The sequence below is a fragment of the Pseudomonas sp. AC083 genome (genome assembly GCF_979253165.1).
The window spans coordinates 203,425-257,998 of sequence record NZ_CEEDDH010000005.1 but is presented as its reverse complement, the minus strand read 5'-3'; the positions used below and the strand labels follow the sequence as shown (position 1 = coordinate 257,998).

Annotated in this window: 45 protein-coding genes (1 of these 45 cut by a window edge); 14 read left to right on the top strand and 31 right to left on the bottom strand. The window is 60.3% G+C overall.

The genetic code is table 11. From position 1 onward, the window contains the following. Positions 1 to 86: 86 nt before the first annotated feature. The 9 genes from hutH (AC0IXA_RS11500) to hutC all read right to left on the bottom strand — a co-directional run bounded on the left by hutH (AC0IXA_RS11500) (position 87) and on the right by hutC (position 11,309). On the bottom strand, positions 87 to 1,619 hold the full coding sequence (gene hutH / locus AC0IXA_RS11500) for a histidine ammonia-lyase (protein WP_341638406.1): 1,533 nt from the start codon (positions 1,617 to 1,619) through the stop codon (positions 87 to 89). Positions 1,620 to 1,735: 116 nt separating this feature from the next. After that, complete coding sequence (gene hutH / locus AC0IXA_RS11495) at positions 1,736 to 3,259, bottom strand: histidine ammonia-lyase (protein ID WP_471813088.1); 1,524 nt, start codon at positions 3,257 to 3,259, stop codon at positions 1,736 to 1,738. A gap of 184 nt (positions 3,260 to 3,443) precedes the next feature. Further along, the gene (locus AC0IXA_RS11490; protein WP_016772086.1) at positions 3,444 to 4,274 is read right to left on the bottom strand and encodes a quaternary amine ABC transporter ATP-binding protein; all 831 of its coding nucleotides are present in this window, start codon (positions 4,272 to 4,274) and stop codon (positions 3,444 to 3,446) included. Beyond that, on the bottom strand, positions 4,271 to 5,122 hold the full coding sequence (locus AC0IXA_RS11485; RefSeq protein WP_016772087.1) for an ABC transporter permease: 852 nt from the start codon (positions 5,120 to 5,122) through the stop codon (positions 4,271 to 4,273). Before AC0IXA_RS11485 ends, AC0IXA_RS11490 begins: the two co-directional genes overlap by 4 nt. A gap of 68 nt (positions 5,123 to 5,190) precedes the next feature. Then, positions 5,191 to 6,159: an ABC transporter substrate-binding protein gene (locus tag AC0IXA_RS11480; protein ID WP_123444029.1), complete on the bottom strand. Its 969-nt coding sequence runs from the start codon at positions 6,157 to 6,159 to the stop codon at positions 5,191 to 5,193. Positions 6,160 to 6,230: 71 nt separating this feature from the next. Then, positions 6,231 to 7,703 carry a purine-cytosine permease family protein gene (locus AC0IXA_RS11475; RefSeq protein ID WP_350569379.1) on the bottom strand — a complete coding sequence of 491 codons (1,473 nt, stop codon included), beginning with the start codon at positions 7,701 to 7,703 and terminating at the stop codon, positions 6,231 to 6,233. Between the two features lie 163 nt (positions 7,704 to 7,866). Further along, positions 7,867 to 9,558: a urocanate hydratase gene (gene hutU / locus AC0IXA_RS11470; RefSeq protein WP_243241445.1), complete on the bottom strand. Its 1,692-nt coding sequence runs from the start codon at positions 9,556 to 9,558 to the stop codon at positions 7,867 to 7,869. Between the two features lie 471 nt (positions 9,559 to 10,029). Beyond that, a complete protein-coding gene (locus AC0IXA_RS11465; RefSeq protein WP_341638404.1) occupies positions 10,030 to 10,602 on the bottom strand; it encodes a HutD/Ves family protein in 573 nt (190 codons plus the stop codon). Further along, positions 10,599 to 11,309 carry a histidine utilization repressor gene (hutC, locus tag AC0IXA_RS11460; RefSeq protein WP_162803449.1) on the bottom strand — a complete coding sequence of 237 codons (711 nt, stop codon included), beginning with the start codon at positions 11,307 to 11,309 and terminating at the stop codon, positions 10,599 to 10,601. Before hutC ends, AC0IXA_RS11465 begins: the two co-directional genes overlap by 4 nt. 146 nt (positions 11,310 to 11,455) lie before the next feature. On the opposite strand from hutC, the gene AC0IXA_RS11455 reads away from it, so the two are divergent. Next, a complete protein-coding gene (locus AC0IXA_RS11455; protein ID WP_471813085.1) occupies positions 11,456 to 12,820 on the top strand; it encodes a formimidoylglutamate deiminase in 1,365 nt (454 codons plus the stop codon). Positions 12,821 to 12,941: 121 nt separating this feature from the next. Here the strand turns inward: AC0IXA_RS11455 and AC0IXA_RS11450 are convergent, their stop codons facing one another. Beyond that, entirely contained in the window at positions 12,942 to 13,511 is a 570-nt protein-coding gene (locus AC0IXA_RS11450; protein ID WP_016772094.1) for a lipocalin family protein, read from the bottom strand. 29 nt (positions 13,512 to 13,540) lie between these two features. Then, positions 13,541 to 13,795, bottom strand: coding sequence for a hypothetical protein (locus AC0IXA_RS11445; protein WP_016772095.1), 255 nt, complete (start codon positions 13,793 to 13,795; stop codon positions 13,541 to 13,543). Between the two features lie 282 nt (positions 13,796 to 14,077). On the opposite strand from AC0IXA_RS11445, the gene AC0IXA_RS11440 reads away from it, so the two are divergent. After that, positions 14,078 to 15,970: a methyl-accepting chemotaxis protein gene (locus AC0IXA_RS11440; protein WP_341638402.1), complete on the top strand. Its 1,893-nt coding sequence runs from the start codon at positions 14,078 to 14,080 to the stop codon at positions 15,968 to 15,970. Positions 15,971 to 16,280: 310 nt separating this feature from the next. Here the strand turns inward: AC0IXA_RS11440 and AC0IXA_RS11435 are convergent, their stop codons facing one another. The 5 genes from AC0IXA_RS11435 to AC0IXA_RS11415 all read right to left on the bottom strand — a co-directional run bounded on the left by AC0IXA_RS11435 (position 16,281) and on the right by AC0IXA_RS11415 (position 25,833). Beyond that, positions 16,281 to 16,883, bottom strand: coding sequence for a DUF924 family protein (locus AC0IXA_RS11435; RefSeq protein ID WP_341638401.1), 603 nt, complete (start codon positions 16,881 to 16,883; stop codon positions 16,281 to 16,283). A gap of 3 nt (positions 16,884 to 16,886) precedes the next feature. Then, entirely contained in the window at positions 16,887 to 17,897 is a 1,011-nt protein-coding gene (locus tag AC0IXA_RS11430; RefSeq protein WP_016772098.1) for a class 1 fructose-bisphosphatase, read from the bottom strand. A gap of 291 nt (positions 17,898 to 18,188) precedes the next feature. Next, positions 18,189 to 19,553, bottom strand: coding sequence for a DUF3999 domain-containing protein (locus AC0IXA_RS11425; protein WP_471813081.1), 1,365 nt, complete (start codon positions 19,551 to 19,553; stop codon positions 18,189 to 18,191). Then, positions 19,550 to 23,131: a DUF2339 domain-containing protein gene (locus AC0IXA_RS11420; protein WP_471813079.1), complete on the bottom strand. Its 3,582-nt coding sequence runs from the start codon at positions 23,129 to 23,131 to the stop codon at positions 19,550 to 19,552. Before AC0IXA_RS11420 ends, AC0IXA_RS11425 begins: the two co-directional genes overlap by 4 nt. 251 nt (positions 23,132 to 23,382) lie before the next feature. Further along, positions 23,383 to 25,833 carry a glycogen/starch/alpha-glucan phosphorylase gene (locus AC0IXA_RS11415; RefSeq protein ID WP_016772100.1) on the bottom strand — a complete coding sequence of 817 codons (2,451 nt, stop codon included), beginning with the start codon at positions 25,831 to 25,833 and terminating at the stop codon, positions 23,383 to 23,385. Positions 25,834 to 26,092: 259 nt separating this feature from the next. Here AC0IXA_RS11415 and AC0IXA_RS11410 point away from each other — a divergent pair, with 259 nt between their 5' ends. Further along, the gene (locus AC0IXA_RS11410; RefSeq protein ID WP_341638397.1) at positions 26,093 to 26,530 is read left to right on the top strand and encodes a YkgJ family cysteine cluster protein; all 438 of its coding nucleotides are present in this window, start codon (positions 26,093 to 26,095) and stop codon (positions 26,528 to 26,530) included. 214 nt (positions 26,531 to 26,744) lie between these two features. Here the strand turns inward: AC0IXA_RS11410 and typA are convergent, their stop codons facing one another. Next, the gene (gene typA, locus AC0IXA_RS11405; RefSeq protein WP_016772102.1) at positions 26,745 to 28,565 is read right to left on the bottom strand and encodes a translational GTPase TypA; all 1,821 of its coding nucleotides are present in this window, start codon (positions 28,563 to 28,565) and stop codon (positions 26,745 to 26,747) included. Positions 28,566 to 28,704: 139 nt separating this feature from the next. Then, a complete protein-coding gene (thiI, locus tag AC0IXA_RS11400) occupies positions 28,705 to 30,159 on the bottom strand; it encodes a tRNA uracil 4-sulfurtransferase ThiI (protein ID WP_024011233.1) in 1,455 nt (484 codons plus the stop codon). Between the two features lie 327 nt (positions 30,160 to 30,486). On the opposite strand from thiI, the gene glnA reads away from it, so the two are divergent. The 5 genes from glnA (at position 30,487) to ntrC (ending at position 36,104) form a co-directional block, all read left to right on the top strand. Next, complete coding sequence (gene glnA / locus AC0IXA_RS11395; RefSeq protein ID WP_016772104.1) at positions 30,487 to 31,893, top strand: type I glutamate--ammonia ligase; 1,407 nt, start codon at positions 30,487 to 30,489, stop codon at positions 31,891 to 31,893. Between the two features lie 329 nt (positions 31,894 to 32,222). Then, complete coding sequence (locus tag AC0IXA_RS11390; protein WP_471813075.1) at positions 32,223 to 32,735, top strand: DUF4124 domain-containing protein; 513 nt, start codon at positions 32,223 to 32,225, stop codon at positions 32,733 to 32,735. After that, entirely contained in the window at positions 32,732 to 33,355 is a 624-nt protein-coding gene (locus AC0IXA_RS11385; protein WP_471813073.1) for a DUF4124 domain-containing protein, read from the top strand. The genes AC0IXA_RS11390 and AC0IXA_RS11385 overlap by 4 nt, the downstream gene beginning before the upstream one ends. 230 nt (positions 33,356 to 33,585) lie before the next feature. Continuing rightward, a complete protein-coding gene (glnL, locus tag AC0IXA_RS11380) occupies positions 33,586 to 34,671 on the top strand; it encodes a nitrogen regulation protein NR(II) (RefSeq protein WP_024011230.1) in 1,086 nt (361 codons plus the stop codon). Beyond that, entirely contained in the window at positions 34,668 to 36,104 is a 1,437-nt protein-coding gene (ntrC, locus tag AC0IXA_RS11375; protein WP_186533771.1) for a nitrogen regulation protein NR(I), read from the top strand. The genes glnL and ntrC overlap by 4 nt, the downstream gene beginning before the upstream one ends. Positions 36,105 to 36,632: 528 nt before the next feature. On the opposite strand, the gene AC0IXA_RS11370 is transcribed toward ntrC, so the two are convergent. The 3 genes from AC0IXA_RS11370 to AC0IXA_RS11360 all read right to left on the bottom strand — a co-directional run bounded on the left by AC0IXA_RS11370 (position 36,633) and on the right by AC0IXA_RS11360 (position 41,479). Beyond that, positions 36,633 to 38,630, bottom strand: coding sequence for a leucine-rich repeat domain-containing protein (locus AC0IXA_RS11370; RefSeq protein ID WP_471813070.1), 1,998 nt, complete (start codon positions 38,628 to 38,630; stop codon positions 36,633 to 36,635). 171 nt (positions 38,631 to 38,801) lie between these two features. Continuing rightward, positions 38,802 to 40,850: a leucine-rich repeat domain-containing protein gene (locus AC0IXA_RS11365; RefSeq protein WP_341638393.1), complete on the bottom strand. Its 2,049-nt coding sequence runs from the start codon at positions 40,848 to 40,850 to the stop codon at positions 38,802 to 38,804. A 188-nt stretch (positions 40,851 to 41,038) separates the two neighbouring features. Beyond that, on the bottom strand, positions 41,039 to 41,479 hold the full coding sequence (locus AC0IXA_RS11360; RefSeq protein ID WP_280039146.1) for a hypothetical protein: 441 nt from the start codon (positions 41,477 to 41,479) through the stop codon (positions 41,039 to 41,041). On the opposite strand from AC0IXA_RS11360, the gene AC0IXA_RS11355 reads away from it, so the two are divergent. Beyond that, entirely contained in the window at positions 41,478 to 41,933 is a 456-nt protein-coding gene (locus AC0IXA_RS11355; protein ID WP_016772113.1) for a tRNA (cytidine(34)-2'-O)-methyltransferase, read from the top strand. The two genes, AC0IXA_RS11360 and AC0IXA_RS11355, sit on opposite strands and share 2 nt — an antisense overlap. Positions 41,934 to 42,056: 123 nt before the next feature. Here AC0IXA_RS11355 and secB read toward each other — a convergent pair whose 3' ends face one another. From secB to AC0IXA_RS11340, 3 genes are read right to left on the bottom strand one after another with little or no spacing between them, the layout of a single operon-like run. Further along, on the bottom strand, positions 42,057 to 42,542 hold the full coding sequence (gene secB / locus AC0IXA_RS11350) for a protein-export chaperone SecB (RefSeq protein ID WP_016772114.1): 486 nt from the start codon (positions 42,540 to 42,542) through the stop codon (positions 42,057 to 42,059). Positions 42,543 to 42,599: 57 nt separating this feature from the next. After that, complete coding sequence (grxC, locus tag AC0IXA_RS11345) at positions 42,600 to 42,854, bottom strand: glutaredoxin 3 (RefSeq protein ID WP_016772115.1); 255 nt, start codon at positions 42,852 to 42,854, stop codon at positions 42,600 to 42,602. A gap of 1 nt (position 42,855) precedes the next feature. Continuing rightward, positions 42,856 to 43,269 (bottom strand): rhodanese-like domain-containing protein, encoded by a 414-nt coding sequence (locus AC0IXA_RS11340; RefSeq protein WP_016772116.1) that lies wholly within the window; start codon positions 43,267 to 43,269, stop codon positions 42,856 to 42,858. 153 nt (positions 43,270 to 43,422) lie between these two features. Between AC0IXA_RS11340 and gpmI the strand changes: the two genes are divergently transcribed. The 5 genes from gpmI (at position 43,423) to AC0IXA_RS11315 (ending at position 50,075) form a co-directional block, all read left to right on the top strand. Further along, positions 43,423 to 44,952, top strand: a complete 1,530-nt coding sequence (gene gpmI / locus AC0IXA_RS11335; protein ID WP_150741750.1) for a 2,3-bisphosphoglycerate-independent phosphoglycerate mutase — start codon at positions 43,423 to 43,425, stop codon at positions 44,950 to 44,952. Between the two features lie 217 nt (positions 44,953 to 45,169). Beyond that, the gene (locus tag AC0IXA_RS11330; RefSeq protein WP_400502773.1) at positions 45,170 to 46,456 is read left to right on the top strand and encodes a murein hydrolase activator EnvC family protein; all 1,287 of its coding nucleotides are present in this window, start codon (positions 45,170 to 45,172) and stop codon (positions 46,454 to 46,456) included. 31 nt (positions 46,457 to 46,487) lie between these two features. Continuing rightward, a complete protein-coding gene (locus AC0IXA_RS11325; protein ID WP_039756590.1) occupies positions 46,488 to 47,807 on the top strand; it encodes a S41 family peptidase in 1,320 nt (439 codons plus the stop codon). 2 nt (positions 47,808 to 47,809) lie between these two features. Further along, the gene (locus tag AC0IXA_RS11320) at positions 47,810 to 48,586 is read left to right on the top strand and encodes a divergent polysaccharide deacetylase family protein (protein ID WP_315434812.1); all 777 of its coding nucleotides are present in this window, start codon (positions 47,810 to 47,812) and stop codon (positions 48,584 to 48,586) included. Positions 48,587 to 48,671: 85 nt separating this feature from the next. Continuing rightward, on the top strand, positions 48,672 to 50,075 hold the full coding sequence (locus AC0IXA_RS11315) for a Vps62-related protein (protein WP_471813064.1): 1,404 nt from the start codon (positions 48,672 to 48,674) through the stop codon (positions 50,073 to 50,075). Here AC0IXA_RS11315 and AC0IXA_RS11310 read toward each other — a convergent pair. The 7 genes from AC0IXA_RS11310 to AC0IXA_RS11280 all read right to left on the bottom strand — a co-directional run. Then, positions 50,056 to 50,811 (bottom strand): substrate-binding periplasmic protein, encoded by a 756-nt coding sequence (locus AC0IXA_RS11310; protein WP_217864618.1) that lies wholly within the window; start codon positions 50,809 to 50,811, stop codon positions 50,056 to 50,058. The two genes, AC0IXA_RS11315 and AC0IXA_RS11310, sit on opposite strands and share 20 nt — an antisense overlap. Positions 50,812 to 50,884: 73 nt before the next feature. Next, positions 50,885 to 51,655 carry an imidazole glycerol phosphate synthase subunit HisF gene (gene hisF / locus AC0IXA_RS11305; protein WP_016772122.1) on the bottom strand — a complete coding sequence of 257 codons (771 nt, stop codon included), beginning with the start codon at positions 51,653 to 51,655 and terminating at the stop codon, positions 50,885 to 50,887. Positions 51,656 to 51,748: 93 nt separating this feature from the next. Beyond that, positions 51,749 to 52,498 carry a 1-(5-phosphoribosyl)-5-[(5-phosphoribosylamino)methylideneamino]imidazole-4-carboxamide isomerase gene (gene hisA / locus AC0IXA_RS11300; protein WP_471813061.1) on the bottom strand — a complete coding sequence of 250 codons (750 nt, stop codon included), beginning with the start codon at positions 52,496 to 52,498 and terminating at the stop codon, positions 51,749 to 51,751. 103 nt (positions 52,499 to 52,601) lie between these two features. Next, positions 52,602 to 52,862 carry a DUF2164 domain-containing protein gene (locus AC0IXA_RS11295; RefSeq protein ID WP_016772123.1) on the bottom strand — a complete coding sequence of 87 codons (261 nt, stop codon included), beginning with the start codon at positions 52,860 to 52,862 and terminating at the stop codon, positions 52,602 to 52,604. Then, on the bottom strand, positions 52,863 to 53,501 hold the full coding sequence (gene hisH / locus AC0IXA_RS11290) for an imidazole glycerol phosphate synthase subunit HisH (RefSeq protein WP_016772124.1): 639 nt from the start codon (positions 53,499 to 53,501) through the stop codon (positions 52,863 to 52,865). It lies immediately after the preceding gene. Then, complete coding sequence (gene hisB, locus AC0IXA_RS11285) at positions 53,501 to 54,094, bottom strand: imidazoleglycerol-phosphate dehydratase HisB (protein ID WP_016772125.1); 594 nt, start codon at positions 54,092 to 54,094, stop codon at positions 53,501 to 53,503. Before hisB ends, hisH begins: the two co-directional genes overlap by 1 nt. A 264-nt stretch (positions 54,095 to 54,358) precedes the next feature. Next, positions 54,359 to 54,574: the 3' portion of an OFA family MFS transporter gene (locus AC0IXA_RS11280; RefSeq protein WP_016772126.1), read on the bottom strand. The gene runs 1,449 nt beyond the window's last position; the window shows 216 of its 1,665 coding nt (coding positions 1,450–1,665); its start codon lies off the right edge, out of view — the gene reads right to left on this strand; its stop codon occupies positions 54,359 to 54,361.

The window sequence follows — 54,574 nt, the reverse complement described above, 5'->3', positions numbered from 1 at the left end:
GCAGCCCGTGACGCTCCGCGTCACTGGACGCGGAGCGTCCCTTGAGGCATTCCCACGCAGAGCGTGGGAACGATCAGTGGGTAGGGTTAAAGGCTCGGCAAAAGCTTCGCCGGCACCAGCTCGGTCAAGCACCGCGACGCCAGCAATTGCGTCGCAGCATTGATGTCCGGTGCAAAGAAGCGGTCCTTTTCATAGAACGGCACTTCCTTGCGCAAAATCGCCCGCGCCTGTTCGAGCTTCGGCGAGGTCTTCAGGCCGTTGCGCAGATCCAGGCCCTGCACCGCCGCCAGCCATTCCACGGCGAGAATGCCGCGAGTGTTCTCGGCCATTTCCCACAGACGCTTGCCCGCCGCCGGGGCCATCGATACGTGGTCCTCCTGGTTGGCCGAGGTCGGCAGGCTGTCCACCGAATGTGGATGGGACAACGCCTTGTTTTCACTGGCCAACGCCGCAGCGGTGACCTGAGCGATCATGAAACCGGAGTTCACCCCGCCATTGGCCACCAGGAACGGCGGCAGTTGCGACATGTGCTTGTCCATCATCAGCGAGATGCGCCGCTCGCTCAGCGAGCCGATTTCAGCGATGGCCAGGGCCATGTTGTCAGCAGCCATGGCCACCGGTTCAGCGTGGAAGTTGCCGCCGGAAATCACGTCGCCTTCGGCGGCGAATACCAAAGGGTTATCGGAAACCGCGTTGGCTTCCACTGCCAGCACTTCAGCGGCCTGACGAAACTGGGTCAGGCAGGCGCCCATGACTTGCGGCTGGCAGCGCAGCGAGTACGGGTCCTGGACCTTGTCGCAATTCTGGTGCGAGGCGGAGACTTCGCTGCGCTCACCGAGCAGATCGCGGTACGCGGCAGCGGCATCGATCTGACCTTTCTGCCCACGTGCGGCATGAATGCGCGCGTCGAACGGCGAGCGCGAACCGAGCACGGCTTCAACAGTAAGACTGCCCAGCGCCACTGCACCGGCAAACAGATCCTCGCCTTCGAACAAACCGCGCAGCGCAAACGCCGTGGAAACCTGGGTACCGTTGAGCAGCGCCAGACCTTCTTTAGCCGCTAACGTCAGCGGCGCCAGGCCGGCGACTTTCAGCGCTTCGGTGGCCTCAAGCCATTCGCCCTTGTAGCGGGCCTTGCCCTCGCCCAGCAGCACCAGCGACATGTGCGCCAACGGCGCCAGATCGCCCGACGCACCGACCGAACCTTTCAACGGAATATGCGGATAGACCTCAGCATTGATCAGCGCGATCAGCGCATCGATCACCTGCCGACGGATCCCGGAAAAACCACGGCTGAGACTGTTGACCTTGAGCACCATGATCAGTCGCACAAGGTCATCACTGATCGGCTGGCCGACGCCGGCCGCGTGCGAGAGCACCAGCGAACGCTGCAGGTTCTCCAGGTCTTCGCTGGCGATGCGCGTCGAGGCCAGCAGACCGAAACCGGTGTTGATGCCGTAGGCGGTGCGGTTCTCGGCAAGGATCTGCTCGACGCAGGCGACGCTGGCCTCGATCTGCGCGCTGGCGCTGTTGTCGAGAGTCAGTGTGACCGGATGCTGGTAGACGTCACGCAGTTGGGCCAGGCTCAGTTGGCCGGGGATCAGGTTCAGCGCAGTCATTAAAATGCTCCTGTTAGGCATTGTTATTAACTACCAGTCGCTCCGGAGCATTCCGTTATCCGTCGCTTCTCGTCTTGTGAACGATCCACGCCTTGGCACGCTGGTATGGGTAGTTGTCAGTGCAAATTCGGGAGAACGTTGTGCGGCAGATTCGGGTTTTTCAACACGGTCGCAGCGGCAGCGATATCCGGCGCCAGCCAGCGATCCTGATCGTAGGCCGGGACCGTTTCGCGCAGCAGTTTCCACGCGCGGTCAGTGCCCACGCCAAAGCGCTGTTCCTTGAGGAATTCAAACGCCTGCGCCGCCAGCAGGTATTCAATTGCGAGGATCTGCGTGCAGTTTTCCAGCGCACGATGCAGCTTCAGCGCGGCGTTGGTGCCCATGCTCAGGTGATCTTCCTGCAGGCCCGAGGTGATGTAGTTGTCGAGCACCGCCGGTTGCGCCAATTGACGGTTTTCCGCACACAGCGAGGCGGCGACATATTGCACGATCATCATCCCCGAGTTGACCCCGGGATTGGCCACCAGAAACGCCGGCAGACCGCTGACGTGCGGATTGACCAAACGGTCCAGACGGCGCTCGGCAATCGAGCCGATTTCGGCCATGGCAATCGCCAGCAGATCCGCCGCCATCGCCACGGATTGACCGTGGGGGTTGGCCTGCGACATCACCCGGAAATTGTCCGGCGTGCCCAGCAGTAACGGGTTGTCGGTGCAGCCGTTGAGTTCGGCTTCGACCTGTTTGATCGCATGCTCCAGTTGATCACGGGCGGCGCCGTGAACCTGCGGGATCGAACGAATGCTCAGCGCATCCTGAGTGCGAATGCCTTTGCTCGCGGCGATCACTTCGCTGCCATCGAGCAAGGCGCGCAGGTTGTTGCCGACCTGCTGCATGCCCGGATGCGGCTTGAGCGCGATGATCTCGGCATCGAAGGCATCGATCTGGCCGCGCTGGGCTTCGAAACTCATCGCACCGATGACGTCGGCCCATTGCAGCAGTCGCGTGGCATCGGCAATCGCCAGACAGCTGAGGCCGGTCATGCACGGCGTGCCGTTGACCAGACACAAGCCATCCTTCGCGCCGAGCTGCACAGGTTGCAGACCCTCCTCGGCCAGCGCCTGTTGCGCCGAAATGATCCGCCCGCGATAGCTGACATTGCCAACGCCGAGCAGCGCGATGCCGATGTGCGCCATGTGCGTCAGATAACCCACCGAACCCTGCGACGGCACCTGCGGAGTGATGCCGCGATTGAGCAGCGCCAGCAGCCCTTCGACCACGCGCCGATGCAGGCCGGATTTGCCGTGGCTGTAGTTGTGGATCGCGGCGCAGATGATCGCGCGGGTCTGCTCGTCGCTGAGCACCGGGCCGACACCGCAGGCATGGCTGAGCAGGGTGTTGCGCGAGAGTTGGCTGAGCTGTTCGTCTTGCAGCGAAACGTTGGACAGACCGCCCAGACCGGTGTTGACGCCATAGGCACGCTCGCCGCTGGCGACGATGCGCTGAACGATGGCTTGGGCGTTGTCGATGCGCGCCCAGGTGTCGCTGGACAGTTCCAGCGGCGCACCGTGACGGGCGACAGCGACCACGTCCTGCCAACGTAGAGGGCTGCCTGTGATAACGATTTTTTCAGCCTGGGACATCTCTAACCTCATACCAATTCTGTTGATGCCGGTAACCCTGTGGTGAGGGGATTTATCCCCGTTGGGTGGCGAAGCCGCCCCAAACCATGCCCGCAAATCCGTCAGACAGACCGCAGTGGCCGGTTTTACGACTGCTTCGCAGCCGAACGGGGATAAATCCCCTCACCACAACGGCCACTCAGCGTCACACCACCGCCGCGCGCCGCTGCACAAACCGGTCGACATACTCATCGGCCGGTGAATGCAGGATCTCTCTTGGCGTGCCGACCTGAATCAACCGGCCATCCTTGAGAATCGCGATGCGATTGCCGATGCGCACGGCTTCGTCGAGGTCGTGGGTGATGAAGACGATGGTTTTGTGCAGGGTCTTTTGCAGTTCCAGCAACTGGTCCTGCATCTCGGCGCGGATCAGCGGGTCCAGCGCACTGAACGCTTCGTCCATCAGGATGATGTCGGTGTCCGCCGCCAATGCACGGGCGAGGCCGACGCGCTGACGCATGCCGCCGGAGAGCTGGTGCGGGTATTTGTTTTCGTAGCCTTTGAGGCCGACGGTATTGATCCAGTGCAGCGCGCGTTCGGCGCAGACCTGCTTGCTCTCGCCGCGCACTTTCAGGCCGTAGGCGACGTTATCGAGCACGGTCTTGTGCGGCAGCAGGCCGAAGCTCTGGAACACCATGCTGATCTTGTGTCGACGAAATTCGCGCAGGGCGTCCATGTCGTACTGCAGGATGTCCTCGCCATCGACCAGAATCGCCCCGCTGGTGGGGTCGATCAGGCGATTGAAGTGGCGCACCAGGGTGGATTTGCCCGAGCCGGACAGGCCCATGATCACAAAGATTTCGCCGGTGCCGATGCTCAGCGACAAGTCGTTCACGCCGACCACGCAACCGGTTTCGTTGAGCACCTGATCCTTGCTCTTGCCCTGGCCGACCATGGCCAGCGCGTCCTTGGCGCGGTTGCCGAAAATCTTGAAGACGTTGCGTACTTCGATCTTGCTCACGCTTGCATTGCTCATTTGCTCACCTCGTGGCGTGGCCGACCGTACGCTTGAGTGATGCGGTCGATGACCACCGCGAGAATCACGATCGCCAGCCCGGCTTCGAGGCCACGGCCGACGTTGAGGGTCTGAATCCCCACCAGTACGTCTTCACCGAGGCCACGGGCGCCGATCATCGAAGCGATCACCACCATCGACAGGGCCATCATCGTGGTTTGGTTGATCCCGGCCATGATGCTCGGCAGCGCCAGCGGCAGTTGCACGCCAAACAGTTGCTGCCAGCGATTGGCGCCGAAGGCGTTGATCGCCTCCATCACTTCACCGTCGACCTGGCGAATACCCAGATCGGTCAAGCGAATCAGCGGCGGCGCGGCGTAGATCACTGTGGCGAAAATCGCCGGCACCTTGCCCAGGCCGAACAGCATCAGCACCGGAATCAGGTAAACGAAACTCGGCATGGTCTGCATGATGTCGAGCAGCGGCATCAGCACCGAACGCAGGCGATTGCTGCGCGCCGAGAGAATCCCCAGCGGGATGCCGATCAGCACCGAAATGATCGTCGCGACCATCATCAGCGCCAGGGTCTGCATGAGTTTGTCCCACAGACCAACGGCGCCGACGAGGAACAGCAGACCGACAATGACTGCCGTGGTCACGACTTTGCGCGTGGCGTGCCAGGCGATGACACCGACGATTGCCAGCATCAACCACCACGGCGCCGCACGCAGCAAACCTTCGAGACTGACGATGGCCCACAGCAGCGTGTCGGAGATATGCCGGAACACATCGCCGTAATTGGTCACCAGCGAATCGACCCAACCGTTGACCCAGTCGGCGATGGAAAAGGTAAAGCTTTCGGGAAACATAAGGGACTCTCAATCAAGGGGTTGCGATCAAGCGTCCGGCTGCCGTACTGGCAGCCGGGAAACCTGACCTACAAGGCCGCGTCGATTTTCTTGGCTGCGTCGTCGCTCACCCATGCGTGCCAGACTTCAGGATGTTCCTTGAGGAAGATTTTCGCCAGTTTTGCCGACTCGATACGTTCCTTGGCCATGCGCCCGAGGTTCTGATTAAGCAGATCGATCGGCAGGTTGACCTTTTCCAGCACGGCGACCAGTTCCGGGGCTTCGTCGTGGAAGGTTTTCGACAGGCCGACCTTGATGCTAATGGTCTTGTTGCCCTGCGCCTGGTCTTCAAGCCTGACCGCGTCGATCTGGCCCATCAGCGGCGTCGGCGACCAGTAGTAGAAAAGGATCGGCTCGCCACGCTTGTAGCTCGACAGCACTGCCGCATCCAGCGCAGGTCCTGTGCCTGGGCGGAAGTTGGTGTAACTGTTTTCCAGGCCATAACTCTTGAGCATTTCGCTGTTGTCGAGCTCGCAGGTCCAGCCGGCCGGGCAGTTATAGAAGCGGCCCTTGGACGGCTCTTCGGCGTCCTTGAACACGGCGGAATACTTGCCCAGGTCAGCGATATTTTTCAGGTCCGGGGCTTTCGCCTCGAGCTTGCGCTTGGCGTCGCCTTCGATCACGTAACGCGGCACGTACCAGCCTTCGACAGCACCCACCACTGGCGCGCCGACACCGATGACCTTGCCGGCCTTCTCGGCCTTGTTCCAGACCTCGCTACGGCCGACCCACTCTTCGGCGAACACTTGAATATCGTTGCTGCTCAGGGCGTTTTCCATGGTGATGGAATTGCCCGGCAGGCTGTCGGTCTTGCAGCCGTAACCTTTCTCCAGCACCACTTGCAGCACGTCGGTCAGGAGCATGCCGCTCTCCCAGTTCAGCCCGGCGAATTTCACCGGTTTGCCCGATTCGCACCAGCCGGCGGCTTGCGTCGCACCGGCACTGGCCAACAGGCCCATGGACAGCAATGTGGTCAGCAGGGTCTTGTTCGATTTCATTGTCGTGACGCTCCTAATCATGAATGGGCTTACGGCAGTTCAAGAGGCATCCAGCCTGGTCCACGTCCAGATCAGGCCTGCGCCGCAGCGCGACCGGCCCCGCTCGTTTTTGCTTGTTGGGTGCTGTTCTGCTCGACCGGCAAAATCAGGCGATCGGGCACTGCGCTGTGCCATTTTTTTGCGCAGAAGTAATAGACGGCGGCCGGCAGCACCAGGCCGATGATCCAAGAGATATCCACATCCCCCAGCGCTGCCACCAGCGGCCCGGTGTAGAACTTGGTCGAGATGAACGGCAGCTGCACCAGCACGCCGAATACATAGACGCTGATGCCGAGCAGGTTCCAGCGGCCGTAGCGGCCGTTCGGATCGGCCAGCGCCGGCACGTCGTAACGCTCGCGGGTGATGCAGTAGTAGTCGACCAGATTGATCGCGCTCCACGGGGTGAAGAAGGCGAGCAGAAACAGGATGAACGACTTGAACGCACCGAGGAACGAGTGCTGCCCGAGCAGGGCAATCAGTGTCGCGGCGCCGACGATGAACAGCACGAACACCAGCCGCTGCATGCGGGTAACCGTCAGGTGCCCTTTGAAACCACTGATGATGGTGGCGATGCACATGAAGCTGCCGTAGGAGTTCAGCGTCGAAATGGTCACCTTGCCGAACGCGATGCTGAAATACAGCAGCGCGGCGGTGGCGCCGGTGCCGCCTAAACCAACGATGTAAGCGACTTCGTGACCGGCGAATTGACCATTGGCCGAAGCGGCGGCAAACACGCCGAGGATCATCGCCACCTGGGCGCCGATCACCGAACCTGCGCCAGCGGCGAAAAAAGTTTTCACCGATGAAGTGGCGCTCGGCAGGTAACGCGAGTAGTCCGCTACATACGGGCCGAAAGCGATCTGCCAGGACGCCGCCAACGACACCGCCAGCAGAAAGCTGCTCCAGCTGAAATGACGAATCTGCAGGAGCGCACCAACGTCGGTCTGGCTCATCAGCCGCCAGAACAGGAACACAAAAGCGATCACGCCAATCACGCTGGCGACGCGGCCGATCCAGTGGATTACCCGATAACCGAGCACCGTGACCAGCACGATGACACTGGCGAAAATCAGGATGCCTACACTGTCGCTGACACCGAACAACTGCCCCAGCGCTTGCCCGGACAGCACCGTACCGGTGGCGGTGAAACCCAGGTACATCAGACACACCAGCACGATCGGAATCGCTGCGCCATAAACGCCGAATTGCACACGGCTGGAGATCATCTGCGGCAAGCCCAGTTTCGGTCCCTGCGCGGCATGCAGCGCCATCACGCCACCGCCGAGCAGTTGGCCGATCAGCAGACCGATCAACGACCAGAACACATCACCGCCAAGCACCACCGCCAGGGCCCCGGTGACGATCGCGGTGATCTGCAGATTGGCGCCCATCCACAGGGTGAACTGGCTGAACAGACGACCGTGTCTTTCCGCTTCCGGGATGTAGTCGATCGAACGCCTTTCGATCAACGGGGTACTGCCTGCACGTTCGTTGTTAACCGCCATGATTCAACCTCTGTGGATTGCTATTCGGGTTCACTGAGCATCGGTGGAGCTGCTTTTCTGTGGGAGCGAGCTTGCTCGCGAAAGCAATCTGTCTGCCGACACAAATGTTGACTGTGCCGGCCTCTTCGCGAGCAAGCTCGCTCCCACATGAAGCAAAAGCGTATTACTTGCCACCAGTGATCATCGGCAGATTCAGCCCCTGCTCTTTCGCGCAGTCGATGGCGATCTGGTAACCGGCATCGGCATGGCGCATGACGCCAGTCGCCGGGTCGTTGTGCAGCACGCGCGCGATGCGCTCGGCCGCTTCGTCAGTACCGTCACAGACGATCACCATCCCCGAATGCTGCGAGAAGCCCATGCCGACACCGCCGCCGTGGTGCAAGGAGACCCAGGTCGCGCCGCTGGCGGTGTTCAGCAGTGCGTTGAGCAGCGGCCAGTCGGAGACGGCGTCGGAACCGTCCTGCATCGATTCGGTTTCGCGGTTGGGACTGGCCACCGAGCCGGAGTCGAGGTGGTCGCGGCCGATCACCACCGGGGCCGACAGCTCACCGCTACGGACCATTTCGTTGAAGGCCAGGCCGAGCTTGGCGCGCTGGCCCAGACCGACCCAGCAGATACGCGCCGGCAGACCCTGGAAGCTGATGCGCTCGCGGGCCATGTCCAGCCAGTTGTGCAAATGCGCGTCGTCGGGGATCAACTCTTTGACCTTGGCGTCGGTTTTGTAGATGTCCTGTGGATCACCCGACAGCGCCGCCCAACGGAACGGGCCGATGCCACGGCAGAACAGCGGACGGATGTAGGCCGGCACGAAGCCCGGGAAATCGAAAGCGTTTTCGACGCCTTCTTCCTGAGCCATCTGGCGGATGTTGTTGCCGTAGTCGAAGGTCGGGATACCCTGCTTCTGGAACTCCAGCATGGCTTTCACATGCACCGCCATCGACTGCTTGGCGGCTTTGATCACAGCGGCTGGTTCGGTCTTGGCGCGGGCGCGGTATTCATCCCAGCTCCAGCCGGCTGGCAGGTAGCCGTTGAGCGGATCGTGGGCGCTGGTCTGGTCGGTGACCATGTCCGGGCGCACGCCACGCTTGACCAGCTCCGGCAGGATTTCCGCCGCGTTGCCGAGCAGGGCGATGGAAATCGCTTTGCCTTCTTTAGTGTATTTGTCGATGCGCGCCAGAGCGTCGTCGAGGTCTTTGGCTTGCTCATCGACGTAACGGCTTTTCAGGCGGAAATCAATGCTGACCTGCTGGCATTCGATGTTCAGCGAGCAGGCGCCGGCCAGAGTGGCGGCCAGCGGTTGCGCGCCGCCCATGCCACCGAGGCCGGCGGTGAGCACCCAGCGGCCCTTGAGGTCAGCGTTGTAATGCTGGCGTCCGGCTTCGACGAAGGTTTCGTAGGTGCCCTGAACGATGCCCTGGCTGCCGATGTAGATCCAGCTGCCGGCAGTCATCTGGCCGTACATGGCCAGGCCTTTGGCGTCGAGTTCGTTGAAGTGTTCCCAGCTCGCCCAGTGCGGCACCAGGTTGGAGTTGGCGATCAGCACGCGCGGCGCGTTGCTATGAGTCTTGAATACGCCGACCGGCTTGCCCGACTGCACCAGCAGGGTTTCGTCGTCATTCAGGTTGGTCAGGCTCTCGACGATCTTGTCGTAGCACTCCCAGTTGCGCGCGGCGCGACCGATGCCACCATAGACCACCAACTCTTTCGGGTTCTCGGCGACTTCCGGGTCGAGGTTGTTCATCAACATGCGCAGCGGCGCTTCAGTCAGCCAGCTCTTGGCGGTCAGCGTGTTACCGCGTGCGGCGCGGATCTGCACGTCACGAAACTTGTTGCTGTTCTGGGTATTGTCAGTCACGAAAAAGACTCCTCAGCGATCAATTCAAACCAACCCTGGCAGTGGGCAGCAGCCTGCGCGCTGTGCTGCGCGACAAGCGAATCAGTGGACGCTGCGGAGAGTCTCGGACGACTCATACGCATACGTCTTTACTTGTACATACAAGCATATGCAATCGAGCGGCCAACTTGCTGGAGGAGTGTTCAGGAAAAATCACGGGCATGGCTGGAGAGCGCCTGAATCGAGGGTTCTGGCGGGGATGAAATTTTTACGGGGTGTGATTGAGGACGGTGGGGCCTGGCTGGGTGGGCCGGGTTTTGCGCCACGCTGGGGCGTTCGGTAACAAGTTGGTGCGTGGAGGGAAACAAGAGTGGGGATGGATTTTGTGGCGAGGGGATTTATCCCCGCTGGGCTGCGCAGCAGACCGCTTTTTTTAATCAGGAATGGGGCCGCTTCGCGACCCAGCGGGGATAAATCCCCTCGCCACAGGGGTCAGCTTTGGAGAAGTTCGACTATGCAGCAAGCGCCATGGGTGGAGACTTCGACCAGCCCGCTGTTGCCGTCCAGTTGCAGACAATCATGCCGCCCGAGCTGCGAAACGCCGTCGCCAACACGCACGTCCATCCGCTCACTGACACTGAACACCAGCACCGTCGATGCCGAGCTGAAGAACCGCTGCTCGCCGTCCAGCCACTGCAATCGCGCGCTGTAACGTTGCGGCGCGTAGATCAGATTGAAATCGCGAATCGCACCGCCGAGCAAGATGCAGGACACTTGGCTTTCGCCGCTGAAAGCAAACGGGTCCAGGGGTAACAATGGCCGGGTATCGTCACCGTCGACGCACAAGGTCATGCCGTCGCCCTGCAACACAGTGATGACTCGCTGGTAACCGGCGAATGTCGAGAAACCGCCCGATTCGGTGATGTCGGCAATCGACAGACGCCAGCCGAAACCGTCCAGGCCAGCGCCGGCATCACGGGTGATTTCCTCGGTACTGCCGCCGCCGTTTTTCCACGGCATGCGCGGGTAGCCTTCGGCGCGTAGGACCTTCACTTGATAATTCATTTATGAAAGCGCCCTTCCAGACGATGACGCGAGCCCGGGTGGATCAAACGCGCCGCCGTCACCGGTTGACGCCCCGACCAGGTTCGCCGGCGGATCAGCAAGCACGGCTCGCCCTTTTCGATCTGCAGCAACTTGCACTCCGACGGCTCGGCAAGGATGGCTTCGACCACATGTTCGCCCTCGGTCAGCGGCGCGACCTGATTGAGATAGGCATAAGGCGTTTGCAGGGTGAAATCCTGCTTGAGGTATTCCGGCGCGACCAGGGCGTTGACGAAACGGTCTTCGATTTGCACCGGAATGTCGTTTTCGTAATGCACGATCAGCGAGTGGAAGACCTTCTGACCTTCGCGCATGTCCAGCGCCAAGGCGCGTTCGGAGCCGGCAGCTTCTTCTTCGAGGGTGATGACCTGGCAGGTGTGGCGATGGCCGCGCGAGGCGATTTCGTCGGCAATGTTATGCACCTCGAACAGCGCAGACTGGCTCTTCGGTTCGGCGACAAACGTGCCCACGCCTTGCATGCGCACCAACAGGCCGTCGGCGGTCATCTCGCGCAGGGCGCGGTTGATGGTCATGCGGCTGAAGCCGAGCTGGCTGACCAGTTCGCTTTCGGACGGCACGCGGTAGTGCGGCGGCCAGTTACCGCTGTCGATCTGCTGGGTAATCATCTGTTTGACGCGGGCGTACAAAGGCGCCGGACTGTCGCCCATGTTCGCGGCCAACGGAGAAACTGGAGGCGGAGTCGGCACGGTTGATCCCTGTTCATTGGATGAAAGTGACTAGCTTGCCGGAGTTTACCGGGCAGGCAAACGTCTGTATATGTATATACAAATAACACACGATGGGGTGCCGAACGATGTCCGCCTTCTTTGCCGAACGCGCACTGCTGCCTGAGGGATGGGCCAACAATGTACGTCTCGAGGTCAGCGCCGATGGCCTGTTGACCCGAATCCAGGCCGATTCCAGCGCAGACGGCGCCGAACGGCTGCGCGGGCCGTTGCTGCCGGGAATGCCCAATCTGCACTCCCACGCCTTCCAGCGCGCCATGGCTGGACTGGCCGAAGTGGCCGGCAACCCCAACGACAGTTTCTGGACCTGGCGCGATCTGATGTACCGCCTCGTCGGAAAAATCAGCCCCGATCAGCTCGGCATCATCGCCCGTCAGCTGTACATCGAAATGCTCAAGGCCGGTTACACCTCGGTCGCCGAATTTCACTACGTGCACCACGACAGCAACGGCCAACCGTACGCCGATCCGGCGGAACTGGCGTTGCGCATCAGCCAGGCCGCCAGCGAAAGCGGAATCGGTCTGACCCTGCTGCCAGTGCTCTACAGTCATTCCGGTTTCGGTGGCCAGACGCCAAATGATGGCCAGCGCCGCTTTATCAACAGCACTGAAAACTATCTGAATCTGCAAGCGCGGTTGCAGCCGTTACTGGCGCAGCAAAAGGCGCAATCGCTGGGCCTGTGTTTCCACTCGTTGCGTGCGGTGACGCCGCAGCAGATCAGCGAAGTGTTGGCGGCCAGTGACAAACAATGCCCGGTGCACATCCATATCGCCGAGCAGCAGAAAGAAGTCGACGATTGCCTGAGCTGGAGCGGTCGCCGTCCGTTGCAATGGCTGTATGAAAATACTGAAGTCGATCAGCGCTGGTGTCTGGTCCACGCCACCCACGCCAACCCGGAAGAAGTCACGCTGATGGCCAACAGTCGCGCGATCGCCGGGCTGTGCCTGACCACTGAAGCGAATCTGGGTGACGGGATTTTCCCGGCGGTGGATTTTCTTGCCCAGGGCGGGCGCATGGGTATCGGTTCCGACAGCCATGTGTCGCTGAGCGTAGTGGAAGAGTTGCGCTGGCTGGAATATGGCCAGCGCCTGCGCGATCAGCGGCGTAATCGCTTGTATGGCGCGCAGCAGCCGATGGTCGGGCGCACCCTGTATGACGCGGCGCTGGACGGCGGCGCGCAGGCGCTGGGGCAGCCGATTGGCGCGTTGGAAGTGGGCAAGCGCGCGGACTGGATTGTCCTGGATGGCAACGATCCGTATCTGGCGACGGCTTCGGGGGACGGGATTCTCAATCGCTGGCTGTTCGCCGGCGGCGATCGCCAGGTGCGCGATGTGCTGGTCAATGGTCAGTGGGTGGTGCGCGATGGCCGGCATGCCGACGAAGAGCACAGCGCCCGAGCCTTCACCCAGGTCCTGCGCGATCTCTTGGGTTGACCCAAAACCAAACTGTGGGAGCGAGCCTGCTCGCGAAAGCGGTGTATCAGTCAACATTCATATCGACTGATACACCCTCTTCGCGAGCAGGCTCGCTCCCACAGTTGATTTGTATCGAGGCTTAATTGGATGTCTTGGCCATCTGCCGATCCGACGCCCGCCAGATCAGGCGTGTGGTGTCGTAACCCTGCTGACGCGCCTTGCTCAGCAATTCTTCGCGCACTACACCGTTGACGGTCGGAGTGCGTGACAGCAGCCACAGGTACTTGCGACTCGGATCGCCGACGATGGCGGTCTTGTAATCGTCGCTGACGTACAACACCCAGTACTCGCCCTTTGCCACACCCGGCACCAGGCGCGAGAACCAGTTATCGAATTCGACCCAGAGCTTGTCGGTCTTGCCCGGCACTTGTGGGTAAGCCGTGCCCTTTGCCTCTTCCCACTGCCACTCCGGGGTCAGGCAACGATTGAGCACGCCGACATTACCGTCAGGCTTGAGTGTGTAATGGGCTTCGGATTGCGCGCAGTGGCGCTGGAAGTACATCGGCAAGCGTGCCAGTTCATACCAGGTGCCCTGATAACGCTTGAGATTGACGCTGTTGACGGTCTTGGGCGCCAACGGGTCGACGCCGGAAGTGGCGCAGCCAGCCAGTACCAGGCCAGCAAAAAGGATCAGCAATAACCGCTTCATTTTTTTCTCCGTGGGCGCGAAGCCCCGGTTTACTTCAGGCCTTGGCCGGAAAACATCAGCACTTTGTCACCGGCGTATTGCACGCTGATAAAGCTGTTCTTGTCGCCCCAGGTGCAGCTGGACATACCGAGCGCGCCCGAGCAATCAGTGGGCTTGCCGAGAAGGGTTTCCACTTCGGACTTGGCCATGCCGGCCGAGAGCTTGGAGTAGTTTTCCTGATTGACCTTGCTGCATGCGGCCAACAGCACGCAAAACGACAGCAGGGCGATAGATCGCAGCGACATGGTGAAACTCCTGGAACGAGGGGGGATGGCATGGTGCCAACCAGAAGCTTAGAAGAGAAAAGTGTCATCTGGTTCCGTGACCGAACGCCTATTTATCAGCCCGCCTGTCCGGCTTTTGCCGGTAAATCAAAAACTTTGTGAAGCCGTCGAGCATTTCGTCGACTTTCCTTGCAAACGCCTAATCTTTGGCGCGGCGCGGTCGAAAATAAGAGCAGCGCAACGCTGCCGAATATGGCAAATTGCCGCCCTTTCCTGACCAGCCCCCTCGCGGTAGTTCATTCGATGACCAGAAACATGAAATTCAGCCACAAGATTCTGCTGGCTGCTGCCCTTGTGGTGGCCGTTGCGTTCGCCTGTTTCATCTTCTTCAACGACTATCGCCAGCGTCAGGCCTTGAGCAGCAGCACCGAAGCGACCATGCAGGAACTGGGCAGCCTGACCACCAGCAACATCCAGACGTGGCTGGAAAGCCGCATTCAATTGCTGCAATCGCTGTCGCAGCAAGTCGCCGTCGATGGCAATGCGCCCGCCAGCCTCAAGCGCATCATTGACCTGCCCGCCTACACCGGCAATTTCCAGCTCAGCTATTTCGGTGGCGCTGACGGTGTGATGTTCTCGGTGCCGGCCGGCAACCGTGCGCCGGACTACGATCCACGGGCGCGCGGCTGGTACAAAGCGGCCAACAGCGCGCAGCAGACCATCGTCACCGAACCGTACATTGCCGCTTCGTCGGGCAAGCTGGTGATCACCGTCGCCACGCCGGTGCAGCGTCAGGGCCAGATGCTCGGCGTGGCCGGGGCCGACATTGACCTGACCAGCGTCAGCGCGATCATCAACTCGCTGAACTTCGGCGGCCACGGTCATGCGTTCATCGTCAGCGCCGAAGGCAAGATCCTGATTCACCCGGACAGCAAACTGGTGCTCAAGACCCTCGCCGAGGCCTATCCGAACGGCGCGCCTCAAGTCAGTCCGGGTTTGAAAGAAGTCGAGTTCGACGGCAAGACCCAGTTGATTTCCTTCACTCGCGTCAACGGCGTGCCATCGGCTGACTGGTACGTGGCGCTGGTGCTCGACAAAGACACCGCGTTCTCGATGCTCAGCGAATTCCGCACCTCGGCGCTGATCGCCATGGTCATCGCCGTGCTGATCATCATCGGCCTGCTTGGCATGCTGATTCGCGTGCTGATGCAGCCACTGCTGACCATGGGCCGCGCGATGCATGACATCGCTGAAGGCGAAGGCGACCTGACCAAGCGTCTGGTGATTCACGGCAACGATGAATTCGGCGCGCTGGGCACTTCGTTCAACCGCTTCGTCGAACGCATTCATACGTCGATCCGCGAAGTGTCCTCGGCCACCGGCCAAGTCAACGAAGTCGCCCTGCGTGTGGTCGCTGCCTCGAACTCGTCGATGTACAACTCAGACCAGCAGGCCAGCCGCACCAACAGCGTCGCCGCCGCGATCAATCAGCTAGGCGCCGCCGCTCAGGAAATCGCCCAGAACGCCGCCCTCGCCTCGCAGCATTCCAGCGATGCGCGCAGCCTCGCGGTCGACGGCCAGCAGGTGGTGGATAAAACCATCAACGCCATGCAACAGCTGTCGGCAAAGATCAGCGATTCTTGCGGCAACATCGAAACGCTTAACAGCAACACGGTGAACATCGGTCAGATTCTCGAAGTAATCACCAGCATCTCCCAGCAGACCAACCTGCTCGCACTCAACGCCGCCATCGAAGCCGCGCGCGCCGGTGAAGCCGGACGCGGATTCGCCGTGGTCGCCGACGAGGTGCGCAACCTCGCGCACCGCACCCAGGATTCGGCGCAGCAAGTGCAGAAGATGATCGAAGAGTTGCAGGTCGGCGCACGTCAGGCAGTAACCATCATGACCGAGAGCCAGCGTGAGAGCGAAAGCAGCGTCGGCATCGCCAACCAGGCCGGCGAGCGTCTGGGCAGCGTGACCCAGCGCATCGGCGAAATCGACGGCATGAACCAGTCGGTGGCCACCGCGACCGAAGAACAGACCGCCGTGGTCGAGTCGATCAACGTTGATATCAACGAGATCAACACGCTGAATCAGGAAGGGGTAGAGAACTTGCAGGCGACGTTGCGCGCCTGTTCGGATCTTGAGCAGCAGGCGGCGCGGTTGAAGCATCTGGTCGGCAGCTTCAGGATCTAAGCTGCGGCCTCAGGCCTCTTCGCGAGCAGGCTCGCTCCCACAGGTATCTCCGGTGGTTACACAATTTGAGTGCACCACCAAATCCTGTGGGAGCGAGCCTGCTCGCGAAGGCGGCCTGCATCACGCAGAATGTCTTCAATACAAACATCGGGAATTTGCCAGATGAACAAGAAACACAACGGGGTTCATCCAGATCAAATCACATTATTGGCAATCCTTGCGCTGGGTAGCGAGGAAATCGATCGCGGAAACTATACAAACGCTGAAGACGTATTTCTTGCGCTAGATGAACTGGATCCAGCCCAGCAAACTAGAACCGTGATCCAGGTTCGGAAAGAAATACCAACTCTTCAGCCGTAGACTCCCGCCCCAACACCGCATTGCGATGCGGAAATCGGCCAAACCGGGCAATCACCTTCCGATGCCGCTCGGCATAGTCCAGGTTATCGGCAAATACCGCCCGCTCCGACTCTGGCTGTTCAGCCACCAATTCAATAAATCTGGAAACGGCTTCATTCTGCACCGCGAGGTTTTCGCAGTGTTCGAATACCAGATAAATGAATACCCGCTGAATCGGTTTCAATTGCCGATCGAAATCCGCTGCAATGCCTTGGGCGACGAGCTTCTGTGCGCGCAGATCACCGGAAAACGCTTTGGGGGTTTCGCGATAGATCATGCGTGGCAGTTGATCGAGCAACAGCACCACCGCCAGCAAGCCTTCGGGACATTGCGTCCACTCGGTCAATTCGCCGGCAAGGGCCTGATCGACAAAGACCCCGAAACGCGTCTGCGCTTCGAGGTCTTGGCTGTTTCGCTTGCCGAACCACAACTTGCCCTTTTCGGCCGCTACTTCGCTGGCTGATTCGGCGTGTCCGAACCACCAGTCGAGCAACGGCTGCCAGGGCGCGTGCATGGTTTATTCCTTGTGGTAAGCCGTGGCGCGGGCGACTTCTTCTTTCGAACCGAGGAACACTGCAACGCGCTGGTGCAGGCCTTCCGGCTGGATGTCGAGAATACGCTGGTGACCGTCAGTGGACGCGCCGCCGGCTTGTTCGACGAGGAACGACATCGGGTTGGCTTCGTACATCAGGCGCAGCTTGCCCGGTTTCGACGGCTCGCGGCTGTCGCGCGGGTACATGAACAGACCACCACGGGTCAGGATGCGGTGGACGTCGGCAACCATCGCCGCGACCCAACGCATGTTGTAGTTCTTCTTCAACGGGCCTTCTTCACCGGCCAGCAGCTCGCCGACATAGCGCTGCACCGGGGCTTCCCAGTGACGCTGGTTGGACATGTTGATGGCGAACTCCTGAGTGGTTTCAGGAATGGTGATGTCTTCGTGAGTCAGGACGAAGCTGCCCATTTCGCGATCGAGGGTGAAGCCTTTGACGCCGTCGCCCAGGGTCAGCACCAGCATGGTCTGCGGGCCGTAGATGGCGTAACCGGCGGCCACTTGCTGAGTGCCTGGCTGCAGGAAGGCTTTTTCGTTCAGCGGCTCGTTCTGGCTCAGGTACTCGTTCGGGCAACGCAGTACCGAGAAGATCGTGCCGACCGGGGCATTGATATCGATGTTCGACGAGCCGTCCAGTGGGTCGAAGACCAGCAGGTATGCGCCTTTCGGGTATTTGCCCGGGATCTGGTAGGCGTTGTCCATTTCTTCGGACGCCATGCCGGCCAGGTGACCGCCCCATTCGTTGGCTTCGAGGAGGATCTCGTTAGAGATCACGTCGAGCTTCTTCTGCACTTCGCCTTGCACGTTCTCGGTGCCCATGCTGCCCAGAACACCACCCAGGGCGCCTTTGGACACGGCGTGGCTGATCTCCTTGCAGGCACGCGCTACCACTTCGATCAAAAAGCGCAGATCGGCAGGAGTGTTGTTGCTGCGGGTCTGCTCAATCAAATAGCGACTCAAGGTAACGCGGGACATGGACGGCTCCGGTGGAATGGGGGGCGGAAAACCCGCGCAGTTTACAGGGAGTCTGAAAACCTAGCGAGCGAAGACGCCGGCTAACGTGCGCCTGGGTGTATTTGCCTGTATGAGACGTGATTGTTGGTGGAGAGTTCAGGTGTCGGATTGAGCGTAGTTCGGTTCGGCATGAGCGATTGAAGATTTTCAGTGTCTGCCCGGGCGCTTTCGCGAGCAGGCTCGCTCCCACAGGGCAATGCATTCCATTGTGGGAGCGAGCCCGCTCGCGAATGGCGCAAAGCGCCGCCATGCTCAGGTATTGGCTGGCGGCTTGCGCAACAGGCTGAACGCCATCGCCCCGAGAAACACCACACTGAGCAGCAACACCGCCCACAGCCCGAACTTCTTCCAATTGGTTCCGGCCACCGCAGCCGTCGTCGCCGTTGAGGTTTGCGTGGCCACTGCTTCGTCCTGCACCGTCGCCTTGCCCAGGCTCGCCAGCTTCTCTGGCTTGAAATCCGGAATCAACGTTGCCAGCGGCAGGTTCGCGGTTTTCACCGTGGCATTGCCCAAGGCCAGGCTGTAAGGCCCTTCGCCCCGGGCGAGGAAAATCACCTGCGTGGCGCGCACCGCGTATTTCAGGTCCGGCGCCTGCTCACCCAACCCGCCGCCGCGCTCATCCACGGTCAGCTTGAGTTGCTGCACGGTCTGCGCGGACAGCGGGATTTCGTTCTGCACCACGTCCTGATTGTTCTGGCTCAGGCGATACAGCAAACCGCTGCTCAGCGTCTGCCACGGCAAGTTGCTCTCCCTCCGGCCGGCCAACGTGACTGGCGCCAGACTGTTCGGCTGTTTCAGCTCAACCTGCACCCGCTCGACATTCAGCCCCATCGGCAGCTGCCAGATGTATTCCCCGGACTTGGTGCTGCTGCCGGCCACGCTGGGCGACCACAGCAGGGGCAGCGGCAGGTTGCGCGGGTCGCTGCTTTTCAATTGCGCCGACGTCAGGACGGGCGCCGAGCCCGGCGACTCCCACAACAGGCGCACATAGCGCGCGGTCTGCCCCGGCAGGGTCACTTCGTGCTGTTCGATGCGCTCATCGGAAAAGGTCAGCCGTGCCACCTGGCCCTCGCCCCATGACTGCCAGTGCTGCAGATCGTCGCTGGCCTCGATGCTGAAACGCTGGAAACCGTCGCGCTCGCTGGTCCAGTCGAGGATCAACTGCTGCAACGGTGCCTTGATCGCACTGGCATCGAGCAGCCAGCCGCGCAGCACTTCTTCGCCCGCCTCCAGTTGCGAGGACGGTTGCACTTCGACCAGGGTGCCGTTGGTGGTCGACTGCACGCGCACATTCGGCGCACGCTCGCTGGCGTCGGCAGCGTTGTACAGCGGGAACCACTTGACCTCGTGCAGCTTGCCGTCGTCGCGGGTCTGCGCCGATTCGCGAGCCAAGGCATAGGCCTGCGCTTCGCCGGCGGCGTTGAACACACGCAGGTCGCTGAGATCGGTCTGGCGCGCCTGCAATTGCGCGCTCAGCGGCAGGTCGAGGCGATACCACGGGCCATTGCCGCTCACCGTCAACGGCACTTGCGTGGCGAAGTCCGCCGGTTTTTCCTGAGCGCCAGCGACCATCACCACGCCCAGCGCCAACCAACCCAGATTCAGCATGCGACTCAAGATGCAACTCCTTCGGTTTCCGGCGCAGGTTTGTCCGCCACCGGTTCAGCCTCGACGCGTTTCGGCGGCAGCGGCGCGAAGTAGCCGACCACCAGCAGCAATACGCCGACACCGATAAACGAGACGATCCGGGCGAGGCCGCCACGGTTGCTCAGTTCGACAAAAATCAGTTTGGCCACCACCAGCGCAATCAGCGCCGCGCCGATCAGCCACACTTCGCGGCGATGGCGCAGATGGCCGCCGATCATCAGCCCCAGCGCCATCAACGTCCAGACGATCGACAGGCCGGCCTGCACCAGCATCGACGCGAGCAGTTGATCAAGCTCGAACGGGATGCCGGCCCAGTGATGCGCCGCGCGGGTGACCAGCGCGGTGCAGAAGGCGAACAGCGAAACCCCGGCGATCAGTTGCGTGGCGTGGTCGGCATGATCCTGACGGATCGACAACTGCGCAACCGCGCTGCGCGACCAGACATAAACGCCGAACAGCGCAAACAGCAGGCCCAGCTCCAATGGGTTGAGCAGCGGCACGTAAGGCAATGGTTCGGCATTGCCATCGCTGACGCCATTGGCCAGCCAGAACCACGCCAGCATCAGCACCGCCAGCGGTGCCGCGGCATACAAGCGGTACTCGCGGGCAAACGCGGCCACCGGCCACGGCCAGTTGCGCGGTGCAGCCATCAGCAACAGATAGAAGCTCGGCAGAATCGCCCAGCCCAGCCAGCGCCACGCGTTGTACTGCTCGGACAACAACAGCAGGCCGTAACGCAACTCCAGCGCCAGCACCCCAATCAGCAGCCAGCAACCGAGCACATGGGCCACGCTCAATGCGCGCGCCGGCAACATCGACGCCAAGCGGCGCAGGCTGAAGAAATGCACCGCGAACAGCGCCGGCCACGCCAGCCAGCCAAAGTCGGCAGCCGGGTGATAGCGTGCATGCCACGCGCCGAGCAAAACCAGCGTCGCCGCCGGAATCAGCAAGGTGCAGAGCAACCCCAGCGCCGGCCATTTCAAGCGCAGTGACAACAGCGTCCACAGCGCCACACTGATCGCAGCGACCAGCAGCAACAATGTGCCTTGCAGGTTCGGCGAGGCGAAACGCAGGATTTCGCTGACCCACGCCAGCGCCCACCAGCCAGCGCCCCAGACCAGCAGCACTTGCGACAAGCGTTGCAAACTCAAGGCATCAAAAGCCGTGGCATGGTTGCCCAATTGCAAGCGCCACGCTCCGATCAGCGCGGCCAGCCCCAGCACCAGCGGTGTCCAGAAGCCGCCATGGGCCAATGGTTGCAATCCTTCGCTAGACAACGGCCCGAGCCTTTCGGGGCCGGCGAGCAGAAACGCCGCGCCGCCGACCACCTGCAACAGCAGCCCGAAAACGAAACTCAGACGCTGTTGCAGGTACAGGCTCAGCCAGATGATCAGCAAGCCGCTGGCCGCCCACACTGCACTCGCGATTTGCCACGGCAGCACGAACAGCACCGCCAGATTGATCAGCACCAAGCCGGCCAGCAGCACCACCGACAAGCCGTGCAGCAGGCGCACATCACCGCGCACCATCTCGTCCCGCGCCGCCAGCAGCATGCCGCCAATCAAGGCCAGCCCGATCAAGGACGCACTGAGCAAACCGCTCCAGCCAGCGCTGAACACCGCCGTCGAATCTTCGCCGGCCGTTTGCAGGCGCAGCAGGAACAACGCGCCGCCCAGCAACTGCACGGCGAACGCGGTAAACAGGAATGTGCGCGATTGAATTCGCAAGCCAACAAACAAGGTCGCCAACCCGGCCAAGGCCCAACTGATCGCCGTGCCCTGGATGAACAGGAACAACGGCGCCAGCAGATACAGGAACGTCAGGCCCAGACACGCCAGCACTGGCAGGCCTTGCCTTTCCCACGGCGATGTCTGTTCTGGCGCGGCCTTGCGCAGATGGAGGAAACTGAACAGCAGTGCCGCACCGAGCATCAGCGCGCCCAGCGGTGCGCCGTCGAGCAGGCTGCTCTCGCCGGGCTGCAACTGGCTGAGAAACGCCAGTGCCGAACCCAGTTGCAGCAGTAAGGCAAAGGCCCGGGCAAACGGCCGATGCTGACGCAACCCGAGCCAGAAAATTCCCGCGCCTTCCACGGCCCACGCCGCAGAAGTCCAGCGCGCATCGAGCCCCAGCGGAATCGCCAGGCTGGCGAAAATCACTCCCAGCGCCAGGCAGGTTTCGCCCAGCAGCATCGCGCGCCCGCCCATCAAAACTTTGGCCAGCGCCATATAGATCATGCCCAGCGCCAACGCACTGAACGCCGCCGCAAATTCGAGGTGCTGGACCAACGCAAACTGCAAACCGAAGCCAATGATCGGCGGGCCGAACAGCAGGGTGCCGTCGACATAATTACCCTTGCGGGCCGACCATTGCAGCAGCGCCTCGCGATCAGCCTCCGCCGGAGCATCCTGCAGGTCGCGCAATTTGCGCCGGGCGAACAGCAGGCCGATGGCGAGGTACATGAGGAAAAACACAATCAGGAACGGCTCGGTGCTCCACAGCAGCTCCGGCGTGTAGGAACGCAGGCCCCAGGCGAAACCGATACCGAAGGTGCCGACGAAACCGATCAGGTTAAGCAGGCGCCAGGCCTTGAACCAGGCGATAGCAAGAATGCCCGCGTTGAGCAGAGCGAAATAGCTGAACAGTGCGACGTGATTGCCTTCGCCTGTAGAGGTGAGAATCGGCGCGGCGAAACCGCCCAACGCTGCCGCTGCGGCCAATCCCAGCGCGTCCTGAGTAATCGCCAGAATGGCCGAGAACACCGTCACCGCGACCAGCAAACCGAGTGCAGCGGACGGATCAAGCAACGGATGCAGACGCATCGCCGCAAACACCGTCAGGTACAACACCGCGATCCCGGTGCCTTGCAGCATCAATGCATAGTTGCTGTTGCGTCGGCGCAACCACCAGCCCAGCGCAAGCAGAGCCAACGCCGCTGCCGCGACGCCGGCGTACCGCAACTCGATCGGCACCACCATGCCTTCGGTGGCGTAACGCAGTAAAAATGCCAGACCGAAAAACAGCAGCACCACACCGACGCGCAGCACTGTATTGCCGCCAAACAGCCAGTTGCGCGCAGCGCCGATGCCGCGTTCGATCAGGTTCGGGCCACGGGGTTCGGCGGGTTTTTGCGGTGGTGCAACGGGGGCCGGTTCGGCGCGCCAGACATCCGCCGGCAACGGCTGGCTGGTTTCGCGGGCGACGGCGGAGATCGGTTCGAGTTCGGGGGGCAGTTCCCAGATCAGTTCAGGGGTCGGGGCAGCCTGCTCAGCTACGTCGACGGGTGCGGCGACTGGCTCGGCTTCAGGTGACGGCACGGGCGCATGCGAGGGCGAACCCTCCAGCACAAACAGCCGCTGAGCCACGCCTTGCAAGGCTTCGCGCACCTGCTCGAGTTGACGCTGTTGCTCCGCCGCCTGCGAGCCAAGGCGCGCAATGCGCAGCGCCTGGCCGATGACCAGCCCCAGCAGCGCACCCAACAGCGCGCCACTGAACGACTCGTCGAGCAGTCCACCGAGCACCAGCCCGATCAACATGAACATCCATTGCATGGTCGATATCCCTAAGCAGCCCCGGGGCGGGGCGAGTCCGGCGATGGCTTCAGTCTAGGCACAAACCGTGTGGGAGCGAGCCTGCTCGCGAAGGCGGATTGTCAGCCAACATTTCTGTTTAAGTCGACGATCGCTTCGCGAGCAGGCTCGCTCCCACAGGGAATGGCGATGATTGATGCCTTTTAACCGGCGCTCAGTATATCGATCCGGCCCAACAAACGTTGGGCCTTGCGCAGATTTGTCGGGGAAAGTTACTCCAGCGCTTTCCAGATATCCGTGGCGTACTCGCGAATCGTCCGGTCGGAAGAGAACCAGCCCATCCGCGAGGTGTTGAGCACCGCCGAACGCCACCAGTTCTGCGAGTCGTGCCAGTGCGCATCGACACGTTTCTGCGCCTCCCAATAGGAGTCGAAATCGGCGCAGACCAGAAAGCGGTCATAGTCGATCAACGAGTCGATCAGGCCGGTGTAACGCGAGGTATCGTCCGGCGAGAACACACCGCTGCGAATCGCTTGCAGCACATCGTTCAAACGATGGGAGGCGGCGATGTCGGGTACGGCGCTGAACTCGTGGTTCTGCTTGCGCGCCTCAACCTGTTGCGCACTGAGACCGAAGATGAACATGTGCTCGGCACCGATGCGCTCGCACATTTCCACGTTGGCACCGTCGAGGGTGCCGATGGTCAGCGCGCCGTTGAGGCCGAACTTCATGTTACTGGTGCCCGACGCCTCGAAACCGGCGGTGGAAATCTGCTCGGACAGGTCCGCCGCCGGGATGATGCTTTCAGCCAGGCTGACGTTGTAGTTGGGCAGGAACACTACTTTCAGCAGGCCGCGCACAGTCGGATCATTATTCACCACCCGAGCGATGTCATTGGTCAGCTTGATGATCAGCTTGGCCTGGTGATAACTCGCCGCCGCTTTACCGGCAAAGATCTTCACCCGTGGCACCCAGTCGACTTCCGGCTCGGCACGAATCGCCTGGTACAACGCCACGGTGTGCATCAGGTTGAGCAACTGACGCTTGTATTCGTGGATACGTTTGACCTGCACGTCGAACATCGCCGCCGGGTTGACCGCGATCCCGAGGCGCTCGTGAATCAGATAGGCCAGCGCCTTCTTGCTGTGCAAACGCTGCTCGGCGAAGGCTTTGCGGAACGCGGTTTTCTCGGCGAACGGCTCGAGTTCGAGCAGGCGCTCTTCAGGATGATCGAGCAGGTCCGGGCCGAGGGCATCGACCAGCATCGAAGTCAGTTCCGGGTTGGCCTGATACAGCCAGCGGCGGAAGGTGATGCCGTTGGTTTTGTTGTTGATCCGCTCAGGGTAGAGCTTGTGCAGTTCGGCGAATACGGTTTTGCGCATCAGCTGCGTATGCAGACCGGATACGCCGTTGACGCTGTGCGAACCGAGGAACGCGAGGTTGCCCATGCGCACCCGGCGGCCGTTGTCTTCTTCGATCAGCGACACCGCGCGCAGCACGTCGAAGTCATGAATGCCCTTGGCCCGCAGTGAGTCGATGTGCTGCGCGTTGATCAGATAAATGATCTGCATGTGCCGTGGCAGCATGCGTTCCATCAGCCCGACCGGCCAGGTTTCCAGCGCTTCCGGCAGCAGCGTGTGGTTGGTGTACGACAGAGTGTCGACGGTGACTTGCCATGCTGCGTCCCACGCGACGTCGTAGACGTCGACCAGTTGGCGCATCAGTTCTGCCACGGCGATTGACGGGTGAGTGTCGTTGAGCTGGATCGCCGCGTGATCACCCAGGGTCAGCACCGAGGTGTGCATGTTGCGATGACGGCGCAGCAGATCCTGCAGCGAAGCGGCGACGAAGAAGTATTCCTGACGCAGGCGCAGTTCTTGCCCGGCTTCGGTGCTGTCGGCCGGATAAAGGACGCGGGAGATACTTTCGGCGCGGGCCACTTCCGCCACGGCGCCCAGGTGGTCACCGGCGTTGAAGCGCTCCAGGTGCAGATCTTCCATGGCGCGGGCACGCCACAGACGCAGAGTGTTGACACTCGCTCCGCGCCAGCCGACCACCGGCGTGTCATAAGCAATTGCGCGCACGGTTTCCGCCGGCGACCAGACCTGACGAGTCTTGCCGGAGGCATCGGTGACGGTTTCGACGCTGCCGCCGAAGCCGATCGGGTAGGCCACTTCCGGCCGTTCGAATTCCCAAGGGTTGCCGAAATCCAGCCAGTGTTCGGTCTGCTCCTGTTGCCAGCCATCGACGATCGCCTGACGGAACAAGCCGTGCTCATAACGAATGCCATAGCCATGGCCGGCGATGCCGAGGGTCGACATGCTTTCCATGAAACACGCGGCGAGCCGACCGAGGCCGCCGTTGCCGAGCGCCGCGTCGGGCTCCAGCAGGCGGATGCGCTCCAGATCGACGCCCAGTTCGGTCAGCGCTTCACGGGCGACGTCGAGCAGGCCGAGGTTGCTCAGGCTGTCGTAGAGCAAACGGCCGATGAGAAATTCCAGCGAGAGGTAATAAACCCGCTTCTGGCCTTTGCGATAGATCTGTCGGGTGTGGTCCATCCAGTGTTCGACCATGTGATCACGCGCAGCCAGGGCGATGGCTTCGAACCAGTCATGGTCGAAGGCGTGATCGGGGTCTTTGCCCACGGCGTAGGTGAGTTTGGTCAGGACGGCGTCGCGGAATGCGGCCACCTCTGCTTCGCGAACTAGTGGTTCTTGAGTCATCAACAGGACCTCGAGCGAGCGGGAATTTTCTGAGCCTAGACGGTCTGACCGGCGCTAACGGCTCTGGTTCGGCAGTATTTGCGCGGACTGTGCGCCAGTGCGACATAACCCTGGCGGATGAGCCAATGAATGCAGGGGCCGTGCCGTCCTGTCGGGCAAAATGCGGCCGCTGCGAAAATATCCGGCGAAAGGTTGTTCAAAATTCCACCGCTCCCGGTATGATCGCGCGCCCTGATGCATACATGCCTGGTAACTCCCGATGATGAAGCCCAACCTGATCGCCGCCGCCGAGATTGATCGTCTCGATACGTGGGCCAAATTTTCGGCACCGATGTGCGGCTCGTGCATGTCCAGCTGCTGCACGCTGCCGGTCGAAGTGAAGATCAAGGATCTGGTGCGCATCGGCGTGGTCGACGAGTTCGAACTGGGCGATCCGCCAAAGAACATCGCCAAGCGCCTGCAAAAGGAAGGTCTGGTCGAGCGCTTCAATCAGAAGTCGGGAATCTTCACCCTCCAGCGCATGAGCAACAACGACTGCTATTACCTGGATCGTAAAACCCGCCTGTGCACCATTTATGACAAGCGCCCGGACACCTGCCGCAACCACCCGAAGATCGGCCCGCGGCCGGGGTATTGCGCTTATAAGCCGAAAGAAGTCGAGCGGGTGCAGAATTTCCGGGCCATCGACAAATTTTGATCGCTGCTGAAGTTTACGGCGGCTGATCGGCCGCCTTCGCGAGCAGGCTCGCTCCCACAATAGAGATCAGTGAACACAGATTTTCTGTTCACCCGAAATCCCTGTGGGAGCGAGCCTGCTCGCGAAGAGGCCAGCGCAAATACCGAATAAAAGCCAGACAAACAAAAACGCCCCCGGTCTCGCGACCGGGGGCGTTTTTTATTCCAGGGCTGAATTACGCCTTGGCTTTCTTGGCAGCGCGGGTACGCTCGCTTTCGTCGAGGATCTTCTTGCGAAGACGGATCGACTTAGGCGTAACTTCGCACAGCTCGTCTTCCTGGATGTATTCCAGAGCCTGTTCCAGGGTGAAGCGAACAGGTGGGACCAGAGCGATGGTTTCGTCTTTACCCGAAGCACGCATGTTGTCGAGCTTCTTGCCTTTGGTTGGGTTGACACCCAGGTCGTTGTCGCGGCTGTTCTGACCAACGATCTGACCGTTGTAGATCTCCTGGCCGTGTTCTACGAACAGCTTGCCACGAGCCTGCAGGGTTTCCAGCGAGTAGGTCAGAGCCTTACCGGTTTCAACCGAAACCAGAACGCCGTTCTGACGGCCGGACATGTGGCCCGACTTCACTGGAGCGTAACGGTCGAAGATCGAGGTCAGGATGCCAGCACCGTTGGTCAGGGTCAGGAACTGGTTACGGAAACCGATCAGACCGCGAGCAGGGATGTTGTATTCCAGACGAACACGGCCCTTGCCATCCGGCACCATGTTGCTCAGGTCGCCCTTACGCAGACCCATCTCTTCCATGACCTTGCCCTGGGATTCTTCAGGGATGTCGATGGTGACGTTTTCGAACGGTTCCTGCTTCACGCCGTCAACTTCACGGATGATCACTTCAGGACGGCCCAGGGCCAGCTCGAAGCCTTCGCGACGCATGGTTTCGATCAGTACCGAGAGGTGCAGCTCACCACGGCCGGAAACCTTGAACTTGTCAGCCGAGTCGCCTTCTTCAACGCGCAGTGCAACGTTGTACAGCAGCTCTTTGTCCAGACGATCCTTGATGTTACGGGAGGTCACGAACTTGCCTTCTTTACCGCAGAATGGCGAGTCGTTTACCTGGAAGGTCATGGAAACGGTTGGCTCGTCAACGGTCAGCGGCTTCATCGCCTCGACGGTGTTGATATCGCACAGAGTGTCGGAGATGAACAGCTCGTCGAAGCCGCTGATGCAGACGATGTCGCCGGCAGCTGCTTCGTCAACGTCGATGCGGTGCAGACCGTGGTGACCCATCAGCTTCAGGATACGACCGTTGCGACGCTTGCCGTCGGCGCTGATAGCGACAACCGGGGTGTTCGGCTTGACGCGACCGCGAGCGATACGGCCAACACCGATAACACCCAGGAAGCTGTTGTAGTCCAGAGCGGAGATCTGCATCTGGAACGGACCGTCACGGTCAACGGCCGGAGGCGGAACGTGGTCGACTACCGCCTGGTACAGCGGAGTCATGTCTTCCGCCATGGCGGTGTGGTCCAGACCGGCAATACCGTTCAGGGCCGAAGCGTAAACAACCTGGAAGTCCAGTTGTTCTTCGGTAGCACCGAGGTTGTCGAACAGGTCGAAGATCTGGTCCAGAACCCAGTCCGGACGTGCGCCTGGACGGTCAACCTTGTTGATCACCACGATTGGACGCAGGCCGGCTTCGAAAGCCTTCTTGGTCACGAAACGGGTTTGCGGCATAGGGCCGTCTTGAGCGTCAACCAGCAGCAGAACGGAGTCGACCATCGACATTACGCGTTCAACTTCGCCGCCGAAGTCGGCGTGGCCCGGGGTGTCCACGATGTTGATGTGGTAGCCGTTCCAGTTGATGGCGGTGTTCTTCGCCAGAATGGTAATACCGCGCTCTTTTTCCTGGTCGTTGGAGTCCATCACGCGCTCGTCGTTGAGCTCGTTGCGCTCCAGGGTGCCGGATTGACGCAGGAGTTTGTCTACCAGGGTGGTTTTACCGTGGTCAACGTGGGCAATGATGGCGATGTTGCGTAGATTTTCGATCACTTGTGTATCTCGATCAGAGGATTCGGTTTGCTGACAAGTCATGGCAGCGATTAGCAGTAGTGTCCGGCATGGCCGTTACAGCTTGACGGCGGTGTCGGGGGGCCGGTGACGCAGGCCACAGGCAAACAGCCCCGGGCACTTAGCTCGGTCGATAAACGCGCACATTGGCATGCCCCTCACTGAGCAAATGGTGGGCATGCAGGCGACTCATCACGCCTTTGTCGCAATACAGCAGGTACTGGCGAGTAGGGTCCAGTTCCTTGAAACGTGCGTTCACTGCATAGAACGGCATCGTCTGTACCTCTATGCCGGCGAGTTCCAGCGGGTCATCCTCGGCGGCATCCGGGTGGCGGATGTCGATGACGATCTGACCGGCCAGCGCTTCGCTGACTTCTTCAATCTGCAAATCCTGGCCCAACTCGTCGATTACCCGATCGATCGGCACCAGTTTGGCGTTGGCGAGCGCACGCTCGAGTACCGCCATGTCGAATTCTTTCTCTTCGTGCTCAACCCGGCCACGCTTGGCGGCGGTCTTGGGGTTGACCGAAATCACGCCGCAATATTCCGGCATGTGCCGGGCGAAATCGGCGGTGCCGATCTCGTTGGCGGTGTCGATGATGTCCTGCTTGTGCGCGACGATCAGCGGCCGCAGCACCAGCTTGTCGGTCACGCAGTCGATCACCGACAGGTTCGGCAGCGTCTGGCTCGACACCTGGGAGATCGCTTCACCGGTCACCAGTGCATCGATGTGCAGGCGTTCGGCGATCTCGGACGAGGCGCGCAACATCATACGCTTCAAAACCACGCCCATATGACTGTTATCGACTTTGCCGAGAATTTCGCCCAGCACTTCCTCGAACGGCACACTGACAAATAGCACGCGTTGCGAGCTGCCGTACTTCTTCCAGATGAAGTGCGCGACTTCCATTACGCCCAATTCGTGGGCACGCCCGCCGAGATTGAAGAAGCAGAAGTGCGCCATCAGGCCGCGACGCATGATCTGGTAAGCCGCCACGGTCGAATCGAAGCCGCCGGACATCAATACCAGCGTCTGCTCCAGCGCACCCAGCGGGTAGCCGCCGATGCCGTTGTGCTGGCTGTGGATCACGAACAACCGTTTGTCGCGAACTTCGATACGGACTTCGATTTGCGGCGCTTTAAGGTCGATTCCGGCCGCACCGCACTCGCGACGCAGCTTGCTGCCGACGTATTTTTCCACGTCCATCGAGCTGAAGGCATGCTTGCCTGCGCGCTTGCAGCGCACCGAGAAAATCTTCCCGGCCAGCGCATCGCCGTAGTGCTGTTTGCACTTCTCGGTGATGTCGTCGAAGTCGCCCAGCGGGTACTCGTCGATCTGCAGAAAGTGCGCGATCCCCGGCATGCAGGTCAGGCGCTCGCCCATCTCTTTCAAGGCTTTGGGGTCGGTAACGCGGGTTTCCAGCTCGAGGTTGTCCCACACGCCGTTCACCACCACGGCCGGGTCCAGGTCACGGAGCACGGTGCGGATGTTCTTGGCCAACTGGCGGATGAATTTCGTCCGGACAGGTCGGCTTTTGATGGTGATCTCGGGGAAGACTTTTACGATAAGTTTCATGAAAACAGCGCGCGAACGGCCAGCCGAAAAAGGGGGGCGCGGATTATAGCGGAAATTGCTCAAGGTTTAACCAGTTAATGTGCAGAAGGTTTTCGCTGCACCAAAACAGGTCATTTCTGAATTTAAACGCAACATTAAGGGGCGGGATTTGTCGATTCAGTACGTCAAGCATCTTAATAAGCGTGAATTTGGGGCAAAAAACCCATGCTGGGGCACTGGCATGCAATTTGCTCCCTTGTGAGGCAGGTTGCCTTGGCAGAGTATTCGCGCCGGCATCACCATTATTAAGGGCATCCACTACCCGCCCTAATTCACCCGGAGGACACTATGTCGAAGTCGGTTCAACTCATCAAAGATCATGACGTCAAGTGGATTGATCTGCGCTTCACGGACACCAAAGGCACTCAGCACCACGTGACCATGCCGGCTCGCGATGCGCTGGATGACGACTTCTTCGAAGTCGGCAAGATGTTCGACGGTTCCTCCATCTCCGGCTGGAAAGGCATCGAAGCCTCCGACATGATCCTGATGCCGGTCGACGAAACTGCCGTGCTCGATCCGTTCACCGAAGACCCAACCCTGATTCTGGTCTGCGACATCATCGAGCCTTCGAGCATGCAGGGCTACGATCGCGACCCACGTGCGATCGCCAAGCGCGCCGAAGAGCACCTGAAAGCCACCGGTATCGGTGACACCGTATTCGCCGGTCCAGAGCCTGAGTTCTTCATCTTTGACTCGGTGAAATTCAAGTCGGACATCTCCGGCTCGATGTTCAAGATCTACTCCGAGCAAGGTTCGTGGATGTCCGACCAGGACATCGAAGGCGGCAACAAGGGTCACCGTCCAGGCGTGAAAGGCGGCTACTTCCCGGTTCCACCGTTCGACCACGACCACGAAATCCGTACCGCCATGTGCAACGCACTGGAAGAAATGGGTCAGTCGGTTGAAGTTCACCACCACGAAGTGGCAACTGCCGGCCAAAACGAAATCGGCGTCAAGTTCAACACGCTGGTGAAGAAGGCCGACGAAGTTCAGACCCTGAAATACGTTGTGCACAACGTTGCCGACGCTTACGGCCGCACCGCGACCTTCATGCCGAAGCCACTGTACGGCGACAACGGTTCGGGCATGCACGTACACATGTCGATCTGGAAAGACGGCAAGAACACCTTCGCAGGTGAAGGCTATGCCGGCCTGTCCGATACCGCTCTGTACTTCATCGGCGGCATCATCAAGCACGGTAAGGCCCTGAACGGCTTCACCAACCCGGCGACCAACTCCTACAAGCGTCTGGTGCCAGGCTTCGAAGCGCCGGTAATGCTGGCCTACTCGGCGCGCAACCGTTCCGCTTCGATCCGTATTCCTTACGTGTCGAGCCCGAAAGCCCGCCGAATCGAAGCACGCTTCCCGGATCCGGCTGCCAACCCGTACCTGGCTTTCGCAGCGCTGCTGATGGCCGGTCTGGACGGTATCCAGAACAAGATCCACCCAGGCGATGCTGCCGACAAGAACCTGTACGACCTGCCGCCTGAAGAGGCGAAAGAGATTCCACAGGTTTGCGGCAGCCTGAAAGAAGCCCTGGAAGAGCTGGACAAGGGCCGCGCCTTCCTGACCAAGGGCGGCGTGTTCTCCGACGACTTCATCGACGCTTACATCGCGCTGAAATCGGAAGAAGAAATCAAGGTTCGCACCTTCGTACACCCACTGGAATATGAGCTGTACTACAGCTGCTGATCCGGTAGCGCTGCGTAAAGCGGCGTGACACAAGAGGCCTCCTTCGGGAGGCCTTTTTTATTGCCCGGCGCAGTTCATTTACCCTGTGGGAGCGAGCCTGCTCACGAAAGCGGTGTGTCATTGATCGTTCCCACGCTCCGCGTGGGAATGCAGCCCGTGACGCTCTGCGTCAATGGACACGGAGCGTCCCAGGAGGCATTCCCACGCAGAGCATGGGAACGATCCGTGTTTTGGCTACCAGTCTTTTCAATTCCAGTTATTAACGGTTTTGGCCAACCGCCCCACCTGTCCTATGCTGCTACCCATCGCTTCCAACCCCGGTCGATTTCATGGGTCGCACGTTCCTCTACATTCTGCTGCTGATCGCCCTGCCCGCCGCCGCGCAGATCTACAAGTACACCGACGCCAACGGCAACACGGCGTACAGCAATCAGCCGCCGGACGGCGTGCAGGCGCAACCGGTCGAGCTGCCACCGCTCAATCGGGTCGAGCCGCAAGCACCGAGTGCGCCGCAAGCACCCACCGCAGAACAACCGCAACCACCGCGCAACGCCTATGAAATCCTCGAGCTCGCCGGTCTGCCCTCTGACGAGGCGCTGCGCGCCAACAACGGCACCTTCACGGTCAACGTCCTGATCAAGCCGCGCCTGCAACCGCCGCATCAATTAAGGCTGCTGCTCGACGATCAGCCCTATGGCCAGCCGAGCAACGTGCCGGTTCTGCAACTGGTCAACATCGATCGCGGCGAGCATCGCCTGGCCGTGCAGGTGATCGACGGCCAGACCGTCATTCAGCAGAGCCCGCCCGCGGTCTTCACCGTGCAACGGGTGCACACGCCATGATCCGCGCGGGGCTGGTACTCGTCCTGGCACTGATGTCGATGCGCACCTCGGCGGAGGTCTTCACCTACATCGACGCACAGGGCAACCGCGTCTACACCGACCAGCCACGCGCCAACGCCAAGCGAGTGCCGATCGCGACGAGCAATCGCATGGCGGTCCCTGCCAACACCGCAGCACCGGTCAGCACGGCGAAAACACCTGCCGAACCAGCGCCCTTTCATTACGCCATGCTGCGCATTCTGATCCCGGAGCCCGATGCCACTTTGCGCAGCAGCGCCGGCGAGCTGATCGTCAGCGTCACCAGCGAACCGGGCCTGCAAAGCGGCCATCGTTATCGCCTGCTGCTGGATGGCAAGGCCACCGGCGAACCCGGCGTCAGCCCGGTGTTTGCCCTGAGCAATATCGATCGCGGCAGCCACAGCCTTTCGATCGAGATCCTCGATGCCGCCGGACGCACCGTGGAGCGCACCGCCAATCAGCCTTTCCACATGCTGCGCATTTCCCTGGCGCAGAAGCGCCAGGTCAAACCCTGTGTCGCCGACGACTATGGTGTGCGCCCGGAATGTCCGCTCAAGGACAAACCTGCAGAGCCGAAAAACCCCTTTCTGCGCTTCTTTTAACGCCCGCCGGCCGCACGCACTCTATTGGTGCACTAAACTGCATCTCGCCCACAACCCAACCCATTTTGGTTCGAAACTTCCCGTTTGCGCTGGCTTCGTGCCATACAAACGCGCGTCAAACGCCTGTTTCAGGGGATAAACGCTTCTTTTCGGAGCCTTGGTTTGGTTTTTGCATTTTCCCGATATCAGCGCTTTGTTCTCGCGCACGCCTTGCTCCAAAAGGGGTCCAGATGACCATAAGCGACGCTATTCACCGTTTGCTGCTCGACAACCTGACCACGGCGACCATCCTGCTCGACGCCGAGCTGCGCCTGGAGTACATGAACCCGGCGGCGGAAATGCTGTTGGCCGTCAGCGGTCAGCGCAGCCACGGCCAGTTCATCAGCGAGCTGTTCACCGAATCCCCCGAGGCGCTCAATTCCCTGCGTCAGGCGGTGGAGCAGGCGCACCCGTTCACCAAGCGTGAAGCGATGCTCACCGCCCTCACCGGCCAGACGCTTACCGTGGATTACGCGGTCACGCCGATTCTCAGTAACGGCGAGACTTTGCTTTTGCTCGAAGTGCACCCGCGTGACCGCCTGTTGCGGATCACCAAGGAAGAGGCGCAGCTGTCCAAGCAGGAAACCAGCAAGATGCTGGTGCGCGGCCTCGCCCACGAGATCAAGAACCCCCTCGGCGGCATCCGTGGTGCGGCGCAATTGCTCGCCCGCGAGCTTCCGGAAGAGAGCCTGCGCGATTACACCAATGTGATCATCGAAGAGGCCGACCGCCTGCGCAATCTGGTCGATCGCATGCTCGGCTCGAATAAGTTGCCGTCGCTGGCCATGTGCAACGTCCACGAAGTGCTCGAACGCGTCTGCCATCTGGTCGAGGCCGAAAGCCAGGGCTGCATCACCCTGGTGCGTGATTACGACCCGAGCATTCCCGACGTATTGATCGACCGCGAGCAAATGATTCAGGCGGTGTTGAACATCGTGCGCAACGCGATGCAGGCGATCAGCAGCCAGAACGAGCTGCGTCTGGGCCGCATCAGCCTGCGCACCCGCGCCATGCGCCAGTTCACCATCGGCCACATCCGCCATCGTCTGGTGACCAAGATCGAGATCATCGACAACGGCCCGGGCATCCCGGCGGAACTGCAGGAAACCATTTTCTTTCCCATGGTCAGCGGCCGCCCGGACGGTACCGGGCTGGGCCTGGCCATTACCCAGAACATCATCAGTCAGCACCAGGGCCTGATCGAGTGTGAGAGCCATCCAGGCCACACCACCTTCTCGATCTTCCTGCCACTGGAACAAGGAGCCACATCGACATGAGCCGTAGTGAAACCGTGTGGATCGTCGATGACGACCGTTCTATCCGTTGGGTCCTGGAAAAGGCCTTGCAGCAGGAAGGCATGACCACCCAGAGCTTCGACAGCGCCGATGGCGTGATGAGTCGCCTGGCCCGGCAGCAGCCGGACGTGATCATTTCCGATATCCGCATGCCGGGCGCCAGTGGCCTGGATCTGCTGGCGCGGATTCGCGAACAGCACCCACGGCTGCCGGTCATCATCATGACCGCTCACTCCGATCTGGACAGCGCTGTCGCCTCCTATCAGGGCGGCGCTTTCGAGTACCTGCCCAAGCCTTTCGACGTCGATGAAGCGGTATCGCTGGTCAAACGCGCCAATCAACATGCGCAGGAACAGCAAGGCCTGGAGGTTGTGCCAGCCCTGACGCGCACCCCGGAAATCATCGGCGAAGCGCCGGCGATGCAGGAAGTGTTTCGCGCCATCGGGCGTCTGAGCCACTCCAACATCACCGTGCTGATCAACGGCGAATCCGGTACCGGTAAAGAACTGGTGGCCCACGCCCTGCACCGCCACAGCCCACGCGCGGCTTCGCCGTTCATTGCCCTGAACATGGCGGCAATTCCCAAGGATCTGATGGAATCCGAGCTGTTCGGCCACGAGAAAGGCGCGTTCACCGGCGCGGCGAACTTGCGTCGCGGTCGTTTTGAACAGGCGGACGGCGGCACGCTGTTCCTTGATGAAATTGGCGATATGCCAGCGGACACCCAGACCCGTTTGTTGCGCGTGCTGGCCGATGGCGAGTTCTATCGCGTCGGCGGCCATGTGCCGGTCAAGGTCGATGTACGCATCATCGCCGCCACCCACCAGAATCTGGAAACGCTCGTCCACGCCGGCAAATTCCGTGAGGACTTGTTCCACCGCCTCAACGTGATCCGCATCCACATCCCGCGCCTGTCGGATCGTCGTGAAGACATCCCGACCCTGGCCCGGCACTTCCTCAGCCGCGCCGCGCAGGAACTGGCGGTCGAGCCGAAGCTGCTGAAAAGCGAGACCGAGGAATACCTGAAAAACCTGCCGTGGGGCGGCAACGTGCGTCAGTTGGAGAACACCTGCCGCTGGATCACCGTAATGGCGTCCGGGCGCGAGGTGCACATCAGCGACCTGCCGCCGGAGCTGCTGAACCTGCCGCAGGATTCGGCGCCAGTGACCAATTGGGAACAGGCCCTGCGCCAGTGGGCCGATCAGGCCTTGGCCCGCGGCCAGTCGAGCCTGCTCGACAGCGCAGTGCCGGCGTTCGAGCGGATCATGATCGAGACGGCACTGAAGCACACCGCAGGGCGTCGGCGGGATGCGGCGGTGTTGCTGGGTTGGGGCCGTAATACCCTGACGCGCAAGATCAAGGAACTGGGGATGAAGGTTGATGGTGGGGATGATGATGAGGGGGAAGAGGGTTAAGTCTCCGGTTCTGCGTTGAACCCATTCGCGAGCAGGCTCGCTCCCACAATTGGTCGTAGGAGCGAGCCTGCTCGCGAAGCGTTTTGAGCCAGCATGCACCGCATCAATGCACGATGACCCGGGATCGCGCAGAGCCCGATTCTCATCGCCCTATTTCAAAGGCCTGAAAAACTCACGCTTCGAACAAACGAAAGCCCCGAATTTCGGGGCTTTCGTGTCTCTCAGGCGCTTTTTTGTTCCAACAAATTAAAACCTGGCACGGCGCCTGCAATACCTCTCACAGGTGATTCGATTCACCACCCGTTTCGGGGACCTTGGTACAGGCAGGCCGGGGATTCCCCTCTTTACATCGGGCTCAGACCGCAACGGATGAGTCCACCCTTTTGGGATCCTTGGTACAGGCAGGCCGGGGGTTCCCTCTTTACACCGGGCCGACGCGACACGCGCGCCCAAGCTTTTGGGAACCCTGATACAGGCAGGTCAGGGATTCCCGCTTTTACACCTCCAGCCGAGGTGTTCAGCTCTGCGCTAATCAAGCTTTGGACGTTTGGGCAGATGGTGCAGGGGCTGGTTCTGCCGCCCCGAGTCATATTCCCGTATTAGTGCTTCAAGCCTGTCCAGCATTTTTCCGGGGCTGGGTTCATTGATCAGAATGTCCTTCATCCTTGCCTGTTCGCTTGGCTCAGCCTTCGTATAGATATCCAGAAACCACCACACCCGTCGCTGTAAAAGTGGATACTCAACGTGAAATTCAGGTGTACGGCTCAGCTTCCGGATTCCATTGAGCACGTCACTTCCTGCTCCGCCGAAACTGTCCCAGAGCTTCAATTTTCCGGACAACTCCAATGGCGGCACATTGCGCAGCCACAGGTTTGCCGAGCGATCATTACTTTCAACTCCCAGCCAGATATCGGTGCCTGTTGTTATACGCGCATGTATCAGCCGGCGGAGCGAAGCCGGATCCGTAATTGGATTGCCAATGAAATTGAAGCCGGTTCTGAGTTCAACGGACTCGGGAATCGAGGTAATGCGGTTGTTCGCCAGGTTCAACACTTTCCCGGGAATCTCGTCGGTGATGCCCTCCGGAAATTTGTCTAGCCATGCATTGGAAAGATCCAGTTCCTGCAGTGCAGTCATTCCTTTGAGTGAAGGTGCGACTGAAAGCGCATTGTCACCCAGTCTCAATACTTCCAGCCTTGACCGCGCGTTATCGGCATCAAGCCCGATAGGAATTCGCCGTATTCCGGCTCCTGTCAGATCCAGCACGCGCAACTCGGTCATCCCGGAGATGTCAGGATCCGTTAGCAAAACAACGCTCGGGTGTTGAAGAGACAACTGAGCGCGCAAGTCGTCGGGATAATAATTCAGCCTAGCCGCCTGTATTTTACCTAGCCTCAACACCTGCAATCTGGTCATGCCCCTCAGCGAAAAATCATCCTGAAAATCACAATCCGGCAGGTTCAATTCTCGTAAACGGGGGAGCTTCGCTAATTGCTCGGCAAAGCGCGAACCCATATCGAATCTTGAGTAAACATCCCCATACATCGAGACCCCGAAGGATCTTCTGGTAATTAACTGGCTTGTTACTGTCAGACTTTCAATGTTGGGAAATTGCGAAAAAAACACTTGGGGGTCCAGCGGTGCATGACCTCTTAACGTAAGAGAAACCACTGACTTGAATTTCAATGAAAGCAGCCTATCGACTGGCCATAGCGTGAGATTGATATCCAGTTTGTAACCAGATAGCCTGCCATTACTATAAACCCGCTGACCAGGCTCACCTTGCCACTTGTGCACTTGGCGTAGCGTGTTCCACATGGCAAACGCCTCAGTCATTTCATGGGACTGCACAGCGCGATTCTGGTGGTGCGGGATGCTGACGTGTTTGCTGTCCAGCTGAGGAAGCCCAAGCTGAATGTGCTTGAGTTCAAGCTCTGCCACGTCCTTGTCATCGAACCGGGCAATGAAGGCATCCGCGTCGTCATCGGTCGTGCCCGGGAGGTATTTGCGGATCTGCTCCCGGGTAGTTGGTTCCACGACTTCGCGCGGATACCAACGTCCGCTGTCCGCATCGCGCAGCATCACCGGGCCTAAAAGCAATTCGCTTGGCCGTCGGGCACGATGCAGACCTGTCTCCGGATCCACGACGACAAACACAAATTCGCCATCGGCCACTTCAGCGTAGGTGCGCTTCTTGAATACCGTCAAACCTTCACTGTTGACTTCTGGAAGAATTGCCCGGGCATTGATTACGTAATCGTTCAGCACCGGTCGAGGCGCAAGCAAACGCGTTTCAACAGGGGCCGTGTGAATAATGACCGCTGGAGTCGTACCAGTGGCCTCTGCGTCGACAGCGCCGGACGAGCCGGCCCGTAACGGCAAATTATCGGTGGACAACGCTGAGCCAGAACCACCTCGGTTTGACGGGCCGGGAAGCGGGAAATCCATGTTGTCCGGTCGGGTCGGACTGGTGGAAGCATCCACTTTCGTGTGGGTACCGCCACCTTTTACTGGTTTTACTGGCATGTTTTTCATCCTTGAGAAAAATGCCCCTTGCATCATGCAAGGGGAAATGAGGGCGCGACGGAGATTGCTCGCTTCGGACTCAGACCGCAGCGCAATGAGCCCGCGCCCTGGAGCAACAGGCGGGTCAGGAGTTCCCGGTGTTATATCGCGCGCCGAGGCGTGAACTTGCATTCATTCAAATTTCGGTCGCTTGGGTAAGTGATGCGGTGGCACCTGTTGGCGCCATGCATCGAATTCTAGAATTTCGGCTTCCAGTCTTTCCAGCATGACGCCAAGAATCGGTTCATTTTCAATGAACCTTCCAGCAACAGCTCTGAGCCGTGCCTGTTCGACAGCGTCAGCCTTGTCAAATGCCTCAAGGAACGTCCAGACGCGGCGTTGCAATAGCGGACGCTCGATGTGAAATTCTGGCGTGCCACTCAAGTGCCGGATACGTAACATCAGGTCGCTTTCGGGAACGCTCGACCATCGGTTCCAGAGCGCCAGCTTGTCGGGAAATTGTGCTGGCGGCACATTGTTCAGCCAAAGATTTGCAGACCGGTCAGTACTTTCTCGCCCCAGCCAGACATCTGTGCCTGTTTGTCGCCGAGCAAAAATGAGTCGCCGCAGGGAAGCCGGGTCGGAAATCGGATTGTATGAAAGATCGAAGCCTTTCCTGAGCTCAAGCGATTCGGGGATCGATTGAATATCGTTGCCTTTAAGTATCAATTTCCTCTTGGGGATATCGGCCGTAATGCCCTCGGGAAATCTGTCTATACGGGTCCAGCTCAGATCCAGCTCCTGCAATGCAGTCATCCCTCTAAGCGAAGGCGCCACATAAAGATGATTGGCGCTGAGGTTCAATATTTCGAGCCGCGAAGGTCCACTCCCGGAATCAAGCCCTAGCGGAAGCCTGGTTATCCCCGTATCCGCCAGATCCAATATCCGCAGCTCGGTCATTGCACTGACGTCAGGTGCGACTTTCAGGCCCCGATTCCGATTCAAATCAAGCACTTGTAAACGTGACGGGCCGGGCATTTCACTCAATCCAGCCGGCAAAGCATTTATACCGGTATATCGAAGATTCAATACTCGTAACTCGGTAAGACCGCGGACTGACGGAGCGTGCAGTAACGCGCCATCTTCGAGGTTCAACTCCTGCAGGCGGCTCATGCGTGTGAAGCGATCAACATCGGCCGGCTTGAATAGGACCCCGGTGCGGCTCATGTCGAGGACTTTCAGCTCTGTGAGTGTTTCGATTCCGGCAGGTAAGCCATCACCCAGTGACGCTTGCACTTTCAGCGTTTCAATGTGGGACAAGCTCTTGAACAGACCTTCGAGGTTACCTACGGCACCCTCTGTGATTTCAAGGGCAACTATGGAACCGAGTCGTGTAGATAAAACCGGGAGAGTGAGATTTTTCTTCCTTCCCAAAGCCAGTTTCAGGACAAACCCTGCCTGAAATCCCTCCTGATGGATTCTCTCCGATGCATCGCCTAGCCACTTGAACAATTGACGCACCTTGGCTCCCAGAGCAAAGCGCCGATCGCGCTCGTCGGTATCAGAGCCCTTATAAGCCTTCTCCCATGCGCCGAGTTCGCGGTCCAGCTGAGGAAACCCAAGCTTGATCCGCTCAAGTTCAACCTCTGCGCTGTCCCTGTCACCGAATCGGTTGTTAAAGTGCTGCGCGTGCTCATCGGCTGCCTCAGGAAACAATCTCTTGAATTGTTCTCGAATGGTCGCGCCAACATCCTCGTGCAAGCGCCACAAGCCGCTAGCGCTATCGCGCTCCAGCACGGGGCCAGAGGGACGCAATTCACTTGAAAGCCGGGCGCGATAAAGTCCCGTATCCGGATCCGCCCCGACAAGCACAGTCCCGCCGATGGACAGATCAACATAAGTGCGGCTCTTGAACACTCTGAGTCCGCTGCTGTCGGCGTCTGGAAGCGTTGAACCGGCACTGATCAGGTAGTTTTCCAACGACGACGGACCGGGAAGAGCAAGCGCCTCAGCGCTAGCCGAATGGACCATTACGACCGCAAGCGGCTTAGTTTCATTCCTGGCGGTGCCGTCGGACGGCCCGTCTCCCGGACGCGAATGATCCACAGAAATATCCGATGCGGAACCTCGGCGGCCCGATGTCGTCGGCAGCGAAGTATCAACTTCGGGCGATCGATTCGTGCCGGCGGAAGCATTCACATCCACGTGAGTACCGCCACCGCGAGGGGGTTTGACTGGCATATCTTCATCCTTGAAAAAGGCGCCCCCTGCATTCCTGCAAGGCGACGACGGGTTTCGGCATCCTGCCGTTTGGAGGGGCGAACGATAACGTGCATGAGCACGTGCTGGAGAGGGGAAAGGAAGACGGTCGCAGTGGGAAACGACCTCAAATAGTGTGGGAGCGCGCCCCAGTGATGAAGAAATGCCGCTTAGGGCTCGCTCAAGCGGATCTCCAGTCGCCAGCGTTCATCGACCTCGCTGCCGACCCAGTCGCCCTGCAACGGGCGCGCCGCCAGCACCGTCAGCAACAATCCGCCATCACTCTTGCGCGTGCGCCAGTTGACGTCCTTGCCGTTGAGCCTGAGCTGGCCTTTCTGCGGTCGACCTTCGGCCTGAAACAGCAGCGCGACGGTGCCGTCGATGATCTCGCCGTGCAGCTTAGGCTCATTGTTGAACCACACCACCAGGCCGCCATCGGTAACCTCGACCTGCTCCAGCACGCTCGGATCCGGCGTAGTCAGCCGGCCGATCATCAAGCCGATCATCAAGCCGACAATCGCCAGCGAGCCGATGACTCGCGGGAATAGTTTCGAACGGTTGTCCACAGGCGGCGTAGAATGCCGCTCATCTTTACCTTCGGAGCCGTGCATGTTTCACGTCATCCTTTTTCAACCAGAAATTCCGCCGAACACCGGCAACGTTATCAGGCTGTGCGCCAACAGCGGCTGCCACCTGCATTTGATCGAACCACTGGGTTTCGAGATGGACGACAAGCGCCTGCGCCGTGCCGGTCTCGACTACCACGAATATGCCACGTTACAGCGTCACGCTGATCTGGCCAGTTGTCTGGAAAGTCTGGGCAACCCGCGCGTGTTCGCCTTCACCACCAAGGGTTCGCGGCCGTTCCATGATGCCGCGTTCGTGCCCGGCGACGCGTTTCTGTTCGGTCCGGAAAGCCGTGGCCTGCCAGCGGACGTGCTCGACGCCCTGCCCGCCGAACAGCGCCTGCGCCTGCCGATGCGCGAAGGCTGCCGCAGCCTGAACCTGTCCAACACCGTGGCGGTCGCCGTGTACGAAGCGTGGCGGCAGAACGACTTCAAGTAACGCCGCAAAACAAATGTGGGAGCGAGCCTGCTCGCGAATGCGGTGTATCAGTCGACAACTACGTCTCTGACACGCCCTTTTCGCGAGCAGGCTCGCTCCCACATGGGGTATTGCTGAACCGTCTTACTGAACGGTCGGAGTCTCGCCGCTTTCCTGCATGCGCTGCAGCTCTTGCGCGTACAGGGCATCGAAGTTCACCGGCGCCAGCATCAGCGCCGGGAACGAGCCACGGGTAACCAGGCTGTCCAGGGTTTCGCGGGCGTACGGGAACAGGATGTTCGGGCAGAACGCACCCAAGGTGTGGCTCATCGAAGCCGCGTCCAGATTCTTGATCAGGAAGATACCGGCCTGTTGCACTTCAGCAATGAAGGCCACTTCTTCACCGTTTTTCACGGTAACGGACAGGGTCAGCACCACTTCGTAGAAGTCGCCTTCCAGCGCTTTCTGGCGCGTGTTCAGATCCAGACCGACCGCCGGATCCCACTGCTGGCGGAAGATCGCCGGGCTTTTCGGGGCTTCGAAGGACAGGTCGCGTACGTAGATGCGCTGCAAGGAAAATTGCGGTGCGGTTTCTTCTTCGCTGGCTGCAGTGTTCTGTTGGTCAGTCATCTCAGATCCTTATCGATCTTGGGTCTTTTAGGGAGTGCTGTACGTGGGTGCAGCCGTTCAGCCCTTGAGCAGCGCGTCGAGTTTGCCGGCGCGTTCCAGGGCGTATAAATCATCGCAACCGCCGATGTGCTTTGCGCCGATCCAGATCTGCGGCACGGACGTGCGCCCGGCCTTTTTGGTCATTTCGGCACGCAGCTGCGGCTTGCCATCGACCTTGATCTCTTCGAAGGCCACGCCTTTGCTGGCGAGCAGATGCTTGGCGCGCGAGCAGTAAGGGCAGTAATCGCTGGAGTAGACGATGACTTCGCTCATGTCATTTCACCAGCGGCAGGTTGTCGCCTTTCCAGCTGGAAATCCCGCCGGACAGCTTGGCGGCGGTGAAGCCGGACTTCATCAGCTCGCGGGCGTGGGTGCCGGCGGTCTGACCGAGGGCATCGACCAGAATGATGGTCTTGGCCTTGTGTTTTTCCAGCTCGCCGACGCGGGCAGCCAGTTTGTCTTGCGGGATGTTCACCGCGCCGACGATGTGGCCAGCGGCATAATCCTTGGCCGGACGGATGTCCACCACCACGCCTGCGTCTTTATTGACCAGTGCGGTCAGCTCGCCGGTGCTCAGGCTCTTGCCGCCGCCCTGCATCGTGTGCGCCAGCAACAGAGCCAGAAGTACGACGAAGATACCGACAAGAATGTAGTGGTTAGTGGCAAATTCAATCAGGTGAGCAACCATCGAAGGAGGTTCCAGGGCGTTAAAATGTCGGCCAGTATACACAGCCACTATGGTCGGCCAAACCCCGTCCGGCGGTGACGCGGTCGGAACTTCGCTTTAAACTCCAACTCCGTTTTCCATCGCCCTCTTCTTTATCAGCCACGAGTGGATTCCATGACGACTACGCCCAAACCTTTGGTCCTGATGATTCTCGACGGCTTCGGTCACAGCGACAGCCCCGAATCCAATGCCGTGTTCGCGGCGAAGAAACCTGTGCTGGATCGTCTGTGGGCCACGGTGCCGAACGGCTTGATTTCGGGCAGCGGCATGGACGTCGGCCTGCCGGACGGCCAGATGGGCAACTCCGAAGTCGGCCACATGAACCTCGGCGCCGGGCGCGTGGTTTATCAGGACTTCACCCGTGTGACCAAAGCCATCCGCGACGGCGAATTCTTCGAAAACCCGACCATCTGCGCCGCTGTGGATAAAGCCGTGGCCGCCGGCAAAGCCGTGCATTTCATGGGCCTGCTGTCCGACGGCGGCGTGCACAGCCACCAGGATCACCTGATCGCCATGGCCGAACTGGCCTTCAAGCGCGGCGCCGAAAAAATCTACCTGCACGCCTTCCTCGATGGCCGCGACACGCCGCCGAAAAGCGCCGCTTCGTCGATCGAACTGCTCGACGCGACTTTCCAGGCCTTGGGCAAAGGCCGGATCGCCAGCATCATCGGCCGCTATTTCGCCATGGACCGTGACAACCGTTGGGATCGCGTCGCCCAGGCCTACAACCTGATCGTCGACGGCAACGGCGAATTCAACGCCGCCACCGCTCAGGAAGGTCTTGAAGCTGCCTACGCCCGTGGCGAAAGCGACGAATTCGTCAAAGCCACCTCCATCGGTGAGCCGGTGAAAGTTGAAGACGGCGACGCAGTGGTGTTCATGAACTTCCGTGCCGACCGCGCCCGCGAGCTGACCCGCGTGTTCGTCGAAGACGATTTCAAGGAATTCGCGCGCGCCCGCCAGCCAAAACTGGCCGGTTTCGTCATGCTGACCCAGTACGCCGCAAGCATTCCGGCACCGTCGGCCTTCGCCGCCGGCAGCCTGGAAAACGTTCTCGGTGATTACCTGGCGAAAAACGGCAAGACCCAGCTGCGCATCGCTGAAACCGAAAAATACGCCCACGTGACCTTCTTCTTCTCCGGCGGTCGTGAAGAACCGTTCCCGGGCGAAGAGCGCATCCTGATCCCGTCGCCGAAAGTCGCTACTTACGACTTGCAGCCGGAAATGAGCGCGCCGGAAGTTACTGACCGCATCGTCGACGCCATCGAAAACCAGCGTTACGACGTGATCGTGGTCAACTACGCCAACGGCGACATGGTCGGCCACAGCGGCGTGTTCGACGCGGCGGTCAAGGCGGTCGAGTGCCTGGACACCTGCGTCGGTCGCATCGTTGAAGCGCTGGAAAAAGTCGGCGGCGAAGCCTTGATCACCGCTGACCACGGCAACGTCGAAAAAATGGCCGATGAAGAAACCCACCAGGCGCACACCGCGCACACCACCGAGCCGGTGCCGTTCATTTATGTCGGCAAGCGTGACCTGAAAGTGCGCGAAGGTGGCGTGCTGGCGGACGTGGCACCGACCATGCTGATGCTGCTGGGTCTGGAAAAACCGGCGGAGATGACCGGTACCTCGATCCTGGTGTAAACCACACCTAACCTTGTGGGAGCGAGCCTGCTCGCGAATACGGTGGATCAGTCGACAGCGATGTCGCCTGACACACTGCTTTCGCGAGCAGGCTCGCTCCCACATTGGTTTTGGGGTGTTTTTCAGGCCAGTTATCACACAGCCCCAATTGGGCGTTTTTTTTGCAGCCTCGGGCGGGCATACTAGGCCGTCCCTTACCCTGGTGCCGCCCGCCCCTATGCTTCGCGTCCTGATCGCCCTTGCTCTGACCTGTCTGCTCCAGCCGGCCTTCGCCGACGAGCGCGCGCAAACCCAACAGCAGTTGGACGCCACGCGTCAGGATATCGCCGAGCTGAAAAAACTCTTGGGCAAGCTGCAGGAAGAAAAGTCCGGCGTGCAGAAAGAGCTCAAGGGCACTGAAACCGAGATGGGCAAGCTGCAGAAGCAGGTCGACGCGCTGCAGAAAGAACTGCAGAAAAGCGAATCCGAGCTACAGCGGCTTGATGCAGAGAAAAAAAAACTCCAGAGCGCGCGCACTGAACAGCAGCGACTGATCGCCATTCAGGCCCGAGCGGCGTACCAGAACGGCCGCCAGGAATACCTCAAGCTGCTGCTCAATCAGCAGAACCCCGAGAAGTTCGCCCGCACCCTCACCTATTACGACTACCTGAGCCAGGCACGCATGGAGCAGTTGAAGAACTTCAACGAAACCCTGCGCCAGCTGGCCAATGTCGAAAAAGACATCGGCCTGCAGCAAGCGCAGTTGCTGGTGCAGAAAAGCGACCTCGACACGCAGCGCGAAGCACTCGAGAAAGTCCGCAAGGAACGCCAGCAGGTCCTTGCCAGACTCAATGACGACGTCAAGGCCCGCGACCAGAAACTCGCCGCCCGCGAGCAGGATCAGGCAGACCTGTCTAAAGTCCTTAAAACCATTGAAGAAACCCTGGCCCGCCAGGCTCGTGAGGCAGAGGAAGCGCGGCAGAAAGCGCTGATCGCCCAGCAGGAAGCGGAAAAAAAGCGTTTGCGTGAGGCGCAGGCTGAAAACAGCGACGCCCCACGAAAACCCGCCAGATCAAGCCCCGGCGCGCTGGTATCGAGCAGCGGCGAAACCTTTGGCGGGCCCTTTGCTGCAACCCGGGGAAAACTTCCGTGGCCGGTTGATGGTCGATTACTCGCACGCTTCGGTGAAAGCCGTGGCGACGACGCCCGCACCAAGTGGGATGGCGTGATGATCAGCGCCTCCGCCGGCAGCCAGGTGCACGCCGTACACGGCGGGCGCGTGGTGTTCGCCGACTGGCTGCGCGGTGCCGGTTTGCTGGTGATCCTCGATCATGGCAACGGTTTTCTGAGTCTTTACGGCCACAACCAGACGCTGCTCAAGTCGGCGGGTGATGTGGTCAAGGCTGGCGAGTCGATTTCCACTGTCGGTAACAGTGGCGGTCAGGACACGCCAGCGCTGTATTTCGCAATTCGTCAGCAGGGTCACCCGAGTGATCCGGCGCAATGGTGTCGTGCGCAAGGATAAGCGCACCATCTAATTCAGGAGTTCGTTCGACATGCTGCATTTGTCCCGCCTTACCTCGCTGGCCCTGACGATCGCCCTGGTGATCGGCGCGCCTCTGGCGTTCGCCGCGCAACCGGCCCCGACCGTCGCTCCGGCAGGCACTGCCGCGACCGCCAAGGCGCCGTTGCCGCTGGAAGAGCTGCGCACCTTCGCCGAGGTCATGGACCGGATCAAAGCCGCGTACGTCGAGCCTGTGGACGACAAGACCCTGCTGGAAAACGCGATCAAGGGCATGCTCAGCAACCTCGATCCGCATTCGGCCTACCTTGGCCCGGAAGATTTCACCGAGCTGCAGGAAAGCACCAGCGGTGAATTCGGCGGCCTGGGCATCGAAGTCGGCGCCGAGGACGGCTTCATCAAGGTTGTCTCGCCGATCGACGACACCCCGGCGTCGAAGGCCGGTATTCAGGCTGGCGACTTCATCGTCAAGATCAACGGCCAGCCAACCCGCGGCCAGACCATGACCGAAGCCGTCGACAAGATGCGCGGCAAGATCGGCCAGAAAATCACCCTGACCCTGGTTCGCGATGGCGGCACGCCGTTCGACGTGACCCTGGCCCGTGCAGTGATTCAGGTGAAAAGCGTCAAGGCGCAGCTGCTGGAATCGGGCTACGGCTACATCCGCATCACCCAGTTCCAGGTCAAGACCGGCGAAGAAGTTTCCAAGGCCCTGGCCAAGCTGCGCAAGGACAACGGCAAGAAGCTCAACGGCATCATTCTCGACCTGCGCAACAACCCGGGTGGCGTGCTGCAATCGGCGGTGGAAGTGGTCGACCACTTCATCACCAAAGGCCTGATCGTCTACACCAAGGGCCGCATCGCCAACTCCGAATTGCGCTTCTCCGCCACCGGCAAGGACGAAAGCGAAGCGGTGCCGATGGTCGTGCTGATCAACGGCGGCAGTGCCTCGGCTTCGGAAATCGTCGCCGGTGCCCTGCAGGACCAGAAACGTGCCGTGGTCATGGGCACCACCAGTTTCGGCAAGGGCTCGGTGCAGACCGTGCTGCCGCTGAACAACGACCGCGCGCTGAAGATCACCACCGCGCTGTATTTCACGCCGAACGGCCGCTCGATCCAGGCTCAGGGCATCGTGCCGGACATCGAAGTGCGCCGCGCGAAGATCACCAACGAAGCCGACAGCGAATACTTCAAGGAAGCCGATCTGCAAGGTCATTTGGGCAACGGCAACGGCGGCGCCGACAAACCGAGCGGTTCCGGCGGCAAGGCCAAAGCGATGCCGCAGGATGACGATTACCAACTGGCCCAGGCCCTGAGCCTGCTCAAAGGCCTGAGCATCACGTCCGGCCGCTGAGGATGTTGCTGCGTTCCCTCTGCGTTCTGTTGTGCTGTCTGGCGGGTTTTGCCCAAGCAGAGCCCGCCAGCTCCTCGCCGCACAAGGCATACCTGACACTGATCATCGATGACCTGGGGCAGAACCTGCCCCGGGATCGTCGCGTGCTCGCCCTGCCCGGCCCGGTCACGGCAGCGATCATGCCTGATACCCCACACGCCACCGAATTTGCCCGCGAAGCCCATCGCGCCGGCAAGATCGTCATCCTGCACATGCCCATGGACCCGGCCACCGGGCCGTACGCCTGGCACCCCGAACTGCCCATCGAAGAGCTGCAGAAACGCCTGAATGCCGCGTTTGAAAAAGTCCCGTTCACCGCCGGCATCAACAATCACATGGGCAGCCGCATGACCGCGCAGCCTGCGGCGATGGCGTGGTTGATGGGCGAATTGCAGCGTCGGCACAAGTTCTTCGTCGACAGCCGCACCAGCGCTCAAACGGTCGCTGCGCAGCAGGCGCAGAAAATCGATCTGGCCAGCGTTTCCAGAGACGTGTTTCTCGATGATGAGCGCACCGAAGCGGCCATTGCCACTCAGTTGCAGACCGCGATCGCCCTGGCGCACAAACAGGGTTCAGCGGTGATGATCGGCCATCCGTATCCGCAGACCCTGGCGGTGCTGGAGCGCGAATTACCCAAGCTCAAAGCGCAGGGCATCGACTGGATCGATATCCGGCAGATGATCAGCGTGCGCAGCAACCGCGCCATGGCCGGGCATGGCAAGGATGGCGTTTACCGGTAACACCCGGTCACGTTGCAATACATAGTTACCACCGAACGCCCCTCCCCCTTCCGGATAGTGAGACCTGCAACAGGTCGCGGCTCCTTTGAGTCGCTTGCAACTATCAGGAGTGCCCATGACAAATAACGCCCCGATTATCCCGCCCGTTGGGCGGACTGAACCGATCCGCATCGATAACCTGCTGATCAACTTCACAACAGAATTTCTGCGCATCTGGGATACCAACGGTTTGTCGGCCAGACCCGCGTCGTTCTGGCGCCCGACCCCGGCTCCCGACGCGCTGCCCGGTTATTTCCCCTTGGGCGACTTCGTCACCAGAGGCGTTGGCAACATCAACGGCGAGCGCGTGGTCGCTGTTGTTTGTGAGGCAGACATCGCCAGCACTGACCCCACCAAAGGCAGGGCACTGCGACGTCCCGATGATTACGAGCTGGTCTGGAAGGACTCCGGATCAGGCTCGAAAAGAGATCTGTCGATCTGGCGACCGCTAGCTCCCGCAGGCTACGTAGCGCTGGGGTCGGTGTGCTCGAACGATCATGAAAAACCGTCGCTCAACGCGGTGCGCTGCGTTCGCGAAGACCTGGTGATCGCGTCGAATACCACCGATCTGCTCTGGGACGACAAGGGCAGCAAGGCCCGACAGCGCGTCAGCACCTGGAGCGCCGTTCCTCCAGCCGCTTTGCCGGGCGAAGTCTACTTGGCATCGGGCAGTTTTTTCAGCCTGAGTGACTACACCCGACCGGCCAGTTTCCCGGTCTACTGCTTGCGCTTGCAGATCGGCCTGCAGATGTCTACACGCCCATCGCTACCGGTGCTCTGCGGCGAGACGCCAACACCTGTAGAGGCAACGGACGATGCGACTTACACCGCCAGCCTTCCCTGGTTCACGGTCAACGATCCGCGTTACACCGCCGCTGAGCAATGGCGTCACTCGCCCTTCTATCTGCTTGAACGCAAGGATCGCTACATCCTCGTCGGTCACGCACGAAACAGTGGCAACGACAGCCAGATATTCAGGTGGAATGCGCAGCGCGCCCAGCGTACTGGCGGCTTGCGTACTTTCACTCAAACCACTTGCATCGAATTCGGCGCGCAATGGCAAACCCGTCAGCACGGCGCGCTGATGTTTTCCGCACGGCTGGGCCACGATTTCACCCAATGCGAACTGCATTCGAATGAATGGCTCAATACTGCGACCATCGAAGTGGTTGCAGTGGTGGACAAAAACCGCTCAGTGGCCGCCTACCTGGCCCAGAGCGAATACAGACTGGTGCGCGCGGACGGCACGGCAGTGACGGAGGGTTTCAGCTACACCGATGGCAATAGCCTGCACATCAGCCAGTACGCACCAACCGAGCCTGAAATCATCGTCGCAACTGAGCCGGAGGCGGTCGAAAATCAGACTGTGCTTGCGCCTGCGACCGAGGGCGAAATCAGCGCCGCCCTGGCAGAGCCTGACGAGTCAGCCGTTACAGATAGCGCGCCATGATTTCATCGACCACGCCTTCCTTGCGCAACTGATCCAGCGCGGTCTGTAGCCTGTTGACCACCTCATCGGAAACATCCTTGTTCAGCGCCAGGTACAACTCGGCGCTGTTGAAGCGCAGCACGGTCTTCAGGCCGGTCACGCCATCCTGCCGTGCCAGATAACGGCCGGCAGGATCACCGGTGGCCCACAGATCGATCTGGCCATTGAGCAGCTTTTTAGCGTTGTCCTGATCGCGCAGCACCACCACCGGTTTGAGGCCTTGCTTGGTGAGTGTCTCGGCAATCGCATCACCCTTGTAGGCGCCGATCTTGTATTTGCGCGCGTCGTTGAGGGTGTCGAGGGTGATCTTGCTGTCAGCCTTGGCCAGCAGAATCCAGTCATCCGGGCCGATCGGGCCGACCCATTTGAACAATCTTTCGCGATCGGGCAGGCGCGCCATGACGAAGGCCCCGTAACCGGGATTTTCCAGGGCGAGCTTGTAGACACGTTCCCAGGGGAAACGCAGGGTCAGGCTGTAAGTGAGGCCGGCGCGCTGGAACATCTCGCGAACGATGTCCGTGGCAATGCCGTTGATGTTGTCGCCCTGGGCGAAATTCTTGCCGTTCTTCGCCATGTTGTACGGCGGGAAGTTCTCGGTGAGCAGCACCAGATCGGTGTCGGGACTGGTTTCGGCCCGGGCATTGCTGATGAACAACAACGAGGCGCTGGCGAGAACAACAAGCAGGCGTTTGATCATGTCGGGCTACCGGAATCCATGGCGTGCCCAAGAGTGCCTTGGGCGCGCCATGCTGTCCACTGGCCTGTACGCTTTAGCGCATGACGATGCCGCGATGCGACATGTAGGCCTTGGCTTCCTGCACGGTGTATTCGCCGAAGTGGAAAATACTTGCCGCCAGCACCGCACTGGCATGGCCTTCGAGAATGCCGTCGGCCAGATGCTGCAAATTGCCGACGCCACCGGAAGCGATCACCGGAATGCCCAGCGCGTCGCTGATGGCGCGGGTCACGCCGAGGTCGAAGCCGTTTTTCATGCCGTCCTGATCCATGCTGGTCAGGAGGATTTCGCCAGCACCGAGGCCTTCCATTTTCTTCGCCCACTCGACCGCGTCGAGGCCGGTCGGCTTGCGCCCGCCGTGGGTGAAGATTTCCCAGCGCGGGGTTTCGCCGGGGCCGGAGACTTTCTTGGCGTCGATGGCGACGACGATGCACTGCGAGCCGAAATGCTGCGCGGCTTCGCCAACGAACTCCGGATTGAACACGGCGGCGGTGTTGATCGACACCTTGTCCGCGCCGGCATTGAGCAGGTTGCGGATGTCCTGCACGGTACGCACGCCACCGCCGACGGTCAGCGGAATGAACACCTGGCTGGCCATGCGCTCGACGGTATGCAGCGTAGTGTCACGCCCATCGACGCTGGCGGTGATGTCGAGAAAGGTAATCTCGTCGGCACCCTGCTCGTCGTAGCGACGGGCGATTTCCACCGGGTCACCGGCGTCGCGGATGTTCTCGAACTTCACACCTTTGACGACCCGGCCGTTGTCCACGTCCAGGCAAGGGATGATGCGTTTGGCTAACGCCATGGGCTTAATCTCCGATTAAGAGTTGCAAGCTTCAAGCTACTAGCTGCAGGAAAGAGCCGATCGCGGTCGAGTTTCTAACTTGCAGCTTGCAGCTTACAACTTGGAGCTGGCCGCGTAGCCATCACAAAAAGCTTGAGCCTCTGCAACATCCAAAGTGCCCTCATAGATCGCGCGGCCCGTGATCGCGCCGATGATGCCCGGTGCCTTGGCGTCGAGCAGCGACTTGATGTCTCCCAGGTTATGGATGCCGCCGGAAGCGATCACCGGAATCCTGGTGGCAGCGGCCAGCGCAGCGGTGAACGGTACGTTGCAGCCCTGCATCATGCCGTCTTTGGCGATGTCGGTATAAACGATCGAGGACACGCCGTCGGCTTCGAACTGCTTGGCCAGGTCAATGACCTGCACGGTGCTGATCTCAGCCCAGCCGTCGGTGGCGACGAAACCGTCTTTCGCATCCAGACCGACAATGATCTTGCCTGGGAACACACGGCAGGCTTCAGCAACGAACGCCGGATCTTTTACGGCTTTGGTGCCGATGATCACGTAGCTCACGCCCGCCTTGACGTAATGCTCGATGGTTTCCAGCGAGCGGATGCCGCCACCGATCTGGATCGGCAGGGTCGGGTAACGCTTGGCGATCGCCGTGACCACTTCGCCGTTGACCGGCTGGCCTTCGAACGCGCCATTCAGGTCGACCAGATGCAGACGGCGGCAACCGCCCTCCACCCACTTGGCAGCCATGCTCACCGGGTCATCGGAGAACACCGTGGAATCTTCCATGCGGCCCTGGCGCAGACGTACGCAGGCACCGTCTTTGAGATCGATAGCGGGAATAATCAGCATGCTTTTTCCTTCGTCAAAAGAGCGGCAAGCTGCAAGCCATAAGCTGCGAGCGCGCACGCGCGTCTATCTCTTGCAGCTTGCAGCTTGACGCTTGCCGCTGCTCTTAATTTTTTTCGAGCGCCCACAGGTCGCTTTCGATGCTTTCAAACCGTTCCTTGAGGTGGGTCTGCACATCGAAAATCGCCCTGTTGTAATAGTGCGGAGCAATCTCGCGGGTAAACAGCTCAAGAATTTCCGCCGCCTCGAACGAACCCAGATCCAGTTCGAAACGGTCTTCCATGAACCGCTGAATCTTGCGACTGGCCTCGCTCTCCTGCTCGGGAGTGAGGGTCAGAATCGGCGGTTTGGATTTCTTGACAGCCATTTACCAGCGACCGTCCCACGCAGCGAAGTTCTGCAGCAGTTGCAGGCCATGGGTATGGCTTTTCTCCGGGTGGAACTGCACGGCGAAACGCGAACCGTCGGCCAGCGCTGCAGCGAAATCGACACCGTAATGACCGCTGCCTACCACCTGCCGCGCATTGGCGGCGGCGATGTAGTAGCTGTGCACGAAGTAGAAACGCGCCAGATCCGGGATGTCATGCCACAACGGGTGACTGATGTTCTGCTTCACCTCGTTCCAGCCCATGTGCGGGACCTTCAGGTGCTCGCCGTCTTCGTGCAGATCCTTGCCGAAGAATTTCACCGCGCCCGGAAACAGGCCGATGCAGTCGACGCCGGCGTTCTCTTCGCTGGTATCGAGCAGGGCTTGCATGCCGACACAGATGCCGAGGAACGGCCGATCCTGGCTGACCTCACGGACCAGCGAATCGAAGCCGAGGCGACGGATCTCCGCCATGCAATCGCGAATCGCGCCAACGCCCGGGAATACCACGCGGTCGGCTTCGCGAATCACGTTCGCATCACTGGTGATCAGCACCTTGCCGGCGCCGACGTGCTCAAGAGCCTTGGCCACCGAGTGCAGGTTACCCATGCCGTAGTCGATAACTGCAACCGTCTGCATTACAGAACGCCTTTGGTCGACGGCATTTGCCCGGCCATGCGCTCGTCCAGCTCGACGGCCATGCGCAGTGCGCGGCCGAAAGCCTTGAACACGGTTTCGATCTGGTGGTGGGTGTTGGTGCCGCGCAGATTGTCGATGTGCACGCTGACCAGCGCGTGGTTGACGAAGCCCTGGAAAAACTCCTGGAACAGGTCAACGTCGAAACCGCCGACGGTGGCGCGGGTGTACGGCACGTGCATCTGCAGGCCCGGGCGACCGGAGAAATCGATCACCACGCGCGACAGCGCTTCATCGAGCGGCACGTAGGCATGGCCGTAGCGACGGATGCCTTTCTTGTCGCCGATGGCTTTGGCGAACGCCTGGCCGAGGGTGATACCGACGTCTTCCACCGTATGGTGGTCGTCGATATGCAGATCGCCCTTGCATTCGATATCCAGGTCGATCAACCCGTGACGGGCGATCTGGTCCAGCATGTGCTCAAGAAAAGGTACACCGATATCGAATCGGGCCTTTCCGGTGCCATCAAGGTTGATCGAGGCTTTGATCTGGGTTTCCAGAGTGTCGCGCTCGACAGACGCCTTACGTTCGGCCATCACCAGCTCCGCAAAATCATTGGGCGAAAAAGGCAGCCATTATAGGCACGCAGGAAGCAAACAGAAACACGAGAGGTGAGATGCCTGACGGATAGAACGCCCGGCTGTCGCGGGTAGACATGTCCATACAAGCAAAAAGATCGCAGCCTCCGGCAGCACCTACTCTTTCAGCATGCGAACACTGACTGTAGGAGCTGCCGAAGGCTGCGATCTTTTCGGCTTGAATCCAATGCACCTGACACTACCTCTCAGGTGCACCAATGCTTAGTGAAACAGTACCGCCGTCTTCTGCAGGGTCACCCACACACCCCACGCCAACGGAATACCCACCACCAGCCATGCCGCGATCGCCAGAGGCTTGGTGCCCGGCGCCGCTTTCCACTCCAGAACGGTGCTGGCATCGGCACCCTTGTCGTGGCCCAGCGCCTGTTCGGCGGCCAGTTCGGCGTCGGTCATGAAGTACTTGTCGGCCACCGGGCG

Excerpts from the sequence above, each read along its gene's own strand:
- hutH (WP_341638406.1), bottom strand. The coding sequence starts at position 1,619 with ATGACTGCGCTGAACCTGATCCCCGGCCAACTGAGCCTGGCCCAACTG.
- hutH (WP_471813088.1), bottom strand. The coding sequence starts at position 3,259 with ATGTCCCAGGCTGAAAAAATCGTTATCACAGGCAGCCCTCTACGTTGG.
- AC0IXA_RS11490 (WP_016772086.1), bottom strand. The coding sequence starts at position 4,274 with ATGAGCAATGCAAGCGTGAGCAAGATCGAAGTACGCAACGTCTTCAAG.
- AC0IXA_RS11485 (WP_016772087.1), bottom strand. The coding sequence starts at position 5,122 with ATGTTTCCCGAAAGCTTTACCTTTTCCATCGCCGACTGGGTCAACGGT.
- AC0IXA_RS11480 (WP_123444029.1), bottom strand. The coding sequence starts at position 6,159 with ATGAAATCGAACAAGACCCTGCTGACCACATTGCTGTCCATGGGCCTG.
- AC0IXA_RS11475 (WP_350569379.1), bottom strand. The coding sequence starts at position 7,703 with ATGGCGGTTAACAACGAACGTGCAGGCAGTACCCCGTTGATCGAAAGG.
- AC0IXA_RS11465 (WP_341638404.1), bottom strand. The coding sequence starts at position 10,602 with ATGAATTATCAAGTGAAGGTCCTACGCGCCGAAGGCTACCCGCGCATG.
- hutC (WP_162803449.1), bottom strand. The coding sequence starts at position 11,309 with ATGGGCGACAGTCCGGCGCCTTTGTACGCCCGCGTCAAACAGATGATT.
- AC0IXA_RS11455 (WP_471813085.1), top strand. The coding sequence starts at position 11,456 with ATGTCCGCCTTCTTTGCCGAACGCGCACTGCTGCCTGAGGGATGGGCC.
- AC0IXA_RS11450 (WP_016772094.1), bottom strand. The coding sequence starts at position 13,511 with ATGAAGCGGTTATTGCTGATCCTTTTTGCTGGCCTGGTACTGGCTGGC.
- AC0IXA_RS11445 (WP_016772095.1), bottom strand. The coding sequence starts at position 13,795 with ATGTCGCTGCGATCTATCGCCCTGCTGTCGTTTTGCGTGCTGTTGGCC.
- AC0IXA_RS11440 (WP_341638402.1), top strand. The coding sequence starts at position 14,078 with ATGACCAGAAACATGAAATTCAGCCACAAGATTCTGCTGGCTGCTGCC.
- AC0IXA_RS11435 (WP_341638401.1), bottom strand. The coding sequence starts at position 16,883 with ATGCACGCGCCCTGGCAGCCGTTGCTCGACTGGTGGTTCGGACACGCC.
- AC0IXA_RS11430 (WP_016772098.1), bottom strand. The coding sequence starts at position 17,897 with ATGTCCCGCGTTACCTTGAGTCGCTATTTGATTGAGCAGACCCGCAGC.
- AC0IXA_RS11420 (WP_471813079.1), bottom strand. The coding sequence starts at position 23,131 with ATGCAATGGATGTTCATGTTGATCGGGCTGGTGCTCGGTGGACTGCTC.
- AC0IXA_RS11415 (WP_016772100.1), bottom strand. The coding sequence starts at position 25,833 with ATGACTCAAGAACCACTAGTTCGCGAAGCAGAGGTGGCCGCATTCCGC.
- AC0IXA_RS11410 (WP_341638397.1), top strand. The coding sequence starts at position 26,093 with ATGATGAAGCCCAACCTGATCGCCGCCGCCGAGATTGATCGTCTCGAT.
- thiI (WP_024011233.1), bottom strand. The coding sequence starts at position 30,159 with ATGAAACTTATCGTAAAAGTCTTCCCCGAGATCACCATCAAAAGCCGA.
- glnA (WP_016772104.1), top strand. The coding sequence starts at position 30,487 with ATGTCGAAGTCGGTTCAACTCATCAAAGATCATGACGTCAAGTGGATT.
- AC0IXA_RS11390 (WP_471813075.1), top strand. The coding sequence starts at position 32,223 with ATGGGTCGCACGTTCCTCTACATTCTGCTGCTGATCGCCCTGCCCGCC.
- AC0IXA_RS11385 (WP_471813073.1), top strand. The coding sequence starts at position 32,732 with ATGATCCGCGCGGGGCTGGTACTCGTCCTGGCACTGATGTCGATGCGC.
- glnL (WP_024011230.1), top strand. The coding sequence starts at position 33,586 with ATGACCATAAGCGACGCTATTCACCGTTTGCTGCTCGACAACCTGACC.
- ntrC (WP_186533771.1), top strand. The coding sequence starts at position 34,668 with ATGAGCCGTAGTGAAACCGTGTGGATCGTCGATGACGACCGTTCTATC.
- AC0IXA_RS11370 (WP_471813070.1), bottom strand. The coding sequence starts at position 38,630 with ATGCCAGTAAAACCAGTAAAAGGTGGCGGTACCCACACGAAAGTGGAT.
- AC0IXA_RS11365 (WP_341638393.1), bottom strand. The coding sequence starts at position 40,850 with ATGCCAGTCAAACCCCCTCGCGGTGGCGGTACTCACGTGGATGTGAAT.
- AC0IXA_RS11355 (WP_016772113.1), top strand. The coding sequence starts at position 41,478 with ATGTTTCACGTCATCCTTTTTCAACCAGAAATTCCGCCGAACACCGGC.
- AC0IXA_RS11360 (WP_280039146.1), bottom strand. The coding sequence starts at position 41,479 with ATGCACGGCTCCGAAGGTAAAGATGAGCGGCATTCTACGCCGCCTGTG.
- secB (WP_016772114.1), bottom strand. The coding sequence starts at position 42,542 with ATGACTGACCAACAGAACACTGCAGCCAGCGAAGAAGAAACCGCACCG.
- grxC (WP_016772115.1), bottom strand. The coding sequence starts at position 42,854 with ATGAGCGAAGTCATCGTCTACTCCAGCGATTACTGCCCTTACTGCTCG.
- AC0IXA_RS11340 (WP_016772116.1), bottom strand. The coding sequence starts at position 43,269 with ATGGTTGCTCACCTGATTGAATTTGCCACTAACCACTACATTCTTGTC.
- gpmI (WP_150741750.1), top strand. The coding sequence starts at position 43,423 with ATGACGACTACGCCCAAACCTTTGGTCCTGATGATTCTCGACGGCTTC.
- AC0IXA_RS11330 (WP_400502773.1), top strand. The coding sequence starts at position 45,170 with ATGCTTCGCGTCCTGATCGCCCTTGCTCTGACCTGTCTGCTCCAGCCG.
- AC0IXA_RS11325 (WP_039756590.1), top strand. The coding sequence starts at position 46,488 with ATGCTGCATTTGTCCCGCCTTACCTCGCTGGCCCTGACGATCGCCCTG.
- AC0IXA_RS11320 (WP_315434812.1), top strand. The coding sequence starts at position 47,810 with ATGTTGCTGCGTTCCCTCTGCGTTCTGTTGTGCTGTCTGGCGGGTTTT.
- AC0IXA_RS11310 (WP_217864618.1), bottom strand. The coding sequence starts at position 50,811 with ATGATCAAACGCCTGCTTGTTGTTCTCGCCAGCGCCTCGTTGTTGTTC.
- hisF (WP_016772122.1), bottom strand. The coding sequence starts at position 51,655 with ATGGCGTTAGCCAAACGCATCATCCCTTGCCTGGACGTGGACAACGGC.
- hisA (WP_471813061.1), bottom strand. The coding sequence starts at position 52,498 with ATGCTGATTATTCCCGCTATCGATCTCAAAGACGGTGCCTGCGTACGT.
- AC0IXA_RS11295 (WP_016772123.1), bottom strand. The coding sequence starts at position 52,862 with ATGGCTGTCAAGAAATCCAAACCGCCGATTCTGACCCTCACTCCCGAG.
- hisH (WP_016772124.1), bottom strand. The coding sequence starts at position 53,501 with ATGCAGACGGTTGCAGTTATCGACTACGGCATGGGTAACCTGCACTCG.
- hisB (WP_016772125.1), bottom strand. The coding sequence starts at position 54,094 with ATGGCCGAACGTAAGGCGTCTGTCGAGCGCGACACTCTGGAAACCCAG.